Annotated in this window: 50 protein-coding genes, 1 tRNA gene and 2 pseudogenes (1 of these 53 running past the window's edge); 33 read left to right on the top strand and 20 right to left on the bottom strand. The window is 49.3% G+C overall.

The features are described from left to right. Positions 1-340: 340 nt before the first annotated feature. The 3 genes from E4Z61_RS24255 to E4Z61_RS13945 form a co-directional block, all read right to left on the bottom strand. Positions 341-475 (bottom strand): hypothetical protein, encoded by a 135-nt coding sequence (locus tag E4Z61_RS24255; protein WP_276608730.1) that lies wholly within the window; start codon positions 473-475, stop codon positions 341-343. An 11-nt stretch (positions 476-486) separates the two neighbouring features. Beyond that, positions 487-1,752 (bottom strand): aromatic amino acid transporter, encoded by a 1,266-nt coding sequence (locus E4Z61_RS13940; RefSeq protein ID WP_135323291.1) that lies wholly within the window; start codon positions 1,750-1,752, stop codon positions 487-489. 189 nt (positions 1,753-1,941) lie between these two features. Further along, entirely contained in the window at positions 1,942-3,312 is a 1,371-nt protein-coding gene (locus tag E4Z61_RS13945; RefSeq protein WP_135323292.1) for a tyrosine phenol-lyase, read from the bottom strand. A 777-nt stretch (positions 3,313-4,089) separates the two neighbouring features. Here E4Z61_RS13945 and symE point away from each other — a divergent pair. Continuing rightward, positions 4,090-4,452 carry an endoribonuclease SymE gene (symE, locus tag E4Z61_RS13950; protein ID WP_135323293.1) on the top strand — a complete coding sequence of 121 codons (363 nt, stop codon included), beginning with the start codon at positions 4,090-4,092 and terminating at the stop codon, positions 4,450-4,452. A 42-nt stretch (positions 4,453-4,494) separates the two neighbouring features. Here the strand turns inward: symE and E4Z61_RS13955 are convergent, their stop codons facing one another. Continuing rightward, positions 4,495-5,130 carry an HNH endonuclease gene (locus E4Z61_RS13955; protein ID WP_135323294.1) on the bottom strand — a complete coding sequence of 212 codons (636 nt, stop codon included), beginning with the start codon at positions 5,128-5,130 and terminating at the stop codon, positions 4,495-4,497. Between the two features lie 140 nt (positions 5,131-5,270). On the opposite strand from E4Z61_RS13955, the gene E4Z61_RS13960 reads away from it, so the two are divergent. Both E4Z61_RS13960 and E4Z61_RS13965 read left to right on the top strand, forming a co-directional pair. Beyond that, positions 5,271-6,143, top strand: coding sequence for a phosphorothioated DNA-binding restriction endonuclease (locus tag E4Z61_RS13960; RefSeq protein ID WP_135323295.1), 873 nt, complete (start codon positions 5,271-5,273; stop codon positions 6,141-6,143). A 177-nt stretch (positions 6,144-6,320) separates the two neighbouring features. Next, positions 6,321-6,733, top strand: a pseudogene (locus tag E4Z61_RS13965) (DinB/UmuC family translesion DNA polymerase); the annotation flags it as partial. Here the strand turns inward: E4Z61_RS13965 and E4Z61_RS13970 are convergent. Then, positions 6,706-7,224, bottom strand: coding sequence for a GNAT family N-acetyltransferase (locus E4Z61_RS13970; RefSeq protein WP_135323296.1), 519 nt, complete (start codon positions 7,222-7,224; stop codon positions 6,706-6,708). The pseudogene E4Z61_RS13965 and the gene E4Z61_RS13970 sit on opposite strands and share 28 nt — an antisense overlap. A 118-nt stretch (positions 7,225-7,342) precedes the next feature. After that, positions 7,343-7,507, bottom strand: a complete 165-nt coding sequence (locus E4Z61_RS23880) for a hypothetical protein (protein ID WP_167817556.1) — start codon at positions 7,505-7,507, stop codon at positions 7,343-7,345. Between the two features lie 254 nt (positions 7,508-7,761). On the opposite strand from E4Z61_RS23880, the gene brxF reads away from it, so the two are divergent. From brxF to E4Z61_RS14005, 7 genes are read left to right on the top strand one after another with little or no spacing between them, the layout of a single operon-like run. Further along, complete coding sequence (gene brxF / locus E4Z61_RS13975; protein ID WP_135323297.1) at positions 7,762-8,280, top strand: BREX-3 system P-loop-containing protein BrxF; 519 nt, start codon at positions 7,762-7,764, stop codon at positions 8,278-8,280. Next, positions 8,277-12,002 carry a DUF6079 family protein gene (locus tag E4Z61_RS13980; protein WP_135323298.1) on the top strand — a complete coding sequence of 1,242 codons (3,726 nt, stop codon included), beginning with the start codon at positions 8,277-8,279 and terminating at the stop codon, positions 12,000-12,002. Before brxF ends, E4Z61_RS13980 begins: the two co-directional genes overlap by 4 nt. A gap of 48 nt (positions 12,003-12,050) precedes the next feature. After that, positions 12,051-14,873, top strand: coding sequence for a DNA methyltransferase (locus E4Z61_RS13985; RefSeq protein WP_135323299.1), 2,823 nt, complete (start codon positions 12,051-12,053; stop codon positions 14,871-14,873). Positions 14,874-14,879: 6 nt separating this feature from the next. Beyond that, entirely contained in the window at positions 14,880-17,678 is a 2,799-nt protein-coding gene (locus E4Z61_RS13990; protein WP_135323300.1) for a DEAD/DEAH box helicase, read from the top strand. Between the two features lie 2 nt (positions 17,679-17,680). Continuing rightward, on the top strand, positions 17,681-19,645 hold the full coding sequence (gene pglZ / locus E4Z61_RS13995) for a BREX-3 system phosphatase PglZ (RefSeq protein WP_167817557.1): 1,965 nt from the start codon (positions 17,681-17,683) through the stop codon (positions 19,643-19,645). Positions 19,646-19,651: 6 nt separating this feature from the next. Further along, entirely contained in the window at positions 19,652-20,368 is a 717-nt protein-coding gene (locus tag E4Z61_RS14000) for a hypothetical protein (protein ID WP_135323302.1), read from the top strand. Continuing rightward, positions 20,365-21,072 (top strand): hypothetical protein, encoded by a 708-nt coding sequence (locus E4Z61_RS14005; protein ID WP_109017746.1) that lies wholly within the window; start codon positions 20,365-20,367, stop codon positions 21,070-21,072. The genes E4Z61_RS14000 and E4Z61_RS14005 overlap by 4 nt, the downstream gene beginning before the upstream one ends. A 204-nt stretch (positions 21,073-21,276) precedes the next feature. On the opposite strand, the gene E4Z61_RS14010 is transcribed toward E4Z61_RS14005, so the two are convergent. The 3 genes from E4Z61_RS14010 to E4Z61_RS14025 form a co-directional block, all read right to left on the bottom strand. Then, positions 21,277-21,579 carry a hypothetical protein gene (locus tag E4Z61_RS14010; RefSeq protein ID WP_135323303.1) on the bottom strand — a complete coding sequence of 101 codons (303 nt, stop codon included), beginning with the start codon at positions 21,577-21,579 and terminating at the stop codon, positions 21,277-21,279. Between the two features lie 138 nt (positions 21,580-21,717). Continuing rightward, complete coding sequence (locus tag E4Z61_RS14015) at positions 21,718-25,233, bottom strand: AAA domain-containing protein (protein ID WP_135323304.1); 3,516 nt, start codon at positions 25,231-25,233, stop codon at positions 21,718-21,720. A 316-nt stretch (positions 25,234-25,549) separates the two neighbouring features. Further along, positions 25,550-26,329 (bottom strand): HNH endonuclease, encoded by a 780-nt coding sequence (locus E4Z61_RS14025; protein WP_135323305.1) that lies wholly within the window; start codon positions 26,327-26,329, stop codon positions 25,550-25,552. Positions 26,330-26,489: 160 nt separating this feature from the next. On the opposite strand from E4Z61_RS14025, the gene E4Z61_RS14030 reads away from it, so the two are divergent. From E4Z61_RS14030 to E4Z61_RS14040, 3 genes are all read left to right on the top strand, one after another. Next, complete coding sequence (locus E4Z61_RS14030; RefSeq protein ID WP_135323306.1) at positions 26,490-27,380, top strand: hypothetical protein; 891 nt, start codon at positions 26,490-26,492, stop codon at positions 27,378-27,380. Between the two features lie 138 nt (positions 27,381-27,518). Beyond that, positions 27,519-27,713 carry a helix-turn-helix transcriptional regulator gene (locus tag E4Z61_RS14035; protein ID WP_001561320.1) on the top strand — a complete coding sequence of 65 codons (195 nt, stop codon included), beginning with the start codon at positions 27,519-27,521 and terminating at the stop codon, positions 27,711-27,713. Positions 27,714-27,729: 16 nt separating this feature from the next. Then, positions 27,730-28,470 carry a ParB family protein gene (locus E4Z61_RS14040; RefSeq protein WP_240703825.1) on the top strand — a complete coding sequence of 247 codons (741 nt, stop codon included), beginning with the start codon at positions 27,730-27,732 and terminating at the stop codon, positions 28,468-28,470. A gap of 313 nt (positions 28,471-28,783) precedes the next feature. Here the strand turns inward: E4Z61_RS14040 and E4Z61_RS14045 are convergent. Further along, positions 28,784-30,029: pseudogene (locus E4Z61_RS14045) on the bottom strand (tyrosine-type recombinase/integrase); the annotation flags it as partial. 220 nt (positions 30,030-30,249) lie between these two features. After that, positions 30,250-30,334, bottom strand: a tRNA-Leu gene (locus tag E4Z61_RS14050). Positions 30,335-30,563: 229 nt separating this feature from the next. On the opposite strand from E4Z61_RS14050, the gene ahr reads away from it, so the two are divergent. After that, positions 30,564-31,583: an NADPH-dependent aldehyde reductase Ahr gene (gene ahr / locus E4Z61_RS14055; RefSeq protein ID WP_135323307.1), complete on the top strand. Its 1,020-nt coding sequence runs from the start codon at positions 30,564-30,566 to the stop codon at positions 31,581-31,583. A gap of 31 nt (positions 31,584-31,614) precedes the next feature. Here the strand turns inward: ahr and idnK are convergent, their stop codons facing one another. Further along, positions 31,615-32,136 (bottom strand): gluconokinase, encoded by a 522-nt coding sequence (gene idnK / locus E4Z61_RS14060; protein WP_135323308.1) that lies wholly within the window; start codon positions 32,134-32,136, stop codon positions 31,615-31,617. 216 nt (positions 32,137-32,352) lie between these two features. On the opposite strand from idnK, the gene idnD reads away from it, so the two are divergent. The 5 genes from idnD to E4Z61_RS14085 all read left to right on the top strand — a co-directional run bounded on the left by idnD (position 32,353) and on the right by E4Z61_RS14085 (position 38,248). After that, positions 32,353-33,396 (top strand): L-idonate 5-dehydrogenase, encoded by a 1,044-nt coding sequence (idnD, locus tag E4Z61_RS14065; RefSeq protein WP_135323309.1) that lies wholly within the window; start codon positions 32,353-32,355, stop codon positions 33,394-33,396. Between the two features lie 11 nt (positions 33,397-33,407). Continuing rightward, positions 33,408-34,172 (top strand): gluconate 5-dehydrogenase, encoded by a 765-nt coding sequence (gene idnO, locus E4Z61_RS14070; protein ID WP_048212822.1) that lies wholly within the window; start codon positions 33,408-33,410, stop codon positions 34,170-34,172. A gap of 123 nt (positions 34,173-34,295) precedes the next feature. Further along, complete coding sequence (gene idnT, locus E4Z61_RS14075; protein ID WP_135323310.1) at positions 34,296-35,615, top strand: gnt-II system L-idonate transporter; 1,320 nt, start codon at positions 34,296-34,298, stop codon at positions 35,613-35,615. Between the two features lie 52 nt (positions 35,616-35,667). Continuing rightward, positions 35,668-36,666, top strand: coding sequence for a DNA-binding transcriptional regulator IdnR (gene idnR, locus E4Z61_RS14080; protein ID WP_135323311.1), 999 nt, complete (start codon positions 35,668-35,670; stop codon positions 36,664-36,666). 79 nt (positions 36,667-36,745) lie between these two features. Then, complete coding sequence (locus tag E4Z61_RS14085; RefSeq protein WP_135323312.1) at positions 36,746-38,248, top strand: helicase HerA-like C-terminal domain-containing protein; 1,503 nt, start codon at positions 36,746-36,748, stop codon at positions 38,246-38,248. Between the two features lie 39 nt (positions 38,249-38,287). Here E4Z61_RS14085 and lptG read toward each other — a convergent pair whose 3' ends face one another. From lptG to E4Z61_RS24150, 3 genes are all read right to left on the bottom strand, one after another. Then, the gene (gene lptG / locus E4Z61_RS14090) at positions 38,288-39,370 is read right to left on the bottom strand and encodes an LPS export ABC transporter permease LptG (RefSeq protein WP_135323313.1); all 1,083 of its coding nucleotides are present in this window, start codon (positions 39,368-39,370) and stop codon (positions 38,288-38,290) included. Next, positions 39,370-40,470 (bottom strand): LPS export ABC transporter permease LptF, encoded by a 1,101-nt coding sequence (gene lptF / locus E4Z61_RS14095; protein WP_135323314.1) that lies wholly within the window; start codon positions 40,468-40,470, stop codon positions 39,370-39,372. The genes lptG and lptF overlap by 1 nt, the downstream gene beginning before the upstream one ends. Positions 40,471-40,532: 62 nt before the next feature. Beyond that, positions 40,533-40,583, bottom strand: a complete 51-nt coding sequence (locus E4Z61_RS24150) for a hypothetical protein (RefSeq protein ID WP_212723231.1) — start codon at positions 40,581-40,583, stop codon at positions 40,533-40,535. A gap of 153 nt (positions 40,584-40,736) precedes the next feature. On the opposite strand from E4Z61_RS24150, the gene pepA reads away from it, so the two are divergent. The 4 genes from pepA (at position 40,737) to E4Z61_RS14120 (ending at position 46,297) form a co-directional block, all read left to right on the top strand. Continuing rightward, on the top strand, positions 40,737-42,248 hold the full coding sequence (pepA, locus tag E4Z61_RS14105; RefSeq protein ID WP_135323315.1) for a leucyl aminopeptidase: 1,512 nt from the start codon (positions 40,737-40,739) through the stop codon (positions 42,246-42,248). 86 nt (positions 42,249-42,334) lie between these two features. Next, positions 42,335-42,778: a DNA polymerase III subunit chi gene (gene holC / locus E4Z61_RS14110; RefSeq protein ID WP_135323316.1), complete on the top strand. Its 444-nt coding sequence runs from the start codon at positions 42,335-42,337 to the stop codon at positions 42,776-42,778. After that, positions 42,778-45,633: a valine--tRNA ligase gene (locus tag E4Z61_RS14115; protein WP_135323317.1), complete on the top strand. Its 2,856-nt coding sequence runs from the start codon at positions 42,778-42,780 to the stop codon at positions 45,631-45,633. The genes holC and E4Z61_RS14115 overlap by 1 nt, the downstream gene beginning before the upstream one ends. Before the next feature lie 160 nt (positions 45,634-45,793). Then, positions 45,794-46,297, top strand: coding sequence for a GNAT family N-acetyltransferase (locus E4Z61_RS14120; RefSeq protein WP_135323318.1), 504 nt, complete (start codon positions 45,794-45,796; stop codon positions 46,295-46,297). Between the two features lie 3 nt (positions 46,298-46,300). Here E4Z61_RS14120 and E4Z61_RS14125 read toward each other — a convergent pair whose 3' ends face one another. From E4Z61_RS14125 to rraB, 3 genes are all read right to left on the bottom strand, one after another. After that, on the bottom strand, positions 46,301-47,131 hold the full coding sequence (locus tag E4Z61_RS14125) for a topoisomerase II (protein ID WP_135323319.1): 831 nt from the start codon (positions 47,129-47,131) through the stop codon (positions 46,301-46,303). Between the two features lie 71 nt (positions 47,132-47,202). Continuing rightward, positions 47,203-47,976 (bottom strand): tRNA isopentenyl-2-thiomethyl-A-37 hydroxylase MiaE, encoded by a 774-nt coding sequence (gene miaE / locus E4Z61_RS14130; protein ID WP_135323320.1) that lies wholly within the window; start codon positions 47,974-47,976, stop codon positions 47,203-47,205. A 51-nt stretch (positions 47,977-48,027) separates the two neighbouring features. After that, positions 48,028-48,453, bottom strand: coding sequence for a ribonuclease E inhibitor RraB (gene rraB, locus E4Z61_RS14135; protein WP_135323321.1), 426 nt, complete (start codon positions 48,451-48,453; stop codon positions 48,028-48,030). A gap of 120 nt (positions 48,454-48,573) precedes the next feature. Here rraB and E4Z61_RS24400 point away from each other — a divergent pair, with 120 nt between their 5' ends. Further along, entirely contained in the window at positions 48,574-48,648 is a 75-nt protein-coding gene (locus E4Z61_RS24400) for a hypothetical protein (protein ID WP_420808715.1), read from the top strand. Next, the gene (gene argF, locus E4Z61_RS14140) at positions 48,618-49,622 is read left to right on the top strand and encodes an ornithine carbamoyltransferase (protein ID WP_135323322.1); all 1,005 of its coding nucleotides are present in this window, start codon (positions 48,618-48,620) and stop codon (positions 49,620-49,622) included. The genes E4Z61_RS24400 and argF (E4Z61_RS14140) overlap by 31 nt, the downstream gene beginning before the upstream one ends. Before the next feature lie 48 nt (positions 49,623-49,670). On the opposite strand, the gene E4Z61_RS14145 is transcribed toward argF (E4Z61_RS14140), so the two are convergent. After that, positions 49,671-50,123, bottom strand: coding sequence for a YhcH/YjgK/YiaL family protein (locus E4Z61_RS14145; RefSeq protein WP_135323323.1), 453 nt, complete (start codon positions 50,121-50,123; stop codon positions 49,671-49,673). Positions 50,124-50,800: 677 nt separating this feature from the next. On the opposite strand from E4Z61_RS14145, the gene arcA reads away from it, so the two are divergent. From arcA to E4Z61_RS14170, 5 genes are all read left to right on the top strand, one after another. Continuing rightward, positions 50,801-52,021: an arginine deiminase gene (gene arcA / locus E4Z61_RS14150; protein ID WP_135323324.1), complete on the top strand. Its 1,221-nt coding sequence runs from the start codon at positions 50,801-50,803 to the stop codon at positions 52,019-52,021. Between the two features lie 9 nt (positions 52,022-52,030). Continuing rightward, positions 52,031-52,957: a carbamate kinase gene (arcC, locus tag E4Z61_RS14155; protein ID WP_135323325.1), complete on the top strand. Its 927-nt coding sequence runs from the start codon at positions 52,031-52,033 to the stop codon at positions 52,955-52,957. Between the two features lie 21 nt (positions 52,958-52,978). After that, positions 52,979-53,983 carry an ornithine carbamoyltransferase gene (gene argF / locus E4Z61_RS14160; RefSeq protein WP_135323326.1) on the top strand — a complete coding sequence of 335 codons (1,005 nt, stop codon included), beginning with the start codon at positions 52,979-52,981 and terminating at the stop codon, positions 53,981-53,983. Between the two features lie 55 nt (positions 53,984-54,038). Then, complete coding sequence (locus E4Z61_RS14165; protein ID WP_135323327.1) at positions 54,039-55,442, top strand: YfcC family protein; 1,404 nt, start codon at positions 54,039-54,041, stop codon at positions 55,440-55,442. 144 nt (positions 55,443-55,586) lie between these two features. Further along, positions 55,587-56,066, top strand: a complete 480-nt coding sequence (locus E4Z61_RS14170; RefSeq protein WP_135323328.1) for an arginine repressor — start codon at positions 55,587-55,589, stop codon at positions 56,064-56,066. On the opposite strand, the gene E4Z61_RS14175 is transcribed toward E4Z61_RS14170, so the two are convergent. Further along, complete coding sequence (locus tag E4Z61_RS14175; RefSeq protein ID WP_135323329.1) at positions 56,063-56,185, bottom strand: hypothetical protein; 123 nt, start codon at positions 56,183-56,185, stop codon at positions 56,063-56,065. The genes E4Z61_RS14170 and E4Z61_RS14175 overlap by 4 nt on opposite strands. Between E4Z61_RS14175 and pyrL the strand changes: the two genes are divergently transcribed. The 3 genes in view from pyrL to pyrI are tightly spaced (at most 12 nt apart) and all read left to right on the top strand, a layout consistent with a single transcriptional unit that may run on beyond the window. Continuing rightward, the gene (gene pyrL, locus E4Z61_RS14180; RefSeq protein ID WP_135323330.1) at positions 56,165-56,299 is read left to right on the top strand and encodes a pyr operon leader peptide; all 135 of its coding nucleotides are present in this window, start codon (positions 56,165-56,167) and stop codon (positions 56,297-56,299) included. The two genes, E4Z61_RS14175 and pyrL, sit on opposite strands and share 21 nt — an antisense overlap. Positions 56,300-56,301: 2 nt before the next feature. After that, positions 56,302-57,237 (top strand): aspartate carbamoyltransferase, encoded by a 936-nt coding sequence (gene pyrB, locus E4Z61_RS14185; protein WP_135323331.1) that lies wholly within the window; start codon positions 56,302-56,304, stop codon positions 57,235-57,237. Positions 57,238-57,249: 12 nt separating this feature from the next. After that, positions 57,250-57,671 carry the 5' portion of an aspartate carbamoyltransferase regulatory subunit gene (gene pyrI / locus E4Z61_RS14190; protein ID WP_135323332.1) on the top strand. 40 nt of this gene lie beyond the right edge of the window, so 422 of the gene's 462 nt are visible here — the first part of the coding sequence; its start codon is at positions 57,250-57,252; its stop codon lies beyond the right edge, outside the window.

Consider the following 57,671-nt stretch of genomic DNA (forward strand, 5'->3'; position numbering starts at 1 on the left):
TCAAGGTTTTTCACCACCTAATTATGAGTATCTGATTAAAGGCTCTGATACTCATTTGTAATACATGAAATGGGGTATTTGAACAGACAGGCACATGTCAACCCGATTGCCGTGCTGGCAATTGCATTTGACGATTCAGTGAACTGAAAGGTTTACACCACCTCGCGATCGGAACGAGGCGATTGGCTTTACGATTTGTCAGCGCTGACTAAAATAGCGCCGATGTTTCAAATAGAGGATTGATGTTATGTTGTTCTGGAAAAAGATGGTGAAGAAGTTCGACGCCTTTTCTGCGTTGATCCCACCACGCTACTTCCGGGTGTAATGCCAGGCAGGCCTGTCAGCGACAGGCCTGAGTCTTATTCCCCGCTTTTTTCTTACGCAGCCCACACGTTCTTAACACCACCACCCGCAAGCGCAGCCACGCAAAGCGACAAACCAGCGGATGCTGAAACCGTAGCAATGTCAAAAACATAGAAGCTCCCGTTAACGAAACGTCGGCAGCAGACCAAACACGTCCAGCACCACCGTCAGATACACGATTCCGCCGCAGACGATCACCAGGTTGAGCACGGTGTTATTACAGGGCGCGGTATAACTGGCGGTGGGAAAACGCTTACGCGCCGCTTTTACCAGGAACGGTGGCAGGATCACGCTCCAGATAGTGAAGGCCAGACCGGCGTAGCCAATCGCGTGGACAAAACCATTCGGGAAGAAGAAGCACACTGCTGCCGGTGGGAAATAAGTTACTAGCGCAGTTTTCAGACGGCCCACGCCATTATCCGGGAAGTGAAACAAGTCGGCGATATAGTCAAACAGACCGAGGGTCGCCGCCAGCAACGAACTGGCAACGGCAAAGTTACCGAAGAAGGTCAGGATCAGATCCATATAGCGACTGGTGAATAACCCGCTGATGGCCTCGACAAACACATCGATATTGCCACCTTTGGCGATAATCGGCGGGAATTCCGAGCGGCTGATATTGCCCATCGTCACGCCCAGCCAGAAGATATACAGCAGCAGGGCAAACAGCGTGCCGATGATAATCGAGCGCGTAATATGCGGGACTCCACTCTTACCGTACAGTTTGACCAGGCTAGGCACGTTGCCATGAAAACCAAATGAGATAATGCAGAACGGCAACGTCATCAGGATATACGGCAGGTATTGCGAACCCGGTATTGCCACCGCCACGCTATCGACTAACTTTGCCACTTCAATATGGCCGACCAGTCCGGAGAAGGTTGCAAAGAATGCGATAAATTTGCCCATAATCAACACGGTAGTGATCCGCCCAACCAGCAGCGAACTGTACCAGGCAATCACCCCAACCAACATACTGACAATCACCACCGAAACATTGGCCGGAAAGCGCACACCGCTGTATTTAAATACGGTTTGTGCCATTACCGCTGATGAGCCGGAGATATAGGCATAGGTCAGAATATACAGCACAAAACCAAAAGCGATACCCACTACGATATTCCACTTCTGGCCTAATAAATCCTGAGTAAAGGTATTAAAACTGGCACCCGCACCGTAATGCAGGTTCACTTCAACCAGCATCAGGCCGGTTAATAACATCATGATGGCAACAAAAAGAAGAATGACAGAGGCGCCGGGAAACCATACGCCGGCCATCGCAATCGGCAGGGAAAACATTCCACCGCCCACGACGGTTGCGATAACCAACATGGTTCCGCTAATCAATCCGGGGGTACTACTCTGTCGCTCAATGGCATTAATATCCATGATAAATGTTCCTGTAGACTATTCGTTATAATTACAGCTGTCATTTGTACATCATGCGGATAATAAAAATGTCGGAGTCAGGGTTTGCAATTTTTTCGTTATGTCACGGTAACGGGCACCGCAAAGGCTTCCTGTTCATGGAAAAGGAATACAAAAAAGCCCCATCACAAGATGGGGCCAGAATAAGATTTAAATATAATCAAAACGTGCAGTAAAGAAGCGTAACTGCTTCGGCTCGTAAATAAACTTCAACCCGCGAATATCTTCTTTATGCTGGTAAAGTTTAATGATGCCGTCTGCTACCACGTCCATATGCGCATAGGTATATACACGACGCGGGATCGTCAGACGTACCGTTTCCAGTTTCGGTCTGTGGTGCTCGCCGGTTGCATTGTTACGGCCCGCAGAGATAATACCGCGCTCCATACTGCGCACGCCGGTCTCCACATAAATGCTCGCCGCCAGGCTCTGCGCCGGGAACTCGTCTTGGGTCAGATGCTCGCAGAAACGGCGCGCATCGAGGAATACCGCATGGCCGCCCACTGGTTCAACAATCGGCACACCGGCGGCTTTCAGCTTGTCGCCGAGGTAGCGAACCTGCTTCACGCGGTGCTCAATGTACTCATACTGCATGGCTTCACGCAGGCCAATCGCCATCGCTTCCATGTCGCGTCCGGCCAGACCACCGTAGGATGGCATACCTTCGTAAACAACGACTAACTCTTTGGCAGAAGAGAACATTTCGTCATCGTTCATGCACAGGAAGCCGCCGATGTTGACCAGACAGTCTTTTTTACCACTCATGGTACAACCGTCTGCATAGCTGAACATCTCGTGCACGATCTCTGCGATACTCTTGTTCTCAAAGCCCTGCTCTTGCTCTTTGATAAAGTAGGCATTTTCTACGCATCGGGTTGCATCGTAGAACACTTTAATGCCGTGCGCTTCTGTCAGTTCACGTACCGCACGCATGTTAGCCATCGAGACCGGCTGCCCGCCTGCGAGGTTAACCGTGACCGCCAGACAGATATAGGCAATATTCTCTGCGCCTTTTTCATCAATCAGCTTTTGTAATTTTTTAAGATCGATATCACCTTTAAAAGCAATATTCAGACCGGCATCGTGCGCTTCATCACGAACGATATCCACAAACACCGCACCATTTTTTTCCTGGTGGTAACGGGTGGTGGTGAAATACATATTTCCGGCAACATATTGCCCCGGTTTAATAGCCAGTTGCGATAACAGGTTTTCTGCGCCACGCCCCTGGTGAGTAGGAACAATATGTTTAAAGCCAAACAATTCCTGCACGGTTCTTTCCAGATGATAGAAGTTTTCGCTGCCCGCGTAGGCTTCATCACCCATCATCATTCCAGCCCACTGCTTGTCGCTCATTGCGTTAGTGCCGCTGTCTGTCAGCAGATCAATATAGATATCTTTCGAATTTAACAGGAAAGTATTGTAACCCGCTTCTTGCATTTTTATCAGGCGTTCATCACGCGGGATCATAGATACAGTTTCAACGCTTTTAATACGGAAGGGTTCTGCCGGATAATTCATTTTGTTTCTCCAGTAACAGTGGTCGTGTACGTATTAATGTGAAGTAAATCATACCTGGCTCATCAACATAGGCTGATGAAATATAACTATTCGCCGCCTGATGCAGGGGGTGAAATAATGTGGGAGCACTATGCAAGATTTAATTGATGATGGAAATAGTCCGGTCAACATTAATCACTGCCAATAATTTAAAAAGCTGTAAATGTGAGTGATGCAAATCACACGTCTTTTTTTTACCCATTCATATTCAACAAGTTTTTTCTGCGTATTGATTTGCTGTTTGCCGTTGTGTGTCTGTGGAGTGTGGAAATACTGAAAACTTAACTTTCCAGGCTGTTCTCATGATGTATTGGTGAATGAGTACACGCCATTTTGTGAGAGTCGGATCACTTCACGGGTTTATATTTGTGATTCACATCACTAAAAGTGTAAACCAAAGTGTACAAAATGCTGTAGTTTCAGAGTTTACTATTTGCTTCAGTGATTTAGATCGCATTTTAGGCCTGACGTAGATGGGCGTTATTTTCTGGAAATGGCAGGCATTTGAAGGATTCGATGGGAATGAATTTATACGGTGAATAATACCGGATTTATTGGGATAGGGAGGATTTCTATTTATTCAGAAAGCGTGCTAATCGCGCTTATTTCATCTTATTTACATCTGGACTTCCCGGATATTACTGGGGTAATTTACAGGTGTTTTTTTAGCGCGATACGAAGGTGCGCCAACACCTCCGCATCGCTAATCACAGTAACTATTATCGGAGAATAGCCATCATGACTGATACGCATTGTATTGCAGTTTCTTTTGATCCAGAAGTGCACGCCGCAGATAACCGTCGCCTGAAGGTGGGTTATGCGAGCCGTTATCCTGATTACAGCCGCACACCGGTAAAATACGTCCAGTTTCCGTCCATCGTGATGAAGGGCCAGTGGCTTAAAGCCGCCGGATTCGACACCGGCACCAGCGTTGATGTGCGCGTAATGCAAGGCTGCATCGTGTTAACCGCCCGCGCCGTCGAACCCGAAGAGTCAGAACTGATGAAATCCTTGCGTGCCGTGGAAAAGCTCTCCGCACGCAAGCAAAAGCAGGTGCTGGAGTTTATCGGGGTGATTGCGGGGAAAGCGTCGAAAGGGTGATGGATTGAGGTAAAGGCGTCTGGGGGCGCCTTTTTTGAGCCTTTAGCACAGCATATTTTTCAGTTCTTCTGGGGTATATGGCGGTATGCGCCGGTGCAGCATGGTATGACAATTTGGACACACGGGGATCAGGTCATTGATGGGATCAAGGCGGTAGTCTTCTTTAATTACCGATAAGGGTACCAGGTGATGAACATGGATAAACCCTTCGGCAATCTTACCGTAGACCTTTGACATATCGATGCCACACACTTTGCACTGACAGCCATGATGGCGAAGCGCCACCTGTCGGGCATTGCGGTCGCGCTCATAGCGATTCACGGTCACCTGAGTCGCCGCCCCCTCTATATATTCAGTTTGCGCCTCGAGCTCCTCAGGGAAGATAGTGTCGCTCACCGTTGCTGCGAGATTTTTATCCCGAACAATATGAAAACCTTGCTCAGTTAATAATCTGACGCATTTCGAACTGATACCGCCGGAGAAATCCTGAGGCGTAAACGCTTTGCCCGTCAAAAGCGTCGCTGCAATTCCGGCAATGGCTTTTGACGGATAGCGACGCCCCTGAAATTCCAGCTCGTAAAGCCGTGCCTCTTTGAAACGATGCGAAAAACCCGCGTCATAGGCGTGAATGGCCTTGATGATGTACTCGCGAGGCAGTATGTCAGGTAGTTCATTCATGGGTCAGGTTCCTTTAACCAAAGGCTTTCTGAAATAACGGCAAGCGATAAAGTGACGTCGATAGTGTATCGGCCTCACTCCCCTTGATCAGGTGATATTTTGCGAGCATCATCGCAATTATTTACCTGATAATGAAATCAATGACTTCCAGTAAAACCCTGCAACAGGCAATTGCCGACATCACCATCTGGCGTAAAGGCGAGCAGCGTGCGCCGCACAAGCCTCTGCTGCTGCTTCATGTGCTGGCGGGTTATCAGCAAGGTCACGGTCGCCTGTTTGACTACGGTTCGGAAGTTTGCGACCCGTTGCATAACCTGCTGGAGCGATTTGGACCACAGCGCGCGCAGTACCGCCCGGATATGCCCTTCTGGCGCTTACAGGGAGATGGGTTCTGGGAGCTACAAAACGCCGAGCATTGTTCAACGTCCGGCAGCAGCAAACAGCCCCCTGCCGGAGAACTGGTGACGCATAACGTTGCCGGAGGCTTTGATGAACAACATTTTGCCCTGCTGAAAAAAAGCAAAAACCTCATCAACGCCCTGGCCCAGCAAATCCTCGAGGCGCACTTCACCGAAAGCATTCAGGAAGAGATCGCGGATGAACTGGGATTTGATATCCTGCAAATCCGCAAACAGCGGGACCCGTTGTTCCGCCAACAGGTTCTGCGAGCCTATAACTATGAATGCGCCATTTGTGGCTTCAATATGCGCCACGACAGCACCTCTGTCGCCCTGGAAGCTGCCCATATCAAATGGAAACAGCACGGCGGCCCGTGCGAGATTTCAAACAGCCTGGCGCTGTGTGCAATTCATCATAAAGCCTTTGATAAAGGTTCGATTGGGCTGGATGAGAGTATGCGAGTACGAATTTCATCTGCAGTAAATGGCAGCGGTATTGTGGGCAGACTGTTCTGGGATTTCGACGGGAAGGAGATTGCTCTACCGATGATACGCGAGAATTATCCAAAAGAAGGGTTTGTAGAGTGGCACAGGAAGGAGGTGTTTAGAGGGTGAGTGCGAAGGCCGGACTCGCCTTTTCTTTTAATTTGTTGAAAATTAATGGGTTGTGAGACTTTATTTTGGAGATTTGCCCCCAGAATGGGACATAAAATTGAATGCTGCGTGGAAGATCACAAAGTTGCGTGTTTTTCACTCAGCGTAAGTTCCTACCATAACTCTAAATAACTTCATAAACTACGAGGTGAGCACCAATATTGCCGCTTTATTTCCGCCTTCGTTAAAACCTCCCCCTTCTGATTGAATGAGCCATATTACGGCAATAGCGCATCGGTGAGGCTGCTAACACCGACACAGGACAGCCGCGACATTATCAGCGCCGCAACGCGGTACCTGGACGCGATCTGGAAGGATGGCCTCCGGTACCAAAAGCTAGGGTCATGCTCGGAACTTGCAGTCAAGGTGTCGCCCTGCTCAATCACTTTAACGAAAACGCGCCGAGTGAGGACTGCACGTAATTAAAGCAGGTTATTGACCGCCTTAATGCCAAAGACGGTAAAGGCACACTTTACTTCTCTGGTCAGGGTAGGCAGATGAAGCGTGAGATGCTCTCGCCACGCTACAGTGATTTAATAATGGGCAAATGAAGACTGGCATTTCGTACAAGAAACATATTACCCGACGCGGCGGTATTTAATACATTGAACCCCCGCTTCTTTAGCATCTCGATCATTTGTGTTGATTTGGCATAACACTTCGCCTGGAAAGGCCGCTCAGCATAATGCTCAAGGATGTTATTGAGAACGGCTGTTGCAATACTGTTCCCACGATAGCGTTTGGAGACACACAACACTCGTAATTCCAGCCCCGGTTGCTCGTCAATGATGACATCCTGCAACCATATGAAACCCAGTCGATTCCCGTCAGTCCCTCGAGCTATAATATTAAAGTAATGGCCGGTATACTTCCCGGTATCTCTAACTCGGATCATCTCACGTATCTGCTTCTCAAAAGGCTTTGAGATTCGGGAATCAATAAAATTATTGGAAAAATTACCCGTCCGGGCACCTGCTGCTAGTTCATCCATGACAAACGTCAAGTCAGCTTTTGTTAATGGTCGTTGCTTAATATCCATCATCTGCTCACTTAATTCCTGTAGTGGTTACACTATTAACTCGTCATGCTATCGGTAAAATGAGATCAGCATTTTGATTCCTGACATTACCTGCAGCAGTTGAAACTGGATGCTAGGCAAATTACTCTGATTGCAAGGCACCTTCCTTCGCCAGCTTCTGCGCGCTGCTGGTGGTCAGGTCCATCCATGCCATTGCAACATCCGGCGTTAAAACGACAGGGCTACGGTAATGACTATCAAATAGCCCAGAGGGCTGCAGTAACGGTAACGATGACAAATCCCTCATTCTCATCGCCGCGGTTAGCAGCCTCTTTCTGCCTCCCTGCAAAACGGTAAAGTAAAACTGGCATTGCTTGCAACTAAGCAGGCCTAAGTAAAGTAGATTTCTCTTGCCCTCATGGTGGCCAGCTCACTATCCAATCATCAAAACAAATGAAAGCAGTAGTACGAATGACCATCAAAGTGCTCTGTTTCTATTGAGACAAGCAGTTACTAACTCGCTAGAATATGCCCATCAGTTCACGTTAAAACTTCAGATAAATGATTGGTCAAAACATCCATACTACAATCGTATCCTCGACTTACGATCTGCTTAAGGAAACCGACTCAGCCCTTTTGAGATTGTGTGACCAGGCTAGCTCGCTGGTGCTAATCGTAAACTCAACTGAACAAGGCATATTGCCTTCTCATCTGTCAGAAGAGATAACGTTGCTCGAGCTATCTGAAGAGCTATGTGTACACTTGCTTCCGCTATCGCGTGGTGATCGATCCCGTAAGGCACCAGATATCCTCGCTAAAATGCTAAATTGCATAGCGTCTGAAGTAGTATGGATTGAAAGGATTCAAATTCTATTTGAGCCATCTCTAGAACTAGATCCTTTGCGCCAGCTACAAGAGCTAGCGCGTATCAAGCCTATCATCGCTATTTGGCCTGGGCAGCTTACAGAACAATTTTTAACCTTTTCAGTTCCGGGAAGGGCCGATTATCAATCTTACACAGCGAATGAGCTGGCAAATCTGCCGATCATTCATTTTGTTGAGCAGAGGGAATATAAATGAAAAAGTACGGAGAGCTCATTCAATTTGAACCCGTCACAACTATCATCAAACTCAAGGAGTCTGCTGAACAGCACAAAGCTCAGCAGTTGGTGGCGTCTTATGTTATCTCGGACAAGATGGCACTAAAACTGGCGGACATCATCATTCCCCAGTTGCAGTTTGAAGAATCAGTTGATAACAAATCTCTCTGGGTTGTCGGTAACTACGGCTCAGGTAAATCACACCTGATGTCAGTGATCTCGGCAGTTGCTGAGTTTCCAGAACTTGCAAAGTTTATTACTAACGACAAGGTTCGCCACGCTGCGGGCAAAATTGCCGGAAAATTTAAAGTCATTCGCTTTGAGGTCGGGGCTAGCAAAAAAGCCTTTGCTGATATAGTCACAGACAACCTGACCTCCAGCTTGGCGGAAATGGGGATTGATTATCAATTTCCCTCTATGGATGAAATCTCATCCAATCACAAACCCTACTTTGAAGAGATGATGGCGCTATTTCATCAACGCTATCCAGATCAAGGTTTGCTTTTGATTTGTGATGAAATCCTCGACTACCTCCGCTCTCGTAACCAGCAGCAGCTTCCGTTGGATATGGCCATGATGCGCGTCATGGGAGAAGTGATCGATGGCACACGTTTTCGTTTTATTTGTGGCGTTCAGGAAGCCATTTTCGACAGCACTCAGCTCGCTTTTGCAACGCAAGAAGTCAAACGCATCCGTGATCGTGCAGAGCAGGTACTGATCACTCGTGACGATATTAAATATGTGGTTGCTGAGCGCCTACTCAAAAAAGATGCCCAGCAATTGCACTGGATCCGTGAGTACCTGCAACAATTCACCCCTTGTTTTGATCGCATGAATGAACGGCTCGATGAATTTGTTCGAATGTTCCCTGTTCATCCTGATTACATCAATACTTTCGAGCGTGTAAATGGGGCAGGCATCGAACAACGACAGGTATTACGTAGCCTCTCGCGGCAGATGCAGGCTTTAATGGAGCAACAAGTCCCCCTTGATAAGCCGGGCGTATTCTCTTATGACACCTACTGGGACGAGCTCAGAAGTGACCCCAGCGCTAAAACTAATCCTGATGTAGGTCAGGTCATTGATGTCGGTGAAACCCTGTTTACTCGTATTGACCAGGCCTACCCAACCGCAACTGAAATAGACTTCGCCAAACGCCTTGTCGCTGGTTTGGCAATCCATCGTTTGACTGTTGGCGATGTTTATAACGAGATGGGAGCCACTGCCGCCGAGCTGCGTGATTCACTCTGTCTCTATCTGCCTGGTATCGAGCAACTGCCTGGAGAAAAGAGTAAAAATCTGGAAACTCAGATTGTTGCTGTACTAACTAAGATTCGAAAAACCGTCAATGGCCAGTTCTTTTCAAAGAACAAGGCAAACGATCAGTTCTTTTTGGATTTGAAAAAGACTGAAGACTTTGATGCTTATATCGAAAACAAGATTCCCTTGCTTACGGATGATAGTCGTAACGGTGCCTATCGTGAAGCTATGCTGCAGATCTTGGAAGAAACTGATATGCAGCAACCCAATGTTCAGATGTGGCGGCACGAACTGAAATGGTTGGATCGCAATGTTAATCGTCCAGGATGGATGTTCCTAGGCTCGCCTAATGAGCGTGAAACTGCCAAGCCGCCGCTTGACTATTACATGTATTTCATACAGCCATACAACCCGCCAAAACAGAAAAAAGAATACATCCGCAACGATGAAGTGCTATTCATACTGCAAAATGCTGACGCAGATTTTAATCGTAGCCTGAATTACTATGCAGCCGCTGTTGATTTATATGCGTCTGCTACGGGTAATGCTAAGAATGTCTACAAACTAAAGGCGGATGGTTATCTTAGAGAGATGCAAACTTGGTTAAAAAGTCATTTCAAAGACGCTTACGTAGCCCAATACAATGGGCAAAGCAAGCCGATGATGGACTGGCTCAAAGGCACCTCGGTTCGCAACATTTCTGGACTCGGTGATAGTCAAATTGGCAGTCTCAAGGATATTTTTGAATCCGTTGCCAGCCATATCTTGGCTAATCACTTTGTTTCATTGGCACCCGAGTATCCAACTTTTAGTCAGTGGATCACTTATGAAAACATAGAAAGCGCAGCCAAAGATGCGTTAAGTGTTGTCTCCGGTGGCGCTGCGACAAAGCGAGCCAATGCCGTCCTTGACGCACTTGAATTACTAGATGGCGATAAAATTGCTCCGCTACAATCACGCTATGCCAAAGCAGTTTTAGCTGTTCTGCAAAACAAGCCGCAAGGCCAGGTCGTCAATCAGCCTGAGCTGCTTGAAGCCATCAATTCTCGCCTCTATTTTAAACCAGAAAGCTACCGATTAGAGCCGGAATGGCTGCTAGTCCTGATCGCTTGTTTAGTTTATAGCGGCGAGCTTGAGTTGGTAGTGGTCGGCCATACCCTTACAGCCAGCGATGCCGTCAAATTCAAATCCATTTCATTTGATGTACTAAAAGACTTTAAACATATCCAAGCGCCAAAGGATTTTAATGTCACCGCATTAAAATCACTGCTCACTCTGTTAGATATGAATGACGGTTTAGCTACTTCGATCCAGCAAGGTGATGAGAGCATCGTACGCGAAATGCTAAAGCGCTCAGACCAGCTGATCAACGAACTAGTCAAGGGGCAGCAGAGTGTAAAAGAACGGTTGCCGTTATGGGGACAATTAGTTCTGGAAGAAAGTGAAGAACAAACGCTGTCAACACAATTGACTGAGCTGAAAATCTTTTTGGAAACTATCCACCGCTATGACAAACCAGGTAAACTGAAAAACCTTAAGGTAACTGCTACAGAAATTGCCAATTTCCAACAAATGCTTCAGTCATGGCGAAATTTCGTGCAACTCAAAGCGGCAGTCAACGATCTGACCCCATTATGCACTTACCTAAAAGAGGCTCAGTTGGTACTGCCCGAGCAGCACATGTGGCAAGAACAAGTTAAATTAGCTCGTGATACATTAAGACAAGGTTTCGCTGACCCATCATTACGATACAATGAGAACTTCAAAACGACGCAGATCTCTGTTTTAACAGAGCTAAAAACAGAGTACGCGAAGCATTATATTGAACTCTATATACGGGCGCATCTCGACAGTAGAGAAGAAAAGACTAAATCCAAACTGCTAAGCGATGAACGTCTTGCAGAATTGGATATTTTGAGTGGTATCACATTGCTCCCAGCTCAACAACTAGCGGATTGGCGTAAAGATGTAGCACAATTACAAATAGCTAAGCCCATTGATCCTAAACATCTAGCGATGAATGCCAATCCAGCAGACTTCAATGCTCGTCAAGAGAGCGGGAAGGCACCGGCCAGTGAACAGCTAAAGAATCTGGAGCAACGGCTCGATAGTTTACAAAGTGATTGGCATAGTAATTTGAATAGTCTTCTCGATGACCCGTTCATTAACCTTAGCCTGCTTAAACCAGAGCAGGCACAGTTACTTCGTGATTTTATTCAGAATGGTCAGCTCCCTGAGCCGCTTGATACAAACTTTATACAAGCGGTAAATCAAGTGCTGGCAGGGTTGGAAGAGCTAAGAATAAACTCAGCTGACTTTATTAATGCCCTCGGAAAAGGCCTTCCCCAAAGCCGTGACGAAGTAGCTGAACGCTTTAATCGGCTGCTCGACAAACTTTGTCAGGGTAAAGACATCAATAAAGTTCGTATTGTTATCGATTAATTTATACGGGCGGGTACGATTTAAGTCGTACCCGCTATAGGAAGCACCATGAAACAAGACACCTTATTCTCAAGTGATAGCACGCCGCAGTCACAAACAGCGGACCCAGTAACCTGTTTGGGAAAAACTTTCACTAACGACCAAGAACGCCGCGAATATTTTCTGGCATTGTTGGCTGAAAAGCTCAAAGATCCAGAATTTCGTAAAATTGAAGGTTTTCCCATCGGTAACGATGACGATATATTAAATCTAAGCGATCCTCCATATTACACCGCCTGTCCTAATCCATGGATTGGCGATTTTATTGCAGAGTGGGAGGCACAAAAGCCTGCATGCGACGAAGAATATCATCGAGAACCTTTTGCTGCAGATGTCAGTGAAGGGAAAAATGATCCTATTTATAATGCCCACTCTTACCATACCAAGGTACCTCATAAGGCCATTATGCGATATCTCCTGCATTATACAAATCCAGGAGATATCGTTTTTGATGGCTTTTGTGGCACTGGAATGACTGGTGTTGCTGCCCAGATGTGTGGAGATAAGGAGGCGGTCGCTTCACTAGGTTATCAAGTCAAAATTGATGGCACTATTTTACAGCAAGAGATCGATGAAAACGGTGAAATTATATGGAAAGCATTTTCAAAATTAGGGCCAAGAAAAGCAGTACTAAATGACTTATCTCCTGCGGCAACATTTATAGCCTATAACTATAACGCACCTGTAGAGATTCAGTCTTTTGAACAAGAAGTACAACTGTTATTGCAAGAAGTAGAAAAACAATATGAATGGATGTATGTTACAAAACATACAGATGGGCAAATAGGTAAAGTTAACTACACTGTTTGGAGTGAAGTATATTCTTGTCCAGGGTGCTCCAATGAAATAATTTATTATAAAGAAGCATTCTCTGAAAGAAGTGATGGTATAACTACGTACTCAGATATATTTAAATGTTCACATTGCAATATATTAGTCGCTAAAAAACCTTCAAAAAATTCAGGAGCTAGTGCGCTTACTCGGGTTTTAATAACCGAACATGATGCATCATCCTCAGTAATAAAAAAACAAAAAAGAGTTCCTGTTAAAATAAATTATAGCATTGGAACAACAAGGTATGAAAAGTTTGTTGACACTGATGATTTGAAAAAAATTGAGGAATCAGAAAAATTCATCCTTAAATCTATTCTACCTATATTTAGAATGCCAGAAGGGGATGAGTGTAGACGTAATGATGATGAAGGCATTACGCATGTACACCATTTCTACACGAATAGAACCCTAGCTATAATAACTCAAATTATTAAAAGATGTAATTCTAAACATATTGATTTTATTATTGGAAGCATGTTACCCAAGTTGACAATAATGAACCGCTACATGCCGCAACATGGCAGCCGCGCACTGGTCGGACCAATGGCAAATACTCTTTATGTACCACCGGTCTCCGTTGAAAATAATCCCTTAGAGCAATTCAAATTCCAGTTTAAGAAAGTTATTCAAGCCCTCAATAACAAATCAGGCTCTGTCATTACAAATCAAGGCATCCAATCTGCAAAAATAAAGCCGGAAAGTATTGACTACATATTTATTGATCCGCCATTTGGCGCCAACATAATGTATTCTGAATTAAACTTTATTAGAGAGTCATGGTTTCGGGTATTCACAAATAATAAACCAGAAGCAATTGAAAACAAAACACAAAAAAAAGATGGAGACACATATAGATCTCTGATGTGTGAAAGTTTTAAATTAGCTTATACATCACTCAAACCGGGAAGATGGATCACCGTTGAGTTTTCGAACACTAAAGCATCTGTTTGGAATAGTATACAAAATGCCCTTTCAGATGCAGGATTTATTGTTGCTGCTGTCACAATGTTAGATACTGCTCGAGGAGGATTACATGCAATGTTAGGCCCTACAGCAGTCAAAAACCCTCTGGTTATAACTGCTTATAAACCTAATAGCGGATTCGAGACGAGATTTGAAACTGAGGCCATTTCCGAAGAAGGGGTATGGGATTTTATTCGTACTCATTTAAAATATTTGCCTGTTTCAAAAATTCAAAATAATACTATCCAAATAATTTCTGAACGAGATCCACGTATCCTCTTTGATCAGCTCATTGCTTACTATGTACGCAAAGGTTATCAAGTTCCTTTGGATAGTAAAGAATTCCAAATAGGTCTTATGCAGCGCTTTTTTGAACGTGATGGCATGTTCTTTCTTCCTGAGCAGCTCGCCGAATATGATAAAAAGAAACTCTCATCTGGTGAACTCATTCAGGCATCACTTTTTGTTAAAGATGAAGCCTCGGCTATTGCATGGTTACGCCAGCTTCTAAAAAACAAACCCCAAACTTTTGCAGATATTAATCCTCAGTTTATGCAACAACTGGGTGGATGGAGCAAAAACGAAATTGTTCTGGATTTACGGGAACTGTTGACTCAGAATTTCCTTTGTTTTGACGGCCAGGATGAAGTACCTGATCAAATTCACAGCTATCTCTCTAGCAACTGGAAAGAACTACGTAACCTTCCGAAAAACAATCCAGCATTAGTTGCCAAAGCTAAGGATCGTTGGTATGTCCCCGATCCTAATAAGGCAGGGGATTTGGAAAAGCTACGAGAAAAATCATTACTTAAAGAGTTTGAAGAGTACAAAGATATCAAGAAAAAGCTCAAAGTATTCCGTATCGAAGCCGTGCGTGTTGGCTTCAAGAAACTATGGGAACAGCAGGAATTCACCACCTTAATAACTATTGCTGAAAAATTGCCAAATAATGTATTGGAAGAAGATCCTGTTCTGCTGATGTATTACGACCAAGCAGTAACCTTAAGCCAAATCGATACCGATGATGAGTGGTGATAAATCATGTGGCAGGTAGGAGACTGGGCCTGGAGTCAGGCTCATCAACAATATGTCAAAGTGATTGATACTGCTGGCCTATGGGGTCAGCAGTTTTACCGTGTCTGGCTGCAGCAACAGGATGTAGTACTCAAGGTATTAGACACCGATCTCTATAACCAGCCTGTACAGACCATTGTGACGGCTGATGCGTTATGCTACTTGGCCACTGCAGCCAAAATTGCCAACGTCCAGCAGGAAGATACCCTCCTGGCACCAATAGAATCGAATGTCATTCCTTTGCCGCACCAGTTGAAGGCGCTCACCAAGGCGATGAGCAAAAAACAGGTGCGCTATCTGTTTGCCGATGAAGTTGGTCTGGGCAAAACCATTGAGGCTGGGCTGGTCATGCGTGAATTGAAGTTGCGCGGACTGGCTAAGCGAATTCTAGTTTGTGCACCTAAAGGGTTGGTTAGTCAGTGGGTAAGTGAAATGCAGACCCACTTTAACGAGCCATTCCAATTGATGCTGCCCGGTGAACAAAAACCACAAAATGAACATGACAATGTCTGGTCACGTTATGATCAGGTTGTCTGCCCTGTCGACAGTATCAAGCCCATTGAAAGCCGCAAAGGATGGTCACTCAAACAACTTAATGAGTACAACAAGCTTCGTTTTGATGATCTGCTGGCTGCGAGTTGGGACCTTATCATCATCGATGAAGCCCATCGTCTCGGCGGTAGCACCGACCAGGTCGCCCGTTACAAGCTAGGCCAAGGTTTGGCCGAAGCAGCCCCCTATTTATTGTTATTATCCGCGACACCACATCAAGGCAAAAGTGATGCTTTCCACCGTTTGATGGCACTGCTCGATGCCGAAGCCTTTCCAGATGTAAGCTCGGTCTCACAAGAGCGGGTCCAGCCATTTGTGGTGCGTACTGAAAAACGGATTGCCATCGATGGCGAAGGTAAGCCACTTTTTTGTACTCGGCAAACAGAAATGGTTGCCGTAGCCTGGCAAGCCCAGCATGGATTACAACGCCACCTCTATGAAGAAGTGACTGAGTACATAAAAGAAGGCTACAACCAGGCACAAGCTAAACAACAAAATGCTATTGGTTTTTTGATGATATTGATGCAACGTTTGGTGAGTTCTAGTAGTGCGGCCATCTCCCGAACTCTCGCCCGTCGGTTGAACGTATTAGAAAATAAGCGGATAGAAGAAGAATTACCTTTGGCGTTTGCCGATGAGTGGGCGGATCTGGATGGTCAAACCCAGCTGGACGAATTATTAGCTCAGTGCCAAACCTCGTTGGAGAATGAAAAAAACGAAGTGCGCCGTTTGCTAGCGCTAGCGGAGCAATGTGTAAGTGCCGAAAATGATGCCAAAGCCGAAGCCTTGCTCGATTGGCTCTACCGCCTGCAGCAAGAAGAGGGAGATCCATACCTGAAGATGCTGGTGTTTACAGAGTTTGTGCCGACCCAAGAAATGTTGGCGCAGTTCTTTGTTGAACGAGGCATCAGTGTCGTTAGTCTCAACGGCTCAATGGATCTGTCAGAGCGTAAAAAAGTACAAGCTGCTTTCGCCAGTGATACTCGCATTCTGATTTCAACTGATGCCGGCGGAGAAGGTCTAAACCTTCAGTTCTGCCATGTGATTGTTAATTACGATATGCCATGGAATCCGATGCGCATGGAACAGCGTATTGGCCGCGTCGATCGTATCGGCCAACAGCATATCGTTCGCGCACTGAACTTTGTGCTCGAAGATACCGTTGAGCACAGAGTTCGCGAAGTGCTCGAAGCGAAGTTACAGATTATCCTCGACGAGTTCGGCGTTGATAAGACCAGCGATGTATTGGATTCCTCTGCTGCTAATCATCTGTTTGATGAGTTGTTTATCACATCTATCACTGATCCTGCTTTAATGGATCAGGAGTTAGCTAAAGCCCTGAACACCTTAAGAGACGGTGCAGTGGACAAGCGGCAACAGGATGCACTGTTTGGTGGCGGAGATCCCTTATCAGCTGAGGACTATCGCCAAACCTTGAACCACCCACTACCCTATTGGGTACAGAGCATGGTCGCTAGTTACTTTCGCTGGCAAGGTAGTATGCAGCATACAGCTGATTTTACTGACGAAATTGATGGGAGCCATACTCTAACTTGGCCAGATGGTGAAACATGGAGTGGAATAACCTTTATTGGGAAAATCGCCCAGCAACAGCCAAGTTTCACACATCTAACGCTCGAAAACCCCAAGATAAAAGGACTGTGTAGTCAATTACCTGTCTGGAGTGAAGCACAACCCATCCCCAGTATTGCTGTTAAGTCACTACCAGCCGGAGCGAATGGTTATTGGGCATTATGGAGTATCCGCCTTGTGGCTGGCCATGAGCGACGCTGCCAATATATGCCAGTCTATATTAAGCCCAACGGTCAATATTACGCAACAGCATCCCAAAGAGTCTGGGATGCTGTCTGTAGTAAAGAATTTGAGATTTTACCTCAAGACTTAGCAGTCGATTCTTCTTTACATCAGTCGATCTATGCTCTTATGCATAAGGTGGCACAAGAGGAAGGAAAAGCTATCTTCGAAAGCATGTTGACAGCCAATCAGACCGATTTAGATAACCAGTTTGAAAAAGGTGAATACTCATTTAATGCAAGAAAAAAAGCAATAGAACGAGTTGGATTACCAGAGGTTCGCCAATTTCGCTTGCGTCAATTAAGTAGTGAATATGCTCTGTGGCTCCAGGATATAGATAAAAAACGCAGAGTGATTCCTGACATGGTTTTACACACCATTATTGAAATTAAAGGATGAATATGACCTGGCAGGATGACGTTATTCATAAAATAAATTTGGATGGAGCTTTTGTTTACATCATAAACGATCCAGATGGACTACTATACGAGCCTGTAATAGCAACCTCACTTCAAGAAAAAAATGCGTTCATTTTTGATGATGATGACCCATTAGCATTACGTCTGGCCTATGAAACATGGCGTAGTGGTGAGAATAAAATATCTTTTCTGATTCGGCTGACGGTTGAGCGTGATATTTTTATACCTCATGATATTCAACATGAGTCAAAAGAGATTGATTTTCATCTATCAGAATTTTTCCAGGATATTGATTCAGATATACTAAGATTACTACCAGCCACGTTATATCAGTCAGTCATGGATGCGCTGAAATTATTTGCTCCGGGTAGGCTCAGCCAACAGTCCAGTCTAGATTTCTTATTGCGCCATATATATAGAATTGCACCTGAGATAATCCAATCCAGTACGGACCTTGTTAGGCTATTGATTAGAAAGCATTATATTGGCATTGAAATGCCAATGCAAATTGAAACGAGACTAATTCATCTACTGAGTTTAGTGCCTGGTTTTGGCTTATGGAATATCAGTCGACTGATTTCCAATAAAGCTTATTTTTTTGATTTTCTTCAAAAACAATGGAAAATATACTTACAAGATGAAGAAAAGAGTCCTATCTACTTTGCATCTCGACCAAACACTCAGCTAATTGTTCCTTTTGCTGATGGTGATGTTCGCGTTTTTATTGATAATCTGTTTGCTGAAGGCATTATAAAGCCAGTGGCGATAAAAAGCTTACCTCCTGAACACTGGGCATCATTTGCTGTACTAAAAGAACCAAAAGTAACAGAAAAAGAACGAATACTACACCTACTTAATAATGCAAAAAAAACATTCAACCAATACTCAGAAGAAAGTGCAAATGCAGACTTTTGGCTTGAGCAGTCACGTTCTCTTGGTATCATGAACGCCCTTTTTTATCAAAATAAAAATTTTCCTGCAGTTGAAGTTTTGTTTGATGACATTAAAAATATTAACACTGATGTAGATGGATTATTTCAACATTGGTTGCTAATCAACTATGCAAAAATACAAACCATACCAACTGTTCGTTATCCATCTATGTTGCATAAAGTTCCTGACTGGATATCACGCAGGATAGATTCAGGTAATAAAATTTGTTTGCTTGTTTTAGATGGTATGGGGGCTCGCCAATGGCCATTATTACGTAAGCAATTACAAATATGCGAAAATATTTCAATAGAAGAGCATTCTTGTTTTGCTTGGGTGCCGACGATAACGTCAATTTCACGGCAAACCTTGTTCTCAGGGAAGCGTCCATTTTTGTTTGGCGAATCTTTACTGACTACAAATAAAGAAGAGCAACTGTGGCTTAATTATTGGATGGATAAAGGATTAAACAAACGAGAAATTAAGTATGCAAAGAAAATTGAGAATTATTCAGCCGATGAATGGCAATCACTAGTTGGGTCACTACCAGTTAAAATTGCCGGTTTAGTCATAAATTTTATCGATGAACAGATGCACGGCATGAAAATGGGAATGGCTGGATTAAATGTAGTAGTTGATAGCTGGCTGGCCGAATGGAAATTCAAAGATAAAATTTCAGACCTACTGGAGAATGGGTTTGAAGTTATAATTACTTCAGACCATGGTAACCAAGAGGCTATCGGTATGGGATATATCAATGAAGGGGTAAAAGCTGAGACTCGGGGAGAACGAGTACGAATTTATAATGACCCCAGTTTGCGAGACAGCTCTGCTGCAAACTTTCAAGATTCTGTGATAGTATGGCCAGGTCCTGAGATGGGCCTGCCAAAAGGGACATACCCTTTGCTAGCCGGCTCAGATAAAGCCTTTAAAAGTAAAGGGGATGTTGTTGTAGGGCATGGAGGAATCAGCCTCCATGAGGCAATAGTGCCTTTCATTATTGTTAACAAAAAGTAGTTAGTCATGGTTAAAACTCCAGGTTTCTGCCGCCATATCGAGAAAGAATGGCTTGAACAAACGCTCCGCTGGGTTGCTAGCGAAGCAGATAGTGTGCAATTAAATAAAAACCTGGAAGTATTTCTTGGTACGTATATAGCAACTAAAGAAAATCGGCGCAAAGCTCGAAATTTATTAACCTCAATTTGGATGCGACCAAAAAATAAAGATGTTTTTTTTGAGACAAGCATTCAATTACATCAAGAGATTGATGCATTTTCATTACCTATTCACTGGGGAATGTTAATTGCAAAAAAACCTTTCTTTGCTGAAGTCGCTCGCTTTATCGGCCGACAAGCCAGGTTAAATGACGCATTTACCTTTTCTCAAGTATTTCGCCGAATGAGTATGTTATATGGTGAGACACAAGCAACCAGTAGAGCGCTAAGTGCTGTTTTAAGGACTATGATCGAGTTAGGAGTGATAGATAGAAGTAATAAACCAACATCATATTCGGTCGTTCCAATTCAAGAAAAAGTTAGCAACCATATAGCAAATTGGTTAACTACCGCTGCTATGATTTCATTGAACAAAGTTAGCATTAGTCTTGATGAAGTATTAGCTGATCAAGTGTTCTTCCCATTTCAAATTGATATCAGCTTGAATACACTTGATGTATCAACATTTGAATACTTGCAGCAAGGAAACTCAATAGTCGTTTTCAAAAGGAATCTTTACTCATGAAACCCATTATTGGATTCAATCGGCATTTAGAGATGGATTGGCTTGTTCAAACCGCATCCTGGTCGGCGAATGGGATTCACGGGCAGGCATTAAAAAATAAAATTGATAGTTTACTTGCCCCTAGTTTTGACAGCAAAGTAGCACAAGATAAAACCAGAAATCTTCTTTTTGGCATTTGGGATTCAGAATCGAAATCGGTGCCCAAAGCATTTCATTCCGACGCCTGTAAATTGCTCATTGAACACAGTGAAATAAATATAGCTATTCACTGGGGAATGATGCTTGTTAAATACCCCTTCTTTTACAATATCGTAATACAAATTGGTAGAATGACCAAGCATGAAGGTCTGTTCATTTACAATCAATTAGAGCAACGCATTACTGAAAGCTATGGGGATACTTCAACTATCAAGCGTTGTATGCAATTTGTTGTTCGAACCTTAATAAATCTAGAATTGTTATCTAACCCTAAATCAGGCACATACCAGTTGCGAAAATCAATTGCGATTAATCACGATAATGTTATCGCTTGGCTGACTGAAGTATCAGTGAGGGCTCAAGGAAACTCTAGTAAAAGTATGTCTGCTATTATTAATGACCCAGCTTGGTTCCCATTTGATATTAATTTCAATGAAAATAGATTATCTTCCAATATACGACTTGATGTTCATCACCAAGCTAATGATGCTATAGTTTTTCTATAAAAATAAAGAAGTTAAACTTTAACACCTCATCAGCCACACGCCTGATCAGTATATTTAAGATACCGATCAGGCGTGTGCAATCTAAAAAAATAGGTTGTATCTTTTACAAAAAACATCTTTAACACATATATCACCACACGCATTTAATTAAAAAAACAACATTTAACATAATGGATTAAAATAAAACAGCCGGATAGCCGTTTTTTACAACCAATGATTTGGAATAACCAAATTAAACGCACGAGCAGCATAGCTAAGCGTTTTTATGTATTCATCATACTTTTTTTTATCAATAGACTGGCCCATCTTACGTAATTCCAGTATATTCTGCAACTCAGGAAGATTAAACATACCTAGTTTATAAAAATTCCCCCATGATGGAGTACCAAAGAGATTGTAAATAACAACTGTGCTGTCGCGCTCACTCGCTAATCTTTTCTCACCTAATATTTTAGTTAACGCATCCTCTGCTTCATCTTTATCTTCGTAAGTGTTTAGTAATTTCATTACAATACTCATATTTATAATAACAGCCCACAGAATATACCATAATTCAACATATTCTTTCAACATTAAATATATTACATCAAAGATAGTCAGTAAAAATAGCCATCCGAAAAAAGATGGCTTAATAAAAACAATTATCTAAACCTGACGCCTATCAAGACTATTATAAATTGCCTCAATCTCGCCTTTCAGGTTATCACCGCAATAAACCATCGATGTATCGTATCGTTCATATCGCGCTTCACGTGTCGCACTAAACCAGTTGAATGATCCCACGCACAGCAAGCCATCATCACCAATAACAATTTTGCTATGAACACGATTGACCAGTTTTGTCGCAATACCATGGGCATTCAGTTTCTCCAGCGCCGCTTTAAGGTTCTGTTGCTTCTCTTTTCGCTTCTCAAAATCATTATGTTCAGTGTTATAGCTTCTATCAGTGACTATCGTGACGCTAATACCACGAGAACACGCCGCAATCATGGAATCAAGAAAACCGGTTTGATCCAGCTTTTGCCAGGTTAGCCACGGAGAAACTATCGTGATGTGCTTACCGGTATTTTCAAACGTCTGATTCAGGAAGTTATCATGCTGCTCCACACCATGGAGTGTGTAGATTTTGGTCTCGGAAGTTTTTAAATCCTTACGCTCTTTATAATCAAAAGTGAGCGCATTCTTCTCTGACTCAAAGAGATATTTTGCCAGTAATCCCCGCGGAGATGAGGCTGGCTGGATCTCAAACAGATCCATATCGCCGAAGACCAGGAAACTGTCCTTCGCACGGGAGACAGCAACGTTCAGCATGCTGTTATCGCTATCAATAAACCCGCCATCTTCATGTTTTGAATAGACTGGCGAGAATATAACAATCGCTCTTTCCGCCCCCTGAAGAGAATGCACGGTGCCCACTGTGAGCGACTTTTCATTCGCGCCTGCGCTGATGCCTTGTTTATCCAGCGCCTGTTTGATGGTCGATACCTGAGCGCTAAAAGGCGTCACAATACCGACAACCTCATGAAGCGATTTGCCGTAATGCGCTTCAATATCCTGCTGACTATCTGTCAGCCAGGCCGCTATCGTTTCAGCCTCAAGCAAATTATAACGACTTCCGCTACTTGCCAGCTCTCCTTTACCATCAATATGGAGATAACCCATTGCGGGTATTAAATTGCTCTCTTCACGCCCTCTTTTAGGCAACAACTTACCGTGATAGCAGAGCGTATTGCAGTATCCAATAATATTATCGAAGCACCGGCGGTGTTCATACAAGTACATCCCACGGGCCAGTTCGGGATCATATTGATAGCGCGAAGCACACTGCGCTATTTTCATAACGCTGCCAGATGCAGCGCTTTTACCTAGCTCTGCGATTGCCGTATATTTCTCGGTAATCTCTTCTTGTGTACTGCCAGACAGAATTTTTTCCGCCAGCATGTTACCGACATCAATCGCGGGAGCAATACTCCATATTGGCGGGATCTGTTTCGTATCACCAATCACTAATGCCTTTTTAGCTAAGGCAAACGAGGCAGCAGCCACTTCAGGAAGCACCTGCCCGGCTTCATCGACAATGAGTAAATCAGCGAAGTCATATAAATAGTTTTTCTCGAATTTACGCTGCCCTTTGTGTTCGCTTATCTGCATATTGCCGGGCAGCATATAGCAGGTCATGACTACGCATGGAGTAAGTTTCATTCGGCGTTGCCAGCGAGCGGTTACCCCTTTAGCACCTTTCTTGCCCTTCTCTTTCTGCAGATCATCGATCTTCGCCATATCCATTAGCCAACGACCTTCCCAGTAGTGGGTCGTCAGTAAGAATGCAGGAAAGCGAATCTGCGTATCAGCCAGTTCATCTGCCTGTAAGAAGCTCAGTTCCTCGTCGCCCTCATACCCTAAATCGAGTGCCAGCCTCTGCCATTCCTGAGCCGCCTGCTGTTCTTTAAGAACAATTTCATGGGCGGAGTCAATCTGCTGCCGGTATGTTGTTTGCTCGCGCTCAGCGGAGTTGAGCAGTCCATCTATATTACGTTCGATGGTTTCAGGATCAGACCACTGATTTCCCGCAATCAGCGTACCTAATTTATCTTCGAGAAACAGTTGTATTTGGTACTGCCGCTTACTGCGAACCGCTGGGAGCCAGGAAAATAATGAATAGACCAGTGATTCACCGGCGCGATATTTTCTCCATTCCGTTTTAGCACTCTTTAGTTGAGTGACTTTTTGTTCTTGCCCGGAGAGTAATTTATTTAGATTAGCGAGATATTGCTCAATGTCATTAGCAATAAGCTCTCTCGCCGCCCGAACCTGGCTTAACGTTTGCCATACAGAGTTCAGCCTTACCAATTGTTCGGATTTTGCTGCCAACTGACCATGCAGGAGTTCAATGACCTTTTCAGGGGATGAACAATCTTTTTCAGGAAATGCTGCCTTAGCTTTCTCCAGATAAAACAGCAGTGCATCCTCTGCATACTCTTTTGACTCAACCTGGTTGAAGAAATCTTCAGTTTGATATTTTTTGGCTGCCTCGGCTTTACGAGTGCTTGAGGGAAAATAAGCGCCGAAGCTTTTCAGCTCTAGCAACCATCGTCCGGCCATTGCACCAGTGCCCTGGGAAAAATCTTTCCCGAACGCCTCGATAATGTTCGTTACAGCCTGGTTATTCGTTGAAGTCGCGATAATAACCGGAGGCTCAGATTTTTCGAGAGCCGCTCTGGCCCACTGCGTGGCAATGATAGAAAGCACCAGAGTGGTTTTCCCGGTTCCAGGAGGACCATTAACGGCAAGGATGTCTCCATGTCTGGCATCCAGAAAATGGCTTAAGGCATCGCGTTGAGCCTTTGCCAGCGGGAACTTATCTCCGGAGTATCCAAGCCTGTCGCTGAATTTTGCTTCGGGAGCGAGTAAAGACTCTGCCGCATGAACCTCCCGCGAGGCGAAACGATTGAAAAGCGGCACATCCTTTTTGCAAACAAGCAGGTGGTCATAAAGCGAAAGAATATGGAAACTGGCTCCACCAGTTTGCGCCATTTTAACAATATAACCGTGCTCAGCGAGTTCATATTGTTCGGGATTTTTAACCCAGTCGCCGGCAACATTTTTCAGTAGCCTCTCTGAATCATCCAGATATTGACGCCAATCCTGCTGCCAGGCTGCATATCGTGCTTCTCGTTCTTCATCCGTTTCGGCGGTCTTATCAACACTGTCATCAAAGTTGATAGAGAATGATGTATGTGTCGTTTTGTATTTGTCATACTGCTCAATCTCACCAATCGAAAATGCCCCTTTTGGCAAAGGTTCAAGCAGGTCTCTGGGAATGGTGGTCGCTGGCGTCGGATATAAAAAACCTTCACGGCTCAACAGGGCTGGCGTCACTATCGGGGTAACAACATCAGGCGCGCCAGCGGAACGATCCTTTCCATGCTGCAGTAACCGGAAATAAACCTTTGGCCGCAAGATGACATCGACTGTTTCGACGTCGTCTTTTTCTCCTTCAAAAAATTTATCGACGATCGCTTCGTCAAGACGTCCCGCCGCTATCCCATGCCAGTGAGTGAAATTTTTGGCGTCTTTGCGTTCAAAACTGCCCTTTCCTGACTCAGCATCTGCCAGCGAGTTGCGCCAGTATGAGGCAAACCCTAAAGCATTTTCATCCATTACCAGTCCTATGACTCAACGAAATCCATTGATTTATCGAATATAAAATCACCGTATGGATAACTATTGTCCACGTTGAAAGGCTGGCTGCAACGTTTTGTTCACGCTTCGATACAAATACTCAGGTTATGCGGAGTTCAGAAAACGACCATATCCTGCTGCATAGCACATAAAAGCTTTATAACTGAAGCAGCAGAGGATTACCGGTTGCGCAGCACGATCCAGAAGCCGGTGAGCCCTACTGGACAGCGTTCAATGCAATATTGGAACCTGTAAGTTCAGAAAATAGCGCTGTCGTAGATAGTTTATAGCTTAACTATCTCAATAAATTACCCCGATGCCATTCCAAATAACCATACGACTCAACAGAAAATGCCTTTATTTTCTCTGGCAACAAACACTGTTCTTTAACACTAATATCCAGCTCCTTACTAATTAATAAACGCCCATCGTTCTCAAACGAAATCCACCCCTGATCGAATAGAATATCAATATGTGCGGCCAGTATAATTCCATTATAAGGATCAAGGCGTTCATTCCCATTCTCGCAGGCAGCCCAGGGCTTTATATGGCTGGCACGCAGTAAAGGCGCAAACGTCGTTCCCGTAACAGGGCATACCGGATACAGCATGAGACAATTTTTCCGAAAGATACCCTGCCCCAGCCGTGCCGCAATCAACTGCTCGCGTACGGTATCTTCAATACTTTTATCCTGCTGAATAGCAAGACAATCACGTTGTGCCTGTTCATCTCCATCAGAAGATATTAACGAAAGAACGCGCTGCTCAATCGCACTCTCTGAAAGCAGACTCAATCGCTGATGCACACGCTGTGCTGAATGAGAAAGCGCAGCAGGAGCGCCCTGCTCGTCAAGCCAACCGACACGCACATCAGTAAGCCATGAATCAAAACGGTCACGACTATTTTTCAGACTATTGTGAAACTCGCTGGTAGTTTTGCCCGCTCCAAATCGAGGATAAAACAAGGCAAAAGCCTCTTTCCATTTCTGAACACCCAGTCCTACGGGTGGTTGAGATTTACCGTACTTCGACAAATACCACGCCACTTCAAGCAAATCGTCTTCCGAGCTATTCAATGTTACGTCCTGTTTTTCCAGCGTAAATCATCACCAGATTATGTCTGAAAAGATCGTTAACTAAACTGATCAGGTTAGTTGTTTTAGCAAAAACATCTCACACCGGTTTTCACCATCAACAAGCACTACGCACAACCAACAAACCAATAAGGAACACGCCATGCCCCCACACAAAATCCGCCAGGAGTGGCTGACGCTGGACGAGGCCGCAGAAGTCATCCGGCAGCACAACATCACGTTGCTGCCCGCCGATTTGATCCGTCATGCCCTGCATGGCGATTTGCCACTCTCAGTCTACTTCTCTTCGCCCGTACTTCTGAGACCGCTCAAACCGCCCTGCAATTTCGCCTGCCGCACCGGTGAAAAACCCTTCCCACCCTCGCAATGCAACAAACCCGGCAACCGCAAAGTGATGGCGAACTCGCCGCCATGTAGGCGCGACCCCACGCTACAACTGACTTCCAACCACCTCTGGAATCTCCCCTTGCTTGGCCTTGAGCGCCTGCTGCTCCACCAGCAACTGGCGAAAACGCTTAACTGTCCTTGCCCCAAAGATACCCACTGCTGCAACCAGATTGGCATCGTGGTCTGCGATGAGAACGACAGCTACTACCAACTCTGTTGCCGCAAATCGTTGCGAGAGCTTTTACTGGAACTGCTCGCCACGCAGAACAACCTCCAGGAAGAGCTGCATCTGCTGATTGGCCAGCTGTATGGCAATGGGCGCAATGAGCTTAAATCCCGGCTCAATCTGTCCGTTTGCTACCTGCAGGACACGCTGCCTCCTGACGCACTGTTCGTCATCCGCCGCACTCATCTCGAAGCCTTCCTGACCCGTCATCAGCCGGAATCAAAAGAGCGGATCACTTCCGCGCTTTCCCGTTTGCTGTGGCTTGCCTGCAAGCACAACCCGCAACTGGACGATGAAATGCTGGAGCATCCCTACAAACTGCTGAACATTTTCGAATGCTGGGCGCGTGAGGAAGGTATGCACCTGCCGCTGAACCCCGAGACGTTAAAAACCGCACTCCAGCGCGGCGCACCGCCGTAATGCGATCAACTAACCCTTTCAACTAACAACTCTCACTAACCCAGATAAGGATTTTTACTGCCAGGCAGGGACGCTGCTGCTTTGATAACCACGCCCATCGTGCTGATGTGAACGACTCTGGACACAGGAGGAATGGTTATGAATAGCGACAGATTTTTACGCTTACGCCAGGTGGAAGACAAAATCGGCTTCGGTAAATCGTGGATTTACCGGCAAATCCAGCTGCAACAGTTTCCGCCGTCCATCCGACTCAACAGCCGCCACGTCGCCTGGCTGGAAAGCGAGGTGGACGCGTGGATCCACCAACGCATCCGCCTCACCCGCGATGTCTAAATGCCGGAGGAAGATTATGTGCGCTTCACACCTGCTCAACCGCTGGCTTCACGGTGCCAGCACTACCGGAGAACAGGAAATGGTCCAGGTCAGTCTGGAGCAAATCCAGCCGTTCTCCCTCAATCCCCGCGTCACCCGCAACCCCGGCTATGACGTGCTGAAAGCGTCAATTCTTGCCCGTGGGCTGGATAACCCGCCGGTGTTGACCCGTCGCCCCGGTGATGAAAAATATATGCTCGCCAGCGGCGGGAATACGCGCCTCGCCATCCTCAATGAACTGTGGCAGGAGACGCAGGATGAGCGCTACCACCGAGTCTGCTGGCCGTTCAGACCGTGGCCGGAGACGCTGTCACCGCAGCAAGGCGAAGTCCAGTGCCTGATCGGCCATCTGGCGGAAAACGACCTGCATAACGGATTGATGTTTATCGAACGCGCGGAAGGGATCCTGCACCTGCGCGATCTTTACCGTAACGCAGGCATTGAATGCCCGACGCAGCTGACGCTGGCGGAGCAACTCACCCGCGACGGCTATCCCGTCAGCCAGTCGCAAATCAGCCGGATGTTACAGACCGTGGACTGGCTGCTGCCCTGCATCCCTAACGCATTGTACGGCGGCCTTACCCGTAACCAGCATCCCCCTACTCCTCCGACTCCACCTCATCCTGCGCCGCTAGCAGTACCAACTCTGACTTTGATACCAGCAGATCTTTCGGCCTCCCTCCGCGCAACCTGCGATTGGCCGAGCCAAACCAGATAGCCAGCCCCCACGGTGTTTTACGCTCCTTAAACAGTGAAAGAATCAAACGGACAACCTTGAGAGGCCGCATTTTCTCATCCAGAACATAATCAGGGTATAAATCCTCCCCATCGACCTTCAGCGAGAATATCTTCCCGGCGACTTTCCAGCCTTTAGGACCTGCGTCAGGATCGGCAGAACGAAAACCCGCTTTTGCCGATAACTCAGACGCCGTCAGCCATTCCGAGTCGGCCAGTATTCTGGCTTTCAGTTCCTCCAGTTGTCGGTCATTGCGCTCCTGGAAGCTCATATGGTCGAGTACGCCTCCCGGCGACTTTTTAAAGCCATACGGCACAACATGCCTGAACCGGTTTGCATCCAGATAATCCGCCCACCACTGCATCATTTCCCGGCGCTCTTCCAGGTGCTGCGCCTTATGGATATACGCCGCCCGCACGCGCTTACGCTCCTGATGGCTCATCTGGCGCTCTACCGCGTCGCTTGACCACAGGCCTGACTCCACCAGCGCGCTACAGGCCATAGTGCGAAAACCGTGGCCGCAGACGTCTTTCTGGGTGTCGTAGCCCATCACCCGCAGCGCTTTGTTGATGGTGTTTTCGCTCATCGGTTTGCGGTAGTTATGATCGCCGGGGAATACCAGTTCAGTTCCCGGTCGGCAATGCTGCTGCACCTCATGCAGCAGTTCGATGGCCTGACGCGACAATGGGACCAAGTGTGGGGGAGTGCATCTTAGCCCCACGAGCTGAATATTTAACGCCGGGGATCGGCTCGCGCTCAGCGGGGATGGTCCACATGGCGTTATGCAGGTCAATTTCATCCCAGCGGGCAAAGCGCAGTTCGCTGGAGCGGATGAATAGCAGTGGCGCCAGCTTTACCGCCAGTTGAGTCAGCTTACGTCCTTTGAAATCGTCGACTCTTTCCAGAAAATCAGGGATAAGATTCAGATCCAGCGCCGGGTGGTGACGTACTTTGGGCGTGGAGACCGCGCCAGTTAAATCTGATGCGGGGTTATGATCGATAATGCCGTTCTGAACGGCGTAGCGCATCACGCAGGCAGTGCGCTGCTGAAGCCGGGAAGCAACATCCAGTTTGCCCGCTTTCTCCACCTCCTTGATGGGTACCAGCAGATCTTTAACCTTCATTTTGGTGATGTCGCAACTGCCGTTCGTGGGGAACACATAAAGCTCAAAATAACGCAGCACCCGCTTCTTATGTTCTACCGACCAGTTCACGTTGCTGGAGACCCATTCGCGCGCCACGGACTCGAACGTATAAAGGGGCTCTCCACCCCGCTTTTCCTCTCTGCGTTTTTCCGCCGGATTAATGCCTTCTAAAATAAGCCTTCTTATATCCGCTTGCTTCTCCCTTGCCAGTGCGAGAGAAATGAGCGGATAAGGGCCTAATGCCATACGGTTCTCTTTGTTTCCAAAGCGAAATTTCAGATACCACAGCTTAGATCCACTGGGGTTAACCTGAATGTAAAGACCGTGACAGTCAGAGAGCCTGTATGCCTTGCCAAGCGGCCTGGCATGCCGGATTGCGAGATCTGTAAGCGCCATTTGGGGGTCACTCCTCTATCGAACCGGGTTTGCCCCCTTTTTTGCCCCCAAATCGCGTGGATGTCAATGGATGAAAAATGACCAACACGGAAATACCACAAAATAAATATGGTTATTACCGAAAAATAAATTATCTTTGAATTACAGACGGATATGGACGAATTTGGACGGAAATGGACACAAAAAAAGCCACCCTTAGGCAGCTAATTATTGCATCACTTGGTGCCGAAGGCCGGACTCGAACCGGCACGTATTTCTACGGTTGATTTTGAATCAACTGCGTCTACCGATTTCGCCACTCCGGCACGGAAGGGATGCGGAAAACGTTGTGGATTATACCTATCGTGCGCCACCATGCAAGCGCCAGCATGTGTCTGGCGCGCTAAGTGTTGAAAATTTCAGCATTACCTTTCACGACTGCAATCACCATCACAGTTTATCCCCCGCAACACCCCCCTAATCCCCCCTTCTGCGAAGCGTCCCGTTTCCCCATGCTCTACACTTCCAGTTCAACACCACACTGAGGGGAACACGATGTCGATGATAAAAAGCTACGCCGCAAAAGCGGCGGGCAGCGAACTCGAACTCTATGAATATGATGCGGGCGAGCTCAAGCCGGAAGATGTCGAGGTACAGGTCGATTACTGCGGTATCTGCCATTCCGATTTGTCGATGATCGACAACGAATGGGGGTTCTCTCAGTATCCGCTGGTTGCCGGGCATGAGGTGATTGGTCGCGTGGCGGCGCTCGGCAGCGCGGCACAGGATAAAGGTCTGAAGGTTGGTCAGCGCGTCGGTATTGGCTGGACGGCACGCAGCTGCGGGCATTGCGATGCCTGTATCAGCGGTAATCAGATTAACTGCCTGGAAGGGTCCGTTCCCACTATTCTCAATCGCGGCGGTTTTGCCGAGAAGCTGCGGGCCGACTGGCAGTGGGTGATCCCGCTGCCGGAAAGCATCGATCTGGCGGCGGCTGGCCCATTACTGTGCGGCGGTATCACGGTGTTCAAACCGCTGCTGATGCACCATATTACCGCCACCAGCCGCGTCGGGGTGATCGGCATCGGCGGCCTGGGGCATATCGCCATTAAGTTATTACACGCGATGGGTTGCGAAGTGACCGCGTTCAGCTCCAATCCGTCGAAAGAACAGGAAGTGCTGGCGATGGGGGCGGATAAGGTGGTCAACAGCCGCGATCCGGATGCGCTAAAAGCGCTGGCGGGCCAGTTCGATCTCATTATTAACACAGTTAACGTCGATCTCGACTGGCAGCCCTATTTTGAAGCGCTGGCCTACGGCGGTAACTTCCATACCGTCGGCGCGGTGCTGAAGCCGCTGCCGGTACCGGCATTTACCTTAATTGCCGGCGATCGCAGCATCTCCGGTTCGGCAACCGGCACGCCGTTCGAGCTGCGCAAGCTGATGAAGTTTGCCGGGCGCAGCAAGGTGTCACCTACCACTGAGCTGTACCCAATGTCGCAAATTAACGACGCTATCCAGCACGTGCGTGACGGCAAAGCCCGCTACCGCGTAGTGCTGAAAGCCGATTTCTGATGCTGTGGCTCAGTCCCATCCGGGGCTGAGCTTATTGCCCGTTACGAAACGCGAGTACCGCCTCGCGGCACTGTTCCGTCACATGCTCGATGTCATGGTTCACGTCGATGCGAGCAATATCGCGTTCATCTTCCTGCGGGCACTCCAGCGCATCGAACTGACTTTTTAGTAATCCCACTGGCATAAAATGCCCTGCCCGACGCTGCATGCGCGCCAGAATGGTCTCGTAATCTCCATCCAGCCACAGGAAATGCACATTAGGACTGCCCTGCCGCAATATATCGCGATACTGTTTTTTTAATGACGAGCAGACAATAAATCCGGTTTCATTCTTTTTATACAAACTGTATGAGGCGTCATTTAATCTTTCCAACCAGGGAAGCCGGTCTTCATCGGTTAACGGGATCCCTTCCGACATTTTATCAATATTTCTAGCGGGATGGAGATCGTCACCATCAATAAATTTAGCCGATAATACGGTGGCAATTTTGCTGCCAATTAAAGATTTACCACTACCCGAAACACCCATCAAAATATAGCTTTCCCCGGCCATCGAAAAACTCCAGATTCAAATTTCATGGCGCGATACTACGCCTTCCAGATTGGGAATTTCACGCTTTTTCAGCGTCACTGACGAGAATTACAAGGCGCATCACGTTATGCGTAACATTGTAGTGTAACAATTTTCCAGCGTGACTTACGTCACAAATAATAACAAATAAAACCGTTTAAATGCTGCCGAGGTTACTACCTGACCAGTGAGGCATTTATGCAAGTCAAAACCCAATCCTGCGTTGTCGCGGGTAAGAAAACTGTTGCCATTACCGACCAAAATATTGAATGGGATAATAAAGGAACATTGGTGCAAATTACCCGCGGAGGAATTTGCGGTTCCGATTTACATTATTATCAGGAAGGAAAAGTTGGTAATTTTACCGTTAAAGCACCGATGATTTTAGGCCATGAAGTTATTGGTAAAGTACTGCATAGCGATTCAAAAAAATTACATGCAGGTCAGTCGGTGGCTATTAATCCGTCGAAGCCCTGCGGCCACTGTAAATACTGTCTGCAGCATGAAGAAAACCAGTGCACGGAAATGCGCTTTTTTGGCAGCGCCATGTATTTTCCCCACGTTGACGGTGGCTTTACTCAGTTTAAAACCGTCGATACTGCGCAGTGCATCCCTTACCCGCAGCAGGCTGATGAAAAAGTGATGGCCTTTGCCGAACCGCTGGCGGTAGCGATCCACGCCGCGCATGAAGCGGGCGACCTGCAGGGCAAGCGCGTATTTATCTCCGGCGTTGGGCCTATCGGCTGTCTGATCGTCAGCGCGGTGAAAACGCTCGGCGCAGCAGAGATTGTCTGTGCTGATATCAGCCCGCGCTCGCTGTCGCTTGCCCAGCAGATGGGTGCTGACACGCTGATTAACCCGCAGCAGGACTCGCTCGACGAGTGGAAAAAAGAGAAAGGCTACTTCGACGTCAGCTTCGAAGTCTCCGGCCATCCATCCTCAATCACCACCTGTCTGGAAGTCACCCGCGCAAAAGGCGTGATGGTGCAGGTCGGCATGGGTGGCGCGGTGCCGGACTTCCCGATGATGATGCTGATCGGCAAAGAGATCGCGCTCAAAGGCTCGTTCCGCTTTACCACCGAGTTCAACACCGCGGTGTCGTGGCTGGCGAATAACGTTATCGATCCGCTGCCGTTACTCAGCGCCGAATATCCGTTTACCGAGCTTGAACAGGCGCTGATCTTCGCCGGGGATAAAACCCAGGCGGCGAAAGTCCAGCTCGTTTTTGCAGAAACAAAATAAGGAATAACATGATGAACGATCTTTTTTCACTGGACGGCAAAAACATTCTGATCACCGGTTCGGCTCAGGGTATTGGTTATTTACTGGCGACCGGGCTGGGTAAATATGGCGCGCAGATTATCGTCAATGATATTACGCCAGAGCGCGCGGAGGCCGCCGTCGCCAAACTGCAGCAGGAAGGGATCCGCGCCGTTGCTGCGCCTTTCAATGTTACGCATAAACAGGACATTGATGCCGCCATCGACCATATCGAAAAAGACATTGGCCAAATTGATGTGCTGGTGAATAACGCCGGTATCCAGCGTCGCCATCCGTTTACCGAGTTCCCGGAGCAGGACTGGAACGATGTGATTGCCGTTAACCAGACGGCGGTGTTCCTGGTCTCGCAGGCGGTAACACGTCGCATGGTTGAGCGTCAGGCCGGGAAGGTTATCAATATCTGCTCCATGCAAAGCGAACTGGGCCGCGACACCATCACGCCGTACGCCGCTTCGAAAGGCGCGGTGAAAATGCTCACCCGCGGGATGTGTGTTGAGCTGGCTCGCCACAATATCCAGGTCAACGGTATCGCGCCGGGCTACTTCAAAACTGAGATGACCAAAGCGCTGGTTGAAGATGAAGCCTTCACCTCCTGGCTGTGCAAACGTACGCCAGCCGCGCGCTGGGGCGATCCGCAGGAGCTGATCGGCGCGGCGGTATTCCTCTCTTCTAAAGCATCCGATTTTGTAAACGGTCACCTGTTGTTTGTCGATGGCGGCATGCTGGTCGCCGTCTGATACCACACAACGCAACATCACGCAGCGCCCAGGCGCTGCATTTTTGGCTCCCCCCTAAATAATTCGAGTTGCAGCCAACACACCTGCAACTTGAAGGATGACGGGGATATAAGAGAAACGATTATGCCATTAATAATAATTGCGGCAGGCGTCGCGCTGCTCCTGGTCCTGATGATTGGCTTTAAAGTTAACGGCTTTATTGCTCTGGTCCTGGTGGCTGCGGTCGTCGGTTTTGCCGAAGGGATGGATGCCCAAGCCGTTCTGCACTCAATACAAAATGGGATCGGCGGGACGCTCGGTGGGCTGGCGATGATCCTTGGCTTCGGCGCAATGCTCGGTAAGCTGATTTCCGATACCGGCGCGGCTCAGCGCATCGCCACCACGCTGATTGGCACGTTCGGTAAAAAACGCGTGCAGTGGGCGCTGGTCGTTACCGGACTGGTCGTCGGCCTGGCGATGTTTTTCGAAGTCGGTTTTGTTCTGCTGCTGCCGCTGGTATTTACGGTGGTGGCCTCTTCTGGCCTGCCGCTGCTGTATGTCGGCGTACCGATGGTCGCAGCGCTGTCCGTGACCCACTGTTTTCTGCCACCGCATCCGGGACCGACCGCGATTGCCACCATTTTCGAGGCCAATCTCGGCACCACCCTGCTGTACGGCTTTATTATTACTATCCCGACGGTGATTGTTGCCGGGCCTTTATTTTCCAAACTGCTGACCCGCTTTGAGAAAGCGCCGCCGGAAGGGTTATTCAACCCGCATCTGTTCAGCGAAGAAGAGATGCCGTCGTTCTGGAACAGTATCTTTGCGGCGGTTATCCCGGTAATACTGATGGCGGTAGCCGCAGTATGCGAAATTACGCTGCCGAAGACTAACAGCGTGCGGGTGTTCTTTGAGTTTATCGGTAACCCTGCGGTCGCGTTGTTTATTGCTATCGTGCTCGCCATTTTTACCCTTGGTCGACGTAACGGACGTACGATCGAGCAAATTATGGATATCATTGGCGACTCTATCGGCGCAATTGCGATGATTGTGTTTATCATCGCCGGTGGCGGTGCGTTTAAGCAGGTTCTGGTCGACAGCGGCGTGGGTCAATATATCTCGCACCTGATGACCGGCACGTCGCTCTCTCCGCTACTGATGTGCTGGACGGTAGCCGCCTTGCTGCGTATCGCGCTCGGTTCAGCCACCGTCGCGGCGATTACTACTGCAGGCGTGGTGTTGCCGATTATTAACGTTACTCATGCCGACCCGGCGTTGATGGTGCTGGCTACCGGCGCGGGCAGCGTGATTGCGTCCCACGTTAACGATCCGGGATTCTGGCTGTTTAAAGGCTATTTTAATCTCAGTGTAGGTGAAACGTTGCGGACATGGACGGTAATGGAAACGCTAATTTCCATTATGGGACTGCTGGGGGTTCTGGCCCTGAACGCCATCTTGCATTAATACGGTATTTACCGGGGAGCGAAAGTCAGTGCTCCCCGGCACTGGAGAGAAAATGAGGAACCACAGAATTTCTTTGCAAGACATCGCCACGCTGGCGGGCGTGACCAAAATGACGGTGAGCCGCTACATTCGCTCGCCGAAAAAGGTCGCAAAGGAAACCGGTGAACGCATTGCGCAGATTATGGAGGAGATTAATTACATCCCCAACCGCGCACCCGCGATGCTGCTGAATGCGCAAAGCTATACGCTCGGCGTGCTGATCCCCTCATTTCAAAACCAACTGTTCGCCGATATTCTGGCCGGAATTGAATCGGTAACCTCGGACCATAACTATCAGACACTGATCGCCAACTACAATTACGACCGGGAATCCGAGGAAGAATCGGTGATCAACCTGCTGTCGTACAATATCGACGGCATTATCCTTTCCGAGAAATATCACACCCTGCGCACGGTTAAATTTCTGCGTTCCGCCAATATTCCGGTCGTAGAGCTGATGGATATTCAGGGCGATCGTCTGGACATGGAGGTGGGATTCGATAACCGCCAGGCGGCGTTTGATATGGTCAGCACCATGCTGGATAAACGCCAACGCCACAAAATCCTCTATCTGGGGTCAAAAGACGACATCCGCGACGAGCAGCGTTATCGCGGTTATTGCGATGCTATGGCCCGTCGTGGTCTTGAACCGCTGCGCGTTAATCCGCGCGCTATCTCCTCCATCCACCTCGGCACACAGATGATGCGTGATGCGCTGACTGCACACCCGGATGTAGACGGTGTGTTTTGCACCAACGACGATATCGCGATGGGCGCGCTGCTGCTGTGCCGCGAGCGCGAGCTAGCCGTCCCGGATCAAATATCAATTGCCGGTTTTCACGGGCTGGAAATGGGCAGGCAGATGATCCCAAGCCTCGCCAGCGTGATCACCCCGCGTTTTGACATTGGCCGCATGGCGGCGCAAATGTTGCTGAGCAAAATCAAGAACAACGACCATAACCACAATACCGTGGATCTGGGGTATCAGATTTATCACGGCAATACGCTTTAAGTCATTTTCTCTTACCATCGCATACTCTCTTTGATGGACATTGCCTATACTCCAGGCAGGATAAATGGAGGAAATCTCAATGAGCGCACCCCTGCTAATTGCCCGCACGTCGGACACCGAACTGTTTTTACTGCCAGGCATGGCCAACCGTCACGGGCTGATTACCGGCGCGACCGGGACAGGTAAAACCGTCACTTTACAAAAGCTTGCCGAATCGCTGTCTGAGATTGGCGTACCGGTATTTATGGCTGATGTGAAAGGTGACTTAACCGGCGTGGCCGAGGAAGGACAAGCCTCTGAAAAGCTGCTCGCCCGCCTGAAAAATATCGGTATTACCGACTGGCAACCGCATGCTAATCCGGTCACGGTGTGGGATATCTTCGGCGAGAAAGGTCACCCGGTACGGGCCACGGTATCTGACCTCGGGCCGCTGCTGCTGGCCCGCCTGCTAAACCTGAACGACGTACAGTCCGGCGTGCTGGATATTATCTTCCGCATTGCCGATGACCAGGGACTGCTCCTGCTCGATTTCAAAGACCTGCGGGCCATTACCCAATACATCGGCGATAACGCCAAATCCTTCCAGAATCAGTACGGCAATATCAGCGGCGCTTCGGTCGGAGCCATCCAGCGCGGGCTGCTGTCACTGGAGCAACAGGGCGCAGCGCACTTCTTTGGCGAACCGATGCTGGACATCAAAGACTGGATGCGTACCGACGCCAGCGGCAAAGGGATGATCAACATCCTCAGCGCAGAGAAGCTCTACCAGATGCCTAAATTGTATGCTGCCAGCCTGCTGTGGATGCTCTCTGAGTTGTACGAACAGTTGCCGGAAGCGGGTGATCTGGAGAAACCGAAGCTGGTGTTCTTCTTCGATGAGGCGCACCTATTGTTCAACGACGCCCCGCAGGTGCTGCTGGATAAAATCGAACAGGTGATCCGGCTGATCCGCTCGAAAGGGGTCGGCGTGTGGTTCGTTTCGCAAAACCCGGCGGATATTCCCGACAACGTGCTCGGTCAGTTGGGTAACCGCGTGCAGCACGCCCTGCGCGCATTCACGCCGAAAGATCAGAAAGCGGTGAAAACTGCGGCGCAAACCATGCGCGCCAACCCGGCATTTGATACCGAAAAAGCCATTCAGGAGCTGGGAACCGGCGAAGCACTGGTGTCATTTCTCGACGCCAAAGGCAGCCCATCAGTGGTGGAGCGGGCCATGGTGATTGCACCGTGCTCGCGCATGGGGCCAGTGACCGACGACGAGCGCAATGGGTTGATTAACCACTCTGCTCTGTACGGCAAATATGAAGAAGAGGTCGACCGCGAATCGGCTTATGAACGCTTACAGAAAGGGGTGCAGGCCAGTACCGAGCAGCAAAATACGCCACCAGCCAACAGCAACGCTGTCGAGGTTGACGACGGTATTCTCGGTGGGTTGAAGGATATTTTGTTTGGCAGTACCGGACCGCGCGGCGGCAAGCGAGATGGCGTGGTGCAGAGCGTGGCAAAAAGCGCGGCGCGACAGGTTACCAATCAGATCATTCGCGGCATGCTGGGAAGTTTAATGGGCGGGAGGAAACGCTAACAGGAAGACGCCCCTCCCGAGCAACGAGAGGGGCGGATTTTATGACTTACGCAGCATCAGCCACAGGCTTATCAGGAAGAAGCTGGCGCTTGGCAGCAGCGCGCCGATAATCGGCGGAATGCCGTACACCAGCGTCAGTGGGCCAAAGATTTGGTCCAGCACGTAGAACACGAAGCCAAAGCTAATCCCCGTCACCACGCGCACGCCCATCGGCACGCTACGCAGCGGACCAAAGATAAACGACAGCGCCATCAGCATCATTACCGCCACGGACAGCGGCTGGAAGACTTTGCTCCACATATTGAGCTGGTAACGTCCGGCGTCCTGGCCGCTCGACTTCAGGTACTTCACGTAGTTATGCAGGCCACTGATCGAGAGCGCATCCGGATCCAGCGCCACCACGCCGAGTTTATCTGGCGTGAGTTTAGTCTTCCATATCCCGCTCACGGTTTGCGAACCGGTAACCTGCTTCAGATCCTGCAGGTTGGACTCATCCACCTGCGACAAACGCCAGACCTTATTGTCTTTATCAAATGTGGCAGAAGCCGCATAGCGCACAGACTGCAGACGACGCTGGTCGTTAAAGGTGTAGATACTGATGCCCCCTAACTCTTCGTCGCCTTTCACACGCTCGATGTAAACAAAGCTGTCACCGTCTTTCGCCCACAGGCCCTGCTGGGTAGAAAGCAGCGAGCCACCGTACATTTGCTGTGCACGATAGTTACGCGCCATCTGTTCGCCCTGCGGCGCAACCCATTCACCGATAGCCATCGTCAACAGCACCAGTGGGATCGCGGTTTTCATCACCGACAGCGCAACCTGCATGCGGGTAAAGCCGGATGCCTGCATCACCACCAGCTCACTGCGCTGAGCCAGCATGCCCAGACCCAATAGTGCGCCGAGCAGCGCAGCCATAGGGAAGAAGATTTGGATGTCTTTCGGCGCACTGAGCAGGGTGTACAGCCCGGCGCCCATTGCATCGTAGTTCCCCTGCCCGGCCTTTTTCAACTGGTCAACAAACTTGATGATGCCGGAGAGCGACACCAGCATGAACAAGGTCATCATGATGGTGGTGAAAATGGTTTTACCGATATAGCGGTCAAGTACACCAAAGGGCTGCATTATACCGCTCCTTTACGCAGAAAACGGGCACGCAAGCGGCGCACAGGCACCGTATCCCACAGGTTAAGCGCAACCGCTAGTGCCAGATAAATCAGGTTAACTGTCCACATCCAGAACGCCGGATCCAGCTTACCTTTACCACCGTTTGACTTCAGCGACGTCTGGATCAGGAAGAACAGCAGATACAGCAGCATGGCAGGCAGCATCGACAGCACGCGTCCCTGACGTGGGTTCACCACGCTTAGCGGTACAACCATCAGCGCCATCATAAACACGGTGAATACCAACGTAATACGCCAGTGCAGCTCAGCACGGGCGCGATCGGTGTCGGTCGTCCACAGCGTGTGCATATCCATCTGGTCGGTATCGTTCGGATCCAGCGCCACGGCCTGATGCCCGATAATCGCCTGATAGTCCTGGAAGTCGGTAATGCGGAAATCGCGCAGTAGCGCGGTCCCTTCGAAGCGCGTACCTTTGTTGAGCGATACCACCTGAGAGCCATCGCGCATCTGCGTCAGATGTCCGGAATCGGCCACCACCACGGAAGGACGGGCGTTACCTTTCGGGCGGATCTGCGCGAGGAACACATCATTGAAATTACTGCCATCGACGCTTTCGATAAACAGCACTGAGCTACCATTGGTGGCCTGCTGGAATTGCCCCTGTGCAAGAGCCGCCATGCCGGGGTTCGCTTTCGCTTCCGCCAGCACTTCATCCTGATGCTTTGAAGACCAGGGTCCGGCCCACATCACGTTGATCGCGGCAAATATACTGGTAAGCAACGCCAGCACCATCGCCGCTTTCACCAGCACGGCCTTGCTCAGCCCACAGGCGTGCATGACCGTAATTTCACTTTCGGTATACAGTTTGCCAAGCGTCATTAGCAGCCCGAGGAACAGGCTTAATGGCAAGATCAGCTGCGCCATTTCTGGCACGCCCAGCCCCAGCAGCGAGAGCACCAGATTTGCAGGGATGTCACCGTCAACCGCCGCACCGAGGATCCTGACCAGCTTTTGACAAAAGAAGATCAAAAGTAGGATGAATAGGATCGCAAGTTGGCTTTTGAGCGTTTCCCGTACCAGATATCTTATGATTATCACTTTAAATACGCCCGTAAAAACCCGTCTTTTGCAGGAAAATAGCTTGTTTCATGGCTTAAACGTCATTTATTCTCTTGAGTCGTCGAAATCGTCGCTAAGATCATTATACTCAACGGATCCACCTCTCAGAAATTGTTCTGACGTGCCAATGCCGTAATAACGTTAAGATTAACACGAAGTCATCGCAACAGCGGGTATGAGTTACGAAAGCTTGCAATTCTATCTGTAGCCACCGCCGTTGTCTTTAAGATTCAGGAGCGTAGTGCATGGAGTTCAGTGTAAAAAGCGGTAGCCCGGAGAAACAGCGGAGTGCCTGCATCGTCGTGGGCGTCTTTGAACCACGCCGCCTCTCTCCGATTGCAGAGCAGCTCGATAAGATCAGCGACGGGTACATCAGCGCCCTGCTGCGTCGTGGTGAACTGGAAGGCAAACCGGGTCAGACCCTGTTGCTGCACCATGTGCCTAACGTTCTGTCTGAGCGAATTCTCCTCATTGGTTGTGGTAAAGAGCGTGAGCTTGATGAGCGCCAGTACAAACAGGTTATTCAGAAAACCATCAATACTCTGAATGATACCGGCTCTATGGAGGCCGTCTGCTTCCTGACCGAGCTGCACGTCAAAGGCCGCAACAACTACTGGAAAGTGCGTCAGGCCGTTGAGACCTCGCAAGAAACGCTGTACAGCTTTGATCAGTTGAAAACCAACAAAAGCGAACCGCGTCGTCCGCTGCGTAAAATGGTCTTCAACGTCCCCACCCGCCGTGAACTGACCAGCGGCGAGCGTGCTATTCAGCACGGTCTGGCGATTGCCGCCGGCATTAAAGCCGCGAAAGATCTCGGCAATATGCCGCCGAATATTTGTAACGCAGCCTACCTCGCTTCTCAGGCGCGTCAACTGGCCGACAGCTACAGCAAAAATGTGGTGACGCGCGTGATTGGCGAGCAGCAGATGAAAGAGCTGGGCATGCACTCTTATCTCGCCGTCGGTCACGGTTCACAGAACGAGTCGCTGATGTCGGTTATCGAGTACAAAGGCAACCCGTCAGAAGACGTGCGTCCGATTGTACTGGTCGGTAAAGGACTGACCTTCGACTCCGGCGGTATTTCCATCAAACCTGCCGAAGGCATGGATGAGATGAAATACGACATGTGCGGCGCAGCGGCGGTTTACGGTGTGATGCGTATGGTGGCGGAACTGCAACTGCCGATCAACGTCGTCGGCGTACTGGCTGGCTGTGAAAACATGCCGGGTGGCCGCGCGTATCGTCCAGGCGATGTGTTAACCACCATGTCCGGTCAGACCGTTGAAGTGCTCAATACCGATGCTGAAGGCCGTCTGGTACTGTGCGACGTGTTAACCTACGTCGAGCGTTTTGAACCGGAAGCGGTGATTGACGTCGCCACTCTGACCGGTGCCTGCGTGATTGCGCTGGGCCATCACATCACCGGCCTGATGTCGAACCATAACCCGCTGGCGCACGAGCTGATTGGTGCTTCTGAACAAGCTGGCGATCGCGCATGGCGTCTGCCGCTGGGCGATGAGTTCCAGGAACAGCTGGAATCCAACTTTGCGGATATGGCGAACATTGGCGGACGCCCTGGCGGAGCCATTACCGCGGGCTGCTTCCTGTCGCGCTTTGCCCGTAAGTACAACTGGGCACACCTGGACATCGCGGGTACCGCATGGCGTTCAGGCAAAGCCAAAGGCGCAACCGGTCGTCCGGTGGCGCTGCTGTCGCAGTTCCTGCTCAATCGTGCCGGTTTTAACGGCGAAGAGTAAGTTAAATACGGCAGTAAACCGTAGGCCGGGTAAGCATAACGCTACCCGGCTTAAGCATTTAAAGTAACCACAAGAAGCCCCATATCATGAGAAACGCAACGTTCTATATTTTGGACAATGACACGCAACAAGATGGCTTAAGCGCCGTCGAACAACTGGTGTGTGAAATTGCCGCAGAACGTTGGCGCGCAGGCAAGCGCGTACTGATCGCCTGTGAAGACGAAAAACAGGCTATTCGGCTGGATGAAGCGCTGTGGGCGAGACCGGCAGAAAGCTTTGTGCCGCACAATCTGGCGGGTGAAGGCCCGCGTGGCGGTGCGCCGGTCGAAATTGCCTGGCCGGAAAAACGCAACAGCAGCCCGCGCGATCTGCTGATCAGTTTGCGAGTCGGCTTTGTAGATTTTGCCACCGCTTTCACAGAAGTGATAGACTTTGTCCCTTACGAAGATTCTTTGAAACAATCGGCACGCGAGCGCTACAAAGCTTACCGCGTGGCTGGTTTTAACCTGAATACGGCAACCTGGAAATAATGGAAAAGACATACAACCCACAAGATATCGAACAGCCGCTTTACGAGCACTGGGAAAAGCAGGGCTATTTCAAACCTAACGGCGATGAAAGCAAAGAGTCCTTCTGCATCATGATCCCGCCGCCGAACGTCACCGGCAGTTTGCATATGGGTCATGCTTTCCAGCAAACCATCATGGACACCATGATCCGCTACCAGCGCATGCAGGGTAAAAATACCCTGTGGCAGGCCGGTACTGACCACGCGGGTATCGCCACCCAAATGGTGGTTGAGCGTAAGATTGCCGCTGAAGAAGGTAAAACCCGTCACGACTACGGTCGCGATGCGTTTATCGATAAAATCTGGCAGTGGAAAGCAGAATCCGGCGGCACCATTACCCGTCAGATGCGCCGTCTCGGCAACTCCGTGGACTGGGAGCGCGAGCGCTTCACCATGGACGAAGGTCTTTCCAATGCCGTGAAAGAAGTCTTTGTTCGCCTGTACAAAGAAGATTTGATTTACCGTGGCAAGCGCCTGGTAAACTGGGACCCGAAACTGCGCACCGCCATCTCTGACCTGGAAGTGGAAAACCGCGAGTCTAAAGGCTCCATGTGGCACATCCGCTATCCGCTTGCCGATGGTGCGAAAACCTCTGACGGTAAAGATTACCTGGTAGTCGCCACCACCCGTCCGGAAACTGTTCTGGGCGATACCGGCGTGGCCGTCAACCCAGAAGATCCGCGCTATAAAGATCTGATCGGCAAATTCGTCATTCTGCCGCTGGTTAACCGCCGAATTCCAATCGTGGGCGATGAACACGCCGATATGGAAAAAGGCACCGGCTGCGTGAAAATCACTCCGGCGCACGACTTTAACGACTACGAAGTCGGGAAACGTCACGGCCTGCCGATGATCAACATCCTGACCTTTGATGGCGACATCCGTGAAACTGCAGAAGTGTACGACACCAAAGGCGAAGAGTCTGACGTCTACTCCAACGAGATCCCGGCTGAGTTCCAGAAGCTGGAACGCTTTGCTGCGCGTAAAGCCGTTGTTGCCGCCATTGATGCGCTGGGTCTGCTGGAAGAAATTAAACCGCACGACCTGACCGTACCTTACGGCGACCGTGGCGGCGTGGTTATCGAACCGATGCTGACCGATCAGTGGTATGTCCGTGCCGACGTGCTGGCCAAACCAGCAGTGGAAGCGGTTGAGAATGGTGACATTCAGTTCGTGCCGAAGCAGTACGAAAACATGTACTTCTCCTGGATGCGCGATATTCAGGACTGGTGTATCTCTCGTCAACTGTGGTGGGGTCACCGTATCCCGGCATGGTATGACAACGAAGGTAACGTCTACGTTGGCCGCACCGAAGACGAAGTACGTCAGGAAAATAACCTGAGCGCCGACGTTGCACTGCGTCAGGACGAAGACGTTCTCGACACCTGGTTCTCCTCCGCACTGTGGACGTTCTCCACTCTCGGCTGGCCAGAAAACACCGACGCGCTGCGTCAGTTCCACCCAACCAGCGTGATGGTTTCCGGTTTCGATATTATCTTCTTCTGGATTGCCCGCATGATCATGATGACCATGCACTTCATCAAAGATGAAAACGGCAAGCCGCAGGTTCCGTTCAAGACCGTCTACATGACCGGTCTGATCCGTGATGACGAAGGCCAGAAGATGTCCAAATCCAAGGGTAACGTGATTGACCCACTGGATATGGTCGACGGTATCTCCCTGCCGGACCTGCTGGAGAAACGTACCGGCAATATGATGCAGCCGCAACTGGCTGAGAAAATCGCCAAACGCACCGAGAAGCAATTCCCGGACGGCATCGAGCCACACGGTACCGACGCCCTACGTTTCACCCTGGCGGCACTGGCCTCTACCGGCCGCGACATCAACTGGGATATGAAGCGCCTGGAAGGTTACCGTAACTTCTGTAACAAGCTGTGGAACGCCAGCCGCTTCGTGCTGATGAACACCGAAGACCAGGACTGCGGCTTCAACGGCGGTGAAATGACCCTGTCGCTGGCGGATCGCTGGATTCTGGCGGAATTCAACCAGACCGTGAAAGCGTACCGTGAAGCGCTGGATAACTTCCGCTTCGATATCGCGGCAGGCATTCTGTATGAGTTCACCTGGAACCAGTTCTGCGACTGGTATCTGGAACTGACCAAACCGGTGATGAACGGCGGTTCCGAATCTGAACTGCGCGGAACGCGTAATACGCTGGTAACCGTTCTGGAAGGTCTGCTGCGCCTGGCGCACCCGATTATTCCATTCATTACGGAAACTATCTGGCAGCGCGTGAAGGTTATCTGTGGCAACACAGCGGATACCATCATGCTGCAACCGTTCCCGGAATATAACGCGGCGCAGGTTGATGAAGCGGCGTTGGCTGACACCGAATGGCTGAAGCTGGCGATCGTGGCCATCCGTAACATCCGCGCGGAAATGAACATCGCCCCGGGCAAACCGCTGGAGCTGCTGCTGCGTGGTTGCAGTGACGCTGCAATTCGTCGCGTCAACGACAACCGTAGCTTCCTGCTGAACCTGGCGCGCCTGGAAAGCATCACCGTGCTGCCTGCTGATGATAAAGGTCCGGTATCCGTGACCAAAATCATCGACGGTGCCGAGTTGCTGATCCCGATGGCTGGCCTCATCAACAAAGAAGATGAGCTGGCGCGTCTGGCGAAAGAAGTGGCGAAAATCGACGGTGAGATTGCCCGTATCGAAGGCAAGCTGTCCAACGAAGGTTTCGTCGCCCGCGCACCGGAAGCGGTGATCGCCAAAGAGCGCGAGAAGCTGGACGGCTACGCCGAAGCCAAAGCGAAGCTGATTGAGCAGCAGGCGGTTATCGCCGCGCTGTAAAACTGCCGGTCGGATAAGCGTAACGCATCCGACCTCACAGACGATAAAAGCCTCTGACGCACTCGCTCAGAGGTTTTTTACTGAATTATCCTCGCTTGCACTATCCCTCTGTGCAGTGGTATTAACTGCATATGTCTCACTTTTACGTCATGAGTTCGCTATGAGTGTCATTACACCTGTCTCGGCAACGCTGCGCCGCATTACTGCCGACGATAACACCGCCATTGCCCACGTGATCCGCCAGGTTTCAGCAGAATATGGGCTTACCGCCGATAAAGGCTACACAGTGGCGGACCCAAATCTCGATGAGTTGTTCCAGGTTTACAGCCAGCCGGGCGCGGCCTATTGGGTGGTGGAGCAACATGGTCTGGTCGTCGGCGGTGGCGGTGTTGCACCGTTAGGTTGTAGCGAAGCGGACATTTGCGAACTGCAGAAAATGTATTTTTTACCCACGGTTCGCGGAAAGGGCATGGCGAAAAAGCTGGCGCTGATAGCGCTCGACCACGCTCGCGAGCAGGGTTTTAAACACTGCTACCTGGAAACTACCGCATTCTTACTCGAGGCAATTGGCCTGTACGAACATTTAGGGTTTGAGCACATCAGCGAACCATTAGGCTGTACCGGGCACGTCGATTGTGAAGTGCGGATGCTCAAACCCCTTTAAGTTTTACTGCATGTCGGGTGCGACCGACATACGAATAACGCCGGCCGCATTTGCCGCAGGCAGTTTCAGCACCTGCGACCAGAAGTCCTGCACCAGATCGCAGGCAATCTTCTCTTTACCAACGCCTTTCTGCGGATCGGCCATGATTTCAATATCATGGCCATAACGCTGCACTAACGGTGGCACGACTGCCTGCACATCCTGTGTTGCCTGCTGACGTTCAGTTTCCGTAACCGTGTGTCGGTTTGGCCCATAGGCAGCACGCATCATTGCAGCATCGCTCTCCATCCGCCGTTGAATAATCTCCTTCGCAATCAAATGGACCGGGTTAATTCCACCTTTCACCGCCGGAAACAGAAAACGGAAGCATTCGTCATCCCCTTTCTTTTGCACTGCCGCAATCTGTTCAAGGTTGATTTTCATATAGGCCGTAACGTTCTCGTCCGGCGCATTCTGTAAGCGTGCCATCTGAATCTGCAATATCTGCGGTTGTACCGCATCAATCATCTCCTGCTCGCTTTTACCCTCTTTTCGCATCTGCAGGGCCTGCATGCGAATACGCTGCCATAGCGCGGGTTCCTGCTCTTTTAGCACGATCATCGTTGGCAGGGTTGCCATCGCGGCATCAAATTTTTGTTCTTCAGTCTGACCTGAGGCTGCATTTTCCCGGGGGATCAGGTAATGCACGTCAAAAACGTTCCACGCAATGATCGCTATCACCATGAAAACCGCGCCGGAGATTTTCCCCACCCAGCCTTTTTTGCGAAAGATGCCCACCACGATGGCGATAACCACGCCTACGTAAGCAGCGAGTAATACATGTGTCCAGTTCATTGGTAATCCTTGTCCCAAAAAGAGACATTCTTAACGTCTGCAGACATCCTGTCACTGGGCAACAGCAAAAACTACCGAATTTTAGAGACGACAGGTACGCCACTGTGAAAACGGAACTCATCATCCGGGGATAAGATCAGCGAAGCTTCTACTTCACCAAAAAATCGTACTCTGTCACTGATATCGTGTGCAGAAACCTGCTGCGCCAGCGCCAGATAATCCTGATAGTGGCGCGCCTCGGATCGCAGCAGAGACAGATAAAACGTCTGTAACTCATCATCCAGATACGGTGCCAGTGCGGCGAACCGTTCACAGGAACGCGCTTCAATGTAAGCGCCGCAGATCAGCTTGTCGATAAGCGTTAATGGCTCGTGGGTGCGCACCTCTTTGAGCATGCCTTTGGCGTAACGGCTGGCGGTGATTTTGACGTAGGGAATGTTGCGGCTCATCATTGCCTCACGCACTTGCCAGAAGTGGTGTAGCTCCTCTTTGATCAGCAGCACCATGCTGTCGATAAGCTGTCGTCCCCACGGGTCGTCGGTTTGCGGCATCACACTTTTGCTTATCTGCTTATTCAGCACGATGAAATCAGGTTCTTCCCCCTCTCTGAAAGCAAAAGCCTCATAGGGTTTCAGCCAGTCCAGCAGCGCCTGCGATCCTTGTTTATCCGCGACATATTTACGCACCAGCAGCATCGCGGTTTGCGCCGCTTTCAGCTCGCAGACGAGGTGGTCGGTCAGCAACAGAGGAAGATTTGCCGGATCTCGCGCTTCATCAAGCCAGGACTGGGGCGTTTTGCAGTGCAGGAAATCCAGAATCGGGGAGAGTATTTGCGGGTAATCCATGCCGGGTCCTTACCCTACGGCAGCAAACGCTGCCGTAGGTTTGTAGATGACTTAGTGACGCACGCCGTCATCATCTTCGTCGACGAGGTCTTCATCGTCGCCGTCTTCACCTTCTTCGCCGTTAGGGTCTTCAAAATAGGTGCCCCATCCGTCGTATTCCACGTCAAACTTTTCAGCCAGGTTCATCAGCTGTTCAACCTGAGTGTCAATCAGCTCGGCATTCAGGGCACATTCGCTGAGGATGTCACAGCAAATTACCGTGTCGCCTTCTTCCACTTCCAGCTCTTCCGGCTCGGTCACTTCATAACCCAGCTTAAAGGCTTCTACTGCCGCTTTTTCCAGGGTTTCAAAGTCATCCGCAGAAAGGTGATGCTCGATGGTATACAACGCATCAGGATCGCTGCCATCTTCGAGTAATTCTTCAATAATCAAGCGTGTTTCTTCACGCTGTTCTTCCAGGTGTTCCGGGTTTGCCATGGCTCGTATCCTCATAATGTCCTGCCGATACTCTTATTGTCACATACCGCTGACATTGCCTCCACCTTTCCCGCAAAGATTTGTTAAACAAGGTTGCAAACGAATAAATATCCATATAAATTGAATTTTAATTCAATAAATGGCTTAAGCCATGTGAGGGAACCATGTCTGCATTTTATCAGAAGCACTTTTTGAAATTGCTCGATTTTACCTCTGCTGAACTCACGTCACTGCTACAGCTCGCAGCGCAGCTGAAGACAGATAAGAAGAAAGGCACAGAGGTCGCTAAACTCACCGGTAAAAACATCGCGCTCATCTTCGAAAAAGACTCAACCCGAACCCGTTGCTCTTTCGAAGTTGCCGCCTACGATCAGGGTGCACGCGTAACGTATCTCGGGCCAAGCGGCAGCCAGATTGGTCATAAAGAGTCGATTAAAGACACCGCCCGCGTGCTCGGTCGCATGTATGACGGTATTCAGTATCGCGGCCACGGTCAGGAGGTCGTTGAGACGCTGGCCGAATATGCCGGCGTTCCGGTATGGAACGGGTTGACCAACGAATTCCACCCCACCCAGTTGCTGGCCGATCTGTTAACTATGCAGGAACACCTGCTTGGCAAAGCGTTTAATGAGATGACGCTGGTCTACGCTGGCGATGCCCGTAACAATATGGGTAATTCGATGCTCGAAGCCGCCGCATTAACCGGGCTGGATCTACGCCTGGTTGCGCCACAGGCCTGCTGGCCTGAAGAAAACCTGGTTGCTGAATGCAAAGCGCTGGCTCAGAAAAACGGCGGTAACATTACGCTGACCGAAGATATTGCGACGGGCGTGAAAGGTGCAGACTTCATTTATACCGACGTCTGGGTGTCGATGGGCGAAGCCAAAGAGAAATGGGGCGAGCGTATTACCCTGCTGCGTAAGTACCAGGTTAATAGCGCAATGATGGCACTAACCGGCAACCCGCAGGTGAAATTCCTCCACTGCCTGCCAGCATTTCATGACGACCAGACCACGCTTGGTCAAAAGATGGCGCAGGAATACGGTCTGCATGGCGGTATGGAGGTGACCGATGAGGTCTTTGAATCCCCCGCCAGTATCGTGTTTGATCAGGCGGAGAACCGTATGCACACCATCAAAGCAGTGATGGTAGCAACACTCGCAAAGTAATGGTATTTCGTAGGCCGGGCAGGCGAAGCCGCCCCCCGGCTAACACGCTTACTCCACCAGCATTTTCACCACGGCTTTGCGTACCAGCGCCGGCGCCCCGACCGCGCACAGCGGTTTATGCACTTCACCCGGATAGAACACCACAAAGTCACCTTCATTCAGCACCACCGTCTTCTCTTCTGCGCCTTCCGGCAAAAAGGCGATGTCTTTATCCGCCAACCAGTCGGTTTCCGGCGCGCCCGCAGGCAGCGTGCTGAAGGTCATCCCTTCCTGGCCTTTGAGCAGGATCTGAATATCCAGATAACGAGCGTGGTACTCGGCTCGGCGCTGTACAAACGGCTCGGTCATATCTTCGGCGATCAGATAAAACAGGCGGTTACCATCGATGTCATGCTTACCTTTTTCCGTTGCGTCCGTGACGTGCGCTTTAATGTGTTCAATCGCCTGACGCAGTTCTTCCGGTAGCCATGCTTCCAGGTGGTGAATATTACCGATAATCATTTTCAACCCCTTAACTAAAACATCGTTTCATTTTAATTGTTATACGAAAAAACCGTCTGCCATACCACTGCTGTTTACGGATATTTTGCGTCAACGCATGTTTATCGCTGATGGTGTTAGTCAGTTGTTAACTCACTGCAGCAGGTTATGCATAAACTCTGCATAACTCGTATTCCTCCCTTTTCCAATCCCCTCCTAACAGACTGTTCTAAAAGTTCTTATTAGAAAAACCAATGCTATGTCACAGTTCACTTTCCCTTCATGATCTCTATCCATCATCATATTTATTTTTAAATAAACCCCAGAGAACAAATAATAAAATAACAAACTCGCATAAACATTCAGACGCTAACAAAAACACATGCAAATCAATGCATTATTTAGTTTGCTGAATTTAATTTCACACACATAAAATTAACAACAACAAATAACAAGCCGTATTCTTGCATAGCAATTCAATTATCTGATTTGTTATTATTTAATTTCTCAGATCCATGTCATGTATTAAACAAGAAAAATCAAGCATCCCACCGACTGTGAAATAAATCACATTTCCATATTAAAGAAGATCTAAATATAGATTCTGAAATCAGCTGAAAAATCATGACTGCAAAGTAAGTAAAATTATTTGCAGGCATCTCCTCTTTATTTTTTAAAATCGTATTAAAGGAATAATGATGGAAAAGCATTATGTCGGTTCCGAAATCGGTCAATTACGTAGCGTGATGCTACATCGTCCTAATCTCAGCTTAAAAAGGCTGACGCCATCGAACTGTCAGGAGCTGCTTTTTGATGATGTTCTTTCAGTCGAACGTGCAGGTGAAGAACATGACATTTTCGCCAACACGCTACGTCAGGAGGGTATAGAAGTTCTGTTATTGACTGATTTGCTGACACAAACCCTGGACGCCGCTGAGGCTAAAAGTTGGTTGTTAGATACACAAATTTCAGACTACCGTCTTGGTCCAACCTTCGCCTCGGATATTCGAGCCTGGCTTGCCGACATGTCGCACCGGGAACTCGCCCGTCATTTAAGCGGCGGGCTAACCTACGGGGAAATTCCCGCCTCAATAAAAAATATGGTGGTTGATACCCACGATATTAATGATTTTATTATGAAGCCGTTGCCGAACCACTTATTTACCCGCGACACCTCATGCTGGATATATAACGGGGTGTCGATTAATCCAATGGCAAAAACGGCCCGGCAGCGTGAAACCAATAATCTGCGAGCGATTTATCGCTGGCACCCGCAATTTGCCGATGGTGATTTTATTAAATACTTCGGCGATGAAAATATTAATTATGACCACGCCACGTTAGAAGGTGGCGATGTGCTGGTTATTGGTCGCGGCGCGGTGCTCATTGGTATGTCAGAACGTACCACGCCGCAGGGTATTGAGTTCCTTGCCCAGTCGCTATTTAAGCATCGCCAGGCAGAGCGCGTCATCGCCGTCGAACTGCCGAAACATCGCTCCTGTATGCACCTCGATACCGTCATGACCCACATCGATATCGATACCTTCTCCGTTTACCCCGAGGTGGTGCGCCCGGATGTCCAGTGCTGGACCCTGACGCCAGACGGACGCGGTGGCCTGAAACGAACTCAGGAAAACACCCTGGTACATGCCCTCGAAAAAGCCCTGGGCCTTGATCAAATTCGCTTAATCACCACCGGTGGTGACGCTTTCGAAGCCGAACGTGAACAGTGGAATGACGCGAATAACGTCCTGACGCTGCGCCCCGGCGTAGTTGTGGGTTACGAGCGCAACATCTGGACCAACGAAAAATACGATAAAGCTGGAATCACCGTTTTACCCATTCCAGGCGACGAACTTGGACGAGGTCGCGGCGGCGCGCGCTGCATGAGTTGCCCGCTGGAACGCGACGGTATTTAAGGAGACGTCATGGAAAACAAACCTACCCTGGTTGTCGCTCTGGGCGGCAATGCTCTACTCAAACGCGGTGAATCACTGGAAGCTGACATCCAACGTAAGAATATTGAGCTGGCAGCAAAAACTATCGCCCAGCTCACGCAGCAGTGGCGCGTGATCCTCGTACACGGCAATGGTCCACAAGTTGGGCTGCTGGCGCTACAAAACAGTGCTTATGCCAGCGTCACGCCTTATCCGCTCGACATTCTCGGCGCGGAGAGTCAGGGAATGATCGGCTACATGCTACAGCAGGCGTTGAAAAACCAGCTGCCACAACGCGAGATTAGCGTCCTGCTGACCCAGGTTGAAGTCGATGCCAACGATCCGGCATTCAACAACCCAACTAAATATATCGGCCCAATTTACAACGACACTCAGGCTAAAACACTACACGCGGAAAAGGGCTGGATTTTCAAAGCCGACGGTAAAGCATTCCGTCGTGTTGTGCCCTCCCCGCAGCCCAAACGCATCGTTGAAAGTGATGCGATTTGCACACTAATTGCCCGCGATCATCTGGTGATTTGCAACGGTGGCGGCGGCGTACCGGTGGTGGAAAAAGCAGATGGCTACCACGGTATTGAAGCGGTCATCGACAAAGATCTCTCCGCCGCCCTGCTCGCCAGCCAAATCCACGCCGATGCGCTGCTGATCCTCACCGACGCTGATGCCGTGTACCTCGACTGGGGCAAACCTACTCAGCGCCCGCTGGCCCAGGTTACTCCGGAACGGCTCGGTGAAATGCAATTCGACGCCGGTTCAATGGGTCCCAAAGTCACCGCCTGTGCGAAGTTTGTCTCTCACTGCCACGGGATTGCTGGCATCGGCTCGTTGGCTGACGGCGCGGCCATTCTCGCGGGTGAGAAAGGCACATTGATTCGCCTGGAAGCCGTCAACGCATAACTCAATATTAAGGACATTTTCATGACTGTTAACCTGAAAAATCGCAATTTTCTCAAACTGCTGGACTACACCCCAACGGAAATCCAGTACCTGATCGATCTGGCTATCGAGTTGAAAACAGCGAAAAAGGCCGGGCGCGAAAGACAAACGCTGGTCGGGAAAAACATCGCGTTGATCTTTGAAAAAACCTCTACCCGCACCCGTTGCGCCTTTGAAGTCGGCGCATTCGATCAGGGAGCACAGGTGACCTATCTCGGCCCAAGCGGCTCACAGATTGGCCACAAAGAATCGATGAAAGATACCGCCCGCGTGTTAGGCCGCATGTACGACGGCATTGAATACCGTGGATACGGCCAGGAAATCGTTGAGGAGTTAGGTGAATTTGCTGGCGTCCCAGTATGGAACGGACTGACGGACGAATTTCACCCTACGCAGATCCTCGCCGATCTGATGACCATGCTGGAACACGCCCCAGACAAAACCCTGCCTGAATTGAGCTTCGCCTACCTCGGTGATGCCCGCAATAACATGGGCAATTCATTAATGGTCGGCGCGGCGAAGATGGGGATGGATATCCGTCTGGTGGCACCAAAATCCTTCTGGCCGGACGACGCGCTGGTTGCCGAATGCCGTGAAATCGCCAGCGTAACGGGCGCACGGATTACGCTCACAGAGGATGTAGAGGAAGGAGTGTACGACGTAGATTTCCTCTACACCGATGTCTGGGTCTCAATGGGCGAGCCAAAAGAAGCATGGGCAGAACGCGTTAGCCTGATGACGCCCTACCAGATTAACCAGCAGGTCATCAACGCAACGGGCAATCCCAACGTGAAATTTATGCACTGCCTGCCCGCCTTTCATAACGAGCACACCAAAGTTGGGCGCGAGATCGAAGCGGCTTACGGCCTGAAAGGGCTTGAAGTGACGGAAGAGGTCTTCGAGTCAGCACATTCCATCGTCTTCGACGAAGCAGAGAACCGGATGCATACCATCAAAGCGGTCATGGTAGCGACACTCGGCGACTAACCCTTGCGGGCATATGTCGCCAGCCGGCGTATGCCCGAGTTATCCGGAGAACATCATGGGCAAACTTAAATTTCCCAGCGCATATACCATTCTGTTTATTCTCATTGCACTCGTCGCTGTTATGACCTGGATTGTCCCAGCGGGAAAATACCAGATGGCAATGAATACCACACTGGGTAAAGAGGTTCCGGTTGCGGGCACTTATGCCCCCACAGAGGCGCATCCACAAGGCATAACCGCCGTACTGTTGGCACCGATTGACGGGCTTTATAACCACGAAACCTACACGGCAGGCGCCATTGATGTGGCGCTGTTTGTCCTGATCATCGGCGGCTTTTTAGGCGTAGTAAATAAAACAGGTGCCATCGACGCCGGAATCGAACGCGTGACGGTCAGGCTCAACGGCAAAGAAGAGTGGATGATCCCTATCCTGATGGGACTTTTTGCCGCCGGAGGCACAATTTACGGGATGGCGGAAGAGTCGCTCCCCTTCTACACCTTGCTCGTTCCGGTCATGATGGCCGCCCGCTTCGATCCGCTGGTTGCCGCTGCAACCGTTCTGCTTGGTGCAGGGATTGGCACCCTCGGTTCAACAATCAACCCTTTTGCGACGGTTATCGCCGCGAACGCAGCCGGCATCCCCTTCACTCAGGGAATGCTGATGCGCATTCTGCTGCTGGTCATCGGCTATGTTATCTGCGTGGTATGGGTGATGCGCTATGCGCGAAAAGTTCGCAGCCATCCTGAGCTTTCTATCGTGGCGGATAAAATGGAAGAAAACCGCGTCCATTTTCTCGGTAACCGTGCCAATACTAACCTTGAGTTCACGGCAACGCGTAAGTGGATTCTGTTAATTTTCGCTGCTGCCTTTGCGGTGATGATTTATGGCGTCGCGGTACTCGGATGGTGGATGGCGGAAATATCTGGTGTCTTTCTCGCCTCGGCGATTATCGTCGGCGTGATCGCCCGGATGAGTGAAGAGGCCTTCACCAGCACGTTCATTGACGGCGCGCGGGATCTGCTCGGCGTGGCGCTGATTATCGGTATTGCACGCGGCATCGTCGTGGTGATGGATAACGGCATGATAACCCACACCATTCTGCACAGTGCCGAGAATTTAGTCTCTGGTCTCTCTACCGCCATTTTCATCAATGTGACCTACTGGCTGGAAGTTTTACTGTCCTTTTTGGTGCCCTCGTCCTCTGGCCTTGCAGTTCTCACCATGCCGATAATGGCCCCGCTGGCCGACTTCGCCCATGTGCCAAGGGACCTCGTCGTCACCGCATACCAATCCGCTTCCGGCATTGTGAATCTGATTACCCCCACCTCCGCGGTGGTTATGGGCGGACTGGCCATCGCGCGCGTCCCTTACGTGCGATACCTGAAATGGGTCGCCCCACTCTTGCTCATTCTTACGCTACTAAACATGGTCGTTCTGAGTCTCGGCGCAATGCTGTAACCCTTTTGGCCGTCGGATAGCGACGGCTTTTTTGATCTTGCTCTCGTTTTTCTGCCCAACCGCCCGTTTGATCCGCTGTCGATACGGGAAATGTGGTGAATTTTTCCATCCTATTGATATAGATAATAAATATAAGGTTTTTTTATGAAGGAATACGATGATTCTTCTGCCAAAGAACAACTTCTGCTGACAATTTGTCAGCGCCTGATTACAGAGAGAAGCTATCTGTCGCAGGAAGCCATTCGCAGTGAATTGCAAAACCAGGGATTTGCCAGCATCAGCCAGTCAACGGTTTCACGTCTACTGAAATTGCTTGGAGCGATAAAAATAAGAAATACAAAAGGGCAAAAAATTTATTCTGTAAATCCTCAATCTCGGCCAGTTCCTGATGCCGCGCGATCCATTGCTGAAATGGTGGTCAGCATTGAACACAATAGCGAATTTATCCTCATTCACACCGCCGCGGGATATGGCCGCGCGGTTGCCAGAATCCTCGACTACCACGCGTTGCCGGAAATTCTGGGCGTCATCGCGGGCAGCAGTATTGTCTGGGTCGCACCACGGGTGGTGCAGCGAACAGGCCTGGTTCACAAGCAGATTAATTACTTACTCAAGATGAATTAAAATTCATAAGAACCGTTTGCGGTGAATATTTTGTGCATTATTCGCTTGATCCCATAACGCAGCTGAGTATAATCGCCGACAATTTGCCGGGAGGATCTATGGTTCAGTGTGTACGACATTTTGTCTTACCGCGTCTGAAAAAAGACGCTGGCCTGCCGTTTTTCTTCCCGTTGCTCACCATTCTAAGCCCCTCAATTGAGGGGCTTTTTTTTTGCCCAGGCGTCAGGAGATAAACATGGCTAACCCGCTCTATCAAAAACACATCATTTCCATAAACGACCTCAGCCGCGATGACCTCAATCTGGTCCTCGCGACGGCGGCGAAACTAAAAGCAAACCCGCAGCCGGAACTATTGAAGCATAAGGTGATTGCCAGCTGTTTCTTCGAAGCCTCTACCCGCACCCGTTTATCCTTTGAAACGTCGATGCACCGTCTGGGCGCCAGCGTGGTGGGATTCTCTGACAGCAGCAACACCTCTCTGGGCAAAAAAGGTGAGACGCTGGCCGACACCATTTCCGTCATCAGCACCTACGTTGATGCCATCGTAATGCGTCATCCGCAGGAAGGCGCCGCACGTCTGGCAACCGAATTCTCCGGCAACGTACCGGTACTGAATGCAGGCGACGGTTCTAACCAACACCCGACCCAAACGTTGCTGGACCTGTTCACCATTCAGGAAACGCAGGGTCGTCTGGACAATCTGCAAATCGCCATGGTGGGCGACCTGAAATATGGCCGTACCGTTCACTCCCTGACCCAAGCACTGGCGAAGTTCGAAGGCAACCGCTTCTACTTTATCGCCCCGGACGCACTGGCAATGCCGCAGTACATTCTGGATATGCTGAATGAAAAAGGCATCGCCTGGAGTCTGCACGGCACGATTGAAGAAGTGATGGCGGAAGTCGACATTCTCTACATGACCCGCGTGCAGAAAGAACGCCTGGACCCGTCCGAATACGCCAACGTCAAAGCACAGTTTGTTCTGCGCGCCAGCGATCTGGCAGGAGCCAGAGAGAACATGAAGGTGCTGCACCCGCTGCCGCGCATCGATGAGATCACCCCCGACGTCGATAAAACGCCGCACGCCTGGTATTTCCAGCAGGCAGGCAACGGCATCTTCGCCCGCCAGGCGTTACTGGCACTGGTACTGAATAGCGAACTGGCACTGTAAGAGGACATGACGATGACACACGATAACAAACTGCAGGTTGAAGCCATCAAACGTGGCACCGTGATTGACCACATTCCCGCACAGGTTGGTTTCAAGCTGCTGACGCTGTTCAAACTGACAGAGACCGACCAGCGTATCACCATCGGTCTGAACCTGCCGTCCGGTGAGATGGGCCGTAAGGATCTGATTAAAATTGAAAATACCTTCCTGACCGATGAGCAGGTAAACCAGCTCTCACTGTACGCTCCGCAGGCGACGGTAAACCGCATTGATGACTATGACGTGGTGGGGAAATCACGCCCTAGCCTGCCGGAGCACATCGACAACGTGCTGGTATGTCCGAACAGCAACTGTATCAGCCATGCCGAGCCGGTTTCTTCCAGTTTTTCAGTGAAAAAACGTGCCGATGACATCGCACTCAAATGCAAATACTG

This window comes from Citrobacter tructae, assembly GCF_004684345.1.
GTDB classification, from domain to species: Bacteria; Pseudomonadota; Gammaproteobacteria; order Enterobacterales; family Enterobacteriaceae; genus Citrobacter; species Citrobacter tructae.

What these genes read in the sequence shown, in the direction of transcription:
- lptG (WP_135323313.1), bottom strand. Translation starts at nt 39,370, where the DNA reads ATGCAGCCCTTTGGTGTACTTGACCGCTATATCGGTAAAACCATTTTC.
- E4Z61_RS14010 (WP_135323303.1), bottom strand. Translation starts at nt 21,579, where the DNA reads ATGAAATTACTAAACACTTACGAAGATAAAGATGAAGCAGAGGATGCG.
- E4Z61_RS14165 (WP_135323327.1), top strand. Translation starts at nt 54,039, where the DNA reads ATGGGCAAACTTAAATTTCCCAGCGCATATACCATTCTGTTTATTCTC.
- pyrB (WP_135323331.1), top strand. Translation starts at nt 56,302, where the DNA reads ATGGCTAACCCGCTCTATCAAAAACACATCATTTCCATAAACGACCTC.
- idnT (WP_135323310.1), top strand. Translation starts at nt 34,296, where the DNA reads ATGCCATTAATAATAATTGCGGCAGGCGTCGCGCTGCTCCTGGTCCTG.
- E4Z61_RS14175 (WP_135323329.1), bottom strand. Translation starts at nt 56,185, where the DNA reads ATGTCGTACACACTGAACCATAGATCCTCCCGGCAAATTGTCGGCGAT.
- E4Z61_RS14000 (WP_135323302.1), top strand. Translation starts at nt 19,652, where the DNA reads ATGGTTAAAACTCCAGGTTTCTGCCGCCATATCGAGAAAGAATGGCTT.
- E4Z61_RS13990 (WP_135323300.1), top strand. Translation starts at nt 14,880, where the DNA reads ATGTGGCAGGTAGGAGACTGGGCCTGGAGTCAGGCTCATCAACAATAT.
- E4Z61_RS13980 (WP_135323298.1), top strand. Translation starts at nt 8,277, where the DNA reads ATGAAAAAGTACGGAGAGCTCATTCAATTTGAACCCGTCACAACTATC.
- E4Z61_RS23880 (WP_167817556.1), bottom strand. Translation starts at nt 7,507, where the DNA reads ATGAGGGATTTGTCATCGTTACCGTTACTGCAGCCCTCTGGGCTATTT.
- pepA (WP_135323315.1), top strand. Translation starts at nt 40,737, where the DNA reads ATGGAGTTCAGTGTAAAAAGCGGTAGCCCGGAGAAACAGCGGAGTGCC.
- argF (WP_135323322.1), top strand. Translation starts at nt 48,618, where the DNA reads ATGTCTGCATTTTATCAGAAGCACTTTTTGAAATTGCTCGATTTTACC.
- idnK (WP_135323308.1), bottom strand. Translation starts at nt 32,136, where the DNA reads ATGGCCGGGGAAAGCTATATTTTGATGGGTGTTTCGGGTAGTGGTAAA.
- E4Z61_RS13955 (WP_135323294.1), bottom strand. Translation starts at nt 5,130, where the DNA reads ATGAATGAACTACCTGACATACTGCCTCGCGAGTACATCATCAAGGCC.
- E4Z61_RS14125 (WP_135323319.1), bottom strand. Translation starts at nt 47,131, where the DNA reads ATGAACTGGACACATGTATTACTCGCTGCTTACGTAGGCGTGGTTATC.
- miaE (WP_135323320.1), bottom strand. Translation starts at nt 47,976, where the DNA reads ATGGATTACCCGCAAATACTCTCCCCGATTCTGGATTTCCTGCACTGC.
- symE (WP_135323293.1), top strand. Translation starts at nt 4,090, where the DNA reads ATGACTGATACGCATTGTATTGCAGTTTCTTTTGATCCAGAAGTGCAC.
- argF (WP_135323326.1), top strand. Translation starts at nt 52,979, where the DNA reads ATGACTGTTAACCTGAAAAATCGCAATTTTCTCAAACTGCTGGACTAC.
- arcC (WP_135323325.1), top strand. Translation starts at nt 52,031, where the DNA reads ATGGAAAACAAACCTACCCTGGTTGTCGCTCTGGGCGGCAATGCTCTA.
- E4Z61_RS14005 (WP_109017746.1), top strand. Translation starts at nt 20,365, where the DNA reads ATGAAACCCATTATTGGATTCAATCGGCATTTAGAGATGGATTGGCTT.
- E4Z61_RS14040 (WP_240703825.1), top strand. Translation starts at nt 27,730, where the DNA reads ATGTGCGCTTCACACCTGCTCAACCGCTGGCTTCACGGTGCCAGCACT.
- ahr (WP_135323307.1), top strand. Translation starts at nt 30,564, where the DNA reads ATGTCGATGATAAAAAGCTACGCCGCAAAAGCGGCGGGCAGCGAACTC.
- arcA (WP_135323324.1), top strand. Translation starts at nt 50,801, where the DNA reads ATGGAAAAGCATTATGTCGGTTCCGAAATCGGTCAATTACGTAGCGTG.
- E4Z61_RS14120 (WP_135323318.1), top strand. Translation starts at nt 45,794, where the DNA reads ATGAGTGTCATTACACCTGTCTCGGCAACGCTGCGCCGCATTACTGCC.
- E4Z61_RS14170 (WP_135323328.1), top strand. Translation starts at nt 55,587, where the DNA reads ATGAAGGAATACGATGATTCTTCTGCCAAAGAACAACTTCTGCTGACA.
- E4Z61_RS13940 (WP_135323291.1), bottom strand. Translation starts at nt 1,752, where the DNA reads ATGGATATTAATGCCATTGAGCGACAGAGTAGTACCCCCGGATTGATT.
- E4Z61_RS13970 (WP_135323296.1), bottom strand. Translation starts at nt 7,224, where the DNA reads ATGATGGATATTAAGCAACGACCATTAACAAAAGCTGACTTGACGTTT.
- E4Z61_RS14145 (WP_135323323.1), bottom strand. Translation starts at nt 50,123, where the DNA reads ATGATTATCGGTAATATTCACCACCTGGAAGCATGGCTACCGGAAGAA.
- pyrL (WP_135323330.1), top strand. Translation starts at nt 56,165, where the DNA reads ATGGTTCAGTGTGTACGACATTTTGTCTTACCGCGTCTGAAAAAAGAC.
- E4Z61_RS24255 (WP_276608730.1), bottom strand. Translation starts at nt 475, where the DNA reads ATGTTTTTGACATTGCTACGGTTTCAGCATCCGCTGGTTTGTCGCTTT.
- E4Z61_RS14030 (WP_135323306.1), top strand. Translation starts at nt 26,490, where the DNA reads ATGCCCCCACACAAAATCCGCCAGGAGTGGCTGACGCTGGACGAGGCC.
- E4Z61_RS14015 (WP_135323304.1), bottom strand. Translation starts at nt 25,233, where the DNA reads ATGGATGAAAATGCTTTAGGGTTTGCCTCATACTGGCGCAACTCGCTG.
- E4Z61_RS14035 (WP_001561320.1), top strand. Translation starts at nt 27,519, where the DNA reads ATGAATAGCGACAGATTTTTACGCTTACGCCAGGTGGAAGACAAAATC.
- idnR (WP_135323311.1), top strand. Translation starts at nt 35,668, where the DNA reads ATGAGGAACCACAGAATTTCTTTGCAAGACATCGCCACGCTGGCGGGC.
- E4Z61_RS14115 (WP_135323317.1), top strand. Translation starts at nt 42,778, where the DNA reads ATGGAAAAGACATACAACCCACAAGATATCGAACAGCCGCTTTACGAG.
- idnO (WP_048212822.1), top strand. Translation starts at nt 33,408, where the DNA reads ATGAACGATCTTTTTTCACTGGACGGCAAAAACATTCTGATCACCGGT.
- brxF (WP_135323297.1), top strand. Translation starts at nt 7,762, where the DNA reads ATGATTGGTCAAAACATCCATACTACAATCGTATCCTCGACTTACGAT.
- E4Z61_RS13960 (WP_135323295.1), top strand. Translation starts at nt 5,271, where the DNA reads ATGACTTCCAGTAAAACCCTGCAACAGGCAATTGCCGACATCACCATC.
- holC (WP_135323316.1), top strand. Translation starts at nt 42,335, where the DNA reads ATGAGAAACGCAACGTTCTATATTTTGGACAATGACACGCAACAAGAT.
- rraB (WP_135323321.1), bottom strand. Translation starts at nt 48,453, where the DNA reads ATGGCAAACCCGGAACACCTGGAAGAACAGCGTGAAGAAACACGCTTG.
- idnD (WP_135323309.1), top strand. Translation starts at nt 32,353, where the DNA reads ATGCAAGTCAAAACCCAATCCTGCGTTGTCGCGGGTAAGAAAACTGTT.
- pglZ (WP_167817557.1), top strand. Translation starts at nt 17,681, where the DNA reads ATGACCTGGCAGGATGACGTTATTCATAAAATAAATTTGGATGGAGCT.
- E4Z61_RS13945 (WP_135323292.1), bottom strand. Translation starts at nt 3,312, where the DNA reads ATGAATTATCCGGCAGAACCCTTCCGTATTAAAAGCGTTGAAACTGTA.
- E4Z61_RS13985 (WP_135323299.1), top strand. Translation starts at nt 12,051, where the DNA reads ATGAAACAAGACACCTTATTCTCAAGTGATAGCACGCCGCAGTCACAA.
- E4Z61_RS14085 (WP_135323312.1), top strand. Translation starts at nt 36,746, where the DNA reads ATGAGCGCACCCCTGCTAATTGCCCGCACGTCGGACACCGAACTGTTT.